At 64.1% G+C, this 57017-nt stretch carries 54 protein-coding genes (1 of these 54 cut by a window edge); 29 read left to right on the top strand and 25 right to left on the bottom strand.

Translation table 11 applies throughout. The annotated features are described in order from the left end of the window. Positions 1–173 carry the 5' end (the start) of a biotin synthase gene (locus C8C98_RS13395; protein WP_121454684.1) on the bottom strand. 736 nt of this gene lie to the left of the window's left edge, so the window shows 173 of its 909 coding nt (coding positions 1–173); it begins with the start codon at positions 171–173; its stop codon lies beyond the left edge, outside the window. A gap of 45 nt (positions 174–218) precedes the next feature. On the opposite strand from C8C98_RS13395, the gene C8C98_RS13390 reads away from it, so the two are divergent. Continuing rightward, positions 219–941, top strand: a complete 723-nt coding sequence (locus C8C98_RS13390; RefSeq protein WP_121454683.1) for a ComF family protein — start codon at positions 219–221, stop codon at positions 939–941. Positions 942–971: 30 nt separating this feature from the next. On the opposite strand, the gene C8C98_RS13385 is transcribed toward C8C98_RS13390, so the two are convergent. The 5 genes from C8C98_RS13385 to C8C98_RS13365 form a co-directional block, all read right to left on the bottom strand. After that, a complete protein-coding gene (locus C8C98_RS13385; RefSeq protein WP_121454682.1) occupies positions 972–1961 on the bottom strand; it encodes a branched-chain amino acid ABC transporter permease in 990 nt (329 codons plus the stop codon). A gap of 11 nt (positions 1962–1972) precedes the next feature. Continuing rightward, positions 1973–2857, bottom strand: coding sequence for a branched-chain amino acid ABC transporter permease (locus C8C98_RS13380; protein ID WP_099740286.1), 885 nt, complete (start codon positions 2855–2857; stop codon positions 1973–1975). A 69-nt stretch (positions 2858–2926) separates the two neighbouring features. Further along, positions 2927–4129 carry an ABC transporter substrate-binding protein gene (locus C8C98_RS13375; RefSeq protein WP_121454681.1) on the bottom strand — a complete coding sequence of 401 codons (1203 nt, stop codon included), beginning with the start codon at positions 4127–4129 and terminating at the stop codon, positions 2927–2929. A 79-nt stretch (positions 4130–4208) separates the two neighbouring features. Next, positions 4209–4919 (bottom strand): ABC transporter ATP-binding protein, encoded by a 711-nt coding sequence (locus tag C8C98_RS13370; protein WP_121454680.1) that lies wholly within the window; start codon positions 4917–4919, stop codon positions 4209–4211. Between the two features lies 1 nt (position 4920). Continuing rightward, a complete protein-coding gene (locus C8C98_RS13365) occupies positions 4921–5691 on the bottom strand; it encodes an ABC transporter ATP-binding protein (RefSeq protein ID WP_121454679.1) in 771 nt (256 codons plus the stop codon). Positions 5692–6033: 342 nt separating this feature from the next. Between C8C98_RS13365 and C8C98_RS13360 the strand changes: the two genes are divergently transcribed. Together C8C98_RS13360 and C8C98_RS13355 are read left to right on the top strand one after the other, a co-directional pair. After that, on the top strand, positions 6034–7854 hold the full coding sequence (locus C8C98_RS13360; protein WP_121454678.1) for an ABC transporter transmembrane domain-containing protein: 1821 nt from the start codon (positions 6034–6036) through the stop codon (positions 7852–7854). Between the two features lie 213 nt (positions 7855–8067). After that, a complete protein-coding gene (locus C8C98_RS13355; RefSeq protein ID WP_121454677.1) occupies positions 8068–8556 on the top strand; it encodes a tRNA (cytidine(34)-2'-O)-methyltransferase in 489 nt (162 codons plus the stop codon). A gap of 18 nt (positions 8557–8574) precedes the next feature. On the opposite strand, the gene C8C98_RS13350 is transcribed toward C8C98_RS13355, so the two are convergent. After that, positions 8575–9534: a LysR family transcriptional regulator gene (locus tag C8C98_RS13350; RefSeq protein ID WP_370450397.1), complete on the bottom strand. Its 960-nt coding sequence runs from the start codon at positions 9532–9534 to the stop codon at positions 8575–8577. A 229-nt stretch (positions 9535–9763) separates the two neighbouring features. Here C8C98_RS13350 and C8C98_RS13345 point away from each other — a divergent pair, with 229 nt between their 5' ends. Further along, complete coding sequence (locus tag C8C98_RS13345; protein ID WP_121454675.1) at positions 9764–10078, top strand: DUF4148 domain-containing protein; 315 nt, start codon at positions 9764–9766, stop codon at positions 10076–10078. 204 nt (positions 10079–10282) lie between these two features. Here the strand turns inward: C8C98_RS13345 and C8C98_RS13340 are convergent, their stop codons facing one another. The 3 genes from C8C98_RS13340 to C8C98_RS13330 all read right to left on the bottom strand — a co-directional run bounded on the left by C8C98_RS13340 (position 10283) and on the right by C8C98_RS13330 (position 12235). Beyond that, positions 10283–10747: a MaoC family dehydratase gene (locus tag C8C98_RS13340; RefSeq protein ID WP_121454674.1), complete on the bottom strand. Its 465-nt coding sequence runs from the start codon at positions 10745–10747 to the stop codon at positions 10283–10285. Positions 10748–10841: 94 nt separating this feature from the next. Next, the gene (locus tag C8C98_RS13335) at positions 10842–11462 is read right to left on the bottom strand and encodes a ParA family protein (protein WP_121454673.1); all 621 of its coding nucleotides are present in this window, start codon (positions 11460–11462) and stop codon (positions 10842–10844) included. 134 nt (positions 11463–11596) lie between these two features. Then, positions 11597–12235, bottom strand: coding sequence for a LysE family transporter (locus C8C98_RS13330; protein WP_099658217.1), 639 nt, complete (start codon positions 12233–12235; stop codon positions 11597–11599). Positions 12236–12444: 209 nt separating this feature from the next. Between C8C98_RS13330 and kefC the strand changes: the two genes are divergently transcribed. Beyond that, a complete protein-coding gene (kefC, locus tag C8C98_RS13325; RefSeq protein WP_121454672.1) occupies positions 12445–14349 on the top strand; it encodes a glutathione-regulated potassium-efflux system protein KefC in 1905 nt (634 codons plus the stop codon). A 211-nt stretch (positions 14350–14560) separates the two neighbouring features. Continuing rightward, the gene (locus C8C98_RS13320; protein ID WP_121454671.1) at positions 14561–16000 is read left to right on the top strand and encodes a Fic family protein; all 1440 of its coding nucleotides are present in this window, start codon (positions 14561–14563) and stop codon (positions 15998–16000) included. Between the two features lie 41 nt (positions 16001–16041). On the opposite strand, the gene C8C98_RS13315 is transcribed toward C8C98_RS13320, so the two are convergent. Beyond that, positions 16042–16764 (bottom strand): toll/interleukin-1 receptor domain-containing protein, encoded by a 723-nt coding sequence (locus tag C8C98_RS13315; protein ID WP_121454670.1) that lies wholly within the window; start codon positions 16762–16764, stop codon positions 16042–16044. Positions 16765–17025: 261 nt separating this feature from the next. On the opposite strand from C8C98_RS13315, the gene C8C98_RS13310 reads away from it, so the two are divergent. The 13 genes from C8C98_RS13310 to C8C98_RS13250 all read left to right on the top strand — a co-directional run bounded on the left by C8C98_RS13310 (position 17026) and on the right by C8C98_RS13250 (position 33428). Beyond that, positions 17026–19227 carry a TonB-dependent siderophore receptor gene (locus tag C8C98_RS13310; RefSeq protein WP_121454669.1) on the top strand — a complete coding sequence of 734 codons (2202 nt, stop codon included), beginning with the start codon at positions 17026–17028 and terminating at the stop codon, positions 19225–19227. Positions 19228–19404: 177 nt separating this feature from the next. After that, a complete protein-coding gene (locus C8C98_RS13305; RefSeq protein ID WP_121454668.1) occupies positions 19405–20586 on the top strand; it encodes a PepSY domain-containing protein in 1182 nt (393 codons plus the stop codon). A 28-nt stretch (positions 20587–20614) separates the two neighbouring features. Next, on the top strand, positions 20615–21463 hold the full coding sequence (locus tag C8C98_RS21800) for a hypothetical protein (RefSeq protein WP_158600167.1): 849 nt from the start codon (positions 20615–20617) through the stop codon (positions 21461–21463). Then, the gene (locus tag C8C98_RS13295) at positions 21460–21813 is read left to right on the top strand and encodes a hypothetical protein (RefSeq protein ID WP_121456251.1); all 354 of its coding nucleotides are present in this window, start codon (positions 21460–21462) and stop codon (positions 21811–21813) included. The genes C8C98_RS21800 and C8C98_RS13295 overlap by 4 nt, the downstream gene beginning before the upstream one ends. A gap of 155 nt (positions 21814–21968) precedes the next feature. Then, entirely contained in the window at positions 21969–22610 is a 642-nt protein-coding gene (locus tag C8C98_RS13290) for a trimeric intracellular cation channel family protein (RefSeq protein WP_121454667.1), read from the top strand. 111 nt (positions 22611–22721) lie between these two features. Continuing rightward, positions 22722–23210: a hypothetical protein gene (locus tag C8C98_RS13285; RefSeq protein WP_370450395.1), complete on the top strand. Its 489-nt coding sequence runs from the start codon at positions 22722–22724 to the stop codon at positions 23208–23210. Positions 23211–23329: 119 nt separating this feature from the next. After that, on the top strand, positions 23330–24676 hold the full coding sequence (gene miaB / locus C8C98_RS13280; RefSeq protein WP_121454666.1) for a tRNA (N6-isopentenyl adenosine(37)-C2)-methylthiotransferase MiaB: 1347 nt from the start codon (positions 23330–23332) through the stop codon (positions 24674–24676). A gap of 15 nt (positions 24677–24691) precedes the next feature. Further along, positions 24692–26149 (top strand): sensor histidine kinase KdpD, encoded by a 1458-nt coding sequence (locus C8C98_RS13275; protein ID WP_121454665.1) that lies wholly within the window; start codon positions 24692–24694, stop codon positions 26147–26149. Then, positions 26139–26852 (top strand): hypothetical protein, encoded by a 714-nt coding sequence (locus tag C8C98_RS13270; protein WP_233574541.1) that lies wholly within the window; start codon positions 26139–26141, stop codon positions 26850–26852. The genes C8C98_RS13275 and C8C98_RS13270 overlap by 11 nt, the downstream gene beginning before the upstream one ends. An 11-nt stretch (positions 26853–26863) precedes the next feature. Further along, on the top strand, positions 26864–28294 hold the full coding sequence (locus C8C98_RS13265; RefSeq protein ID WP_121454664.1) for a sigma 54-interacting transcriptional regulator: 1431 nt from the start codon (positions 26864–26866) through the stop codon (positions 28292–28294). Positions 28295–28486: 192 nt separating this feature from the next. Further along, a complete protein-coding gene (locus C8C98_RS13260) occupies positions 28487–30073 on the top strand; it encodes a glucan biosynthesis protein G (RefSeq protein WP_199726593.1) in 1587 nt (528 codons plus the stop codon). A 110-nt stretch (positions 30074–30183) separates the two neighbouring features. Then, positions 30184–32166 carry a glucans biosynthesis glucosyltransferase MdoH gene (mdoH, locus tag C8C98_RS13255; protein ID WP_121456247.1) on the top strand — a complete coding sequence of 661 codons (1983 nt, stop codon included), beginning with the start codon at positions 30184–30186 and terminating at the stop codon, positions 32164–32166. Positions 32167–32558: 392 nt separating this feature from the next. Beyond that, on the top strand, positions 32559–33428 hold the full coding sequence (locus tag C8C98_RS13250) for a C13 family peptidase (protein ID WP_233574540.1): 870 nt from the start codon (positions 32559–32561) through the stop codon (positions 33426–33428). A 69-nt stretch (positions 33429–33497) separates the two neighbouring features. Here C8C98_RS13250 and moaD read toward each other — a convergent pair whose 3' ends face one another. From moaD to C8C98_RS13205, 9 genes are all read right to left on the bottom strand, one after another. Further along, on the bottom strand, positions 33498–33752 hold the full coding sequence (gene moaD, locus C8C98_RS13245; RefSeq protein WP_121456245.1) for a molybdopterin converting factor subunit 1: 255 nt from the start codon (positions 33750–33752) through the stop codon (positions 33498–33500). A 40-nt stretch (positions 33753–33792) separates the two neighbouring features. Continuing rightward, positions 33793–35064, bottom strand: a complete 1272-nt coding sequence (gene glp / locus C8C98_RS13240) for a gephyrin-like molybdotransferase Glp (RefSeq protein ID WP_121454663.1) — start codon at positions 35062–35064, stop codon at positions 33793–33795. Beyond that, positions 35061–35618: a molybdopterin-guanine dinucleotide biosynthesis protein B gene (gene mobB / locus C8C98_RS13235; protein ID WP_121454662.1), complete on the bottom strand. Its 558-nt coding sequence runs from the start codon at positions 35616–35618 to the stop codon at positions 35061–35063. Before mobB ends, glp begins: the two co-directional genes overlap by 4 nt. Before the next feature lie 148 nt (positions 35619–35766). Beyond that, positions 35767–37212: a threonine synthase gene (gene thrC, locus C8C98_RS13230; protein ID WP_121454661.1), complete on the bottom strand. Its 1446-nt coding sequence runs from the start codon at positions 37210–37212 to the stop codon at positions 35767–35769. Positions 37213–37234: 22 nt separating this feature from the next. Then, entirely contained in the window at positions 37235–37519 is a 285-nt protein-coding gene (locus tag C8C98_RS13225) for a response regulator (protein ID WP_233574539.1), read from the bottom strand. A gap of 73 nt (positions 37520–37592) precedes the next feature. Continuing rightward, on the bottom strand, positions 37593–38927 hold the full coding sequence (locus C8C98_RS13220) for a homoserine dehydrogenase (protein WP_121454659.1): 1335 nt from the start codon (positions 38925–38927) through the stop codon (positions 37593–37595). A gap of 30 nt (positions 38928–38957) precedes the next feature. Continuing rightward, a complete protein-coding gene (locus C8C98_RS13215; protein WP_147436371.1) occupies positions 38958–39569 on the bottom strand; it encodes a hypothetical protein in 612 nt (203 codons plus the stop codon). Further along, positions 39566–40585: a DUF1176 domain-containing protein gene (locus C8C98_RS13210; RefSeq protein WP_121454657.1), complete on the bottom strand. Its 1020-nt coding sequence runs from the start codon at positions 40583–40585 to the stop codon at positions 39566–39568. The genes C8C98_RS13215 and C8C98_RS13210 overlap by 4 nt, the downstream gene beginning before the upstream one ends. Positions 40586–40627: 42 nt before the next feature. Then, on the bottom strand, positions 40628–41863 hold the full coding sequence (locus C8C98_RS13205; RefSeq protein ID WP_121454656.1) for a pyridoxal phosphate-dependent aminotransferase: 1236 nt from the start codon (positions 41861–41863) through the stop codon (positions 40628–40630). Positions 41864–42014: 151 nt separating this feature from the next. Between C8C98_RS13205 and C8C98_RS13200 the strand changes: the two genes are divergently transcribed. From C8C98_RS13200 to C8C98_RS13185, 4 genes are all read left to right on the top strand, one after another. Then, positions 42015–42389, top strand: coding sequence for an Mth938-like domain-containing protein (locus C8C98_RS13200; RefSeq protein WP_121454655.1), 375 nt, complete (start codon positions 42015–42017; stop codon positions 42387–42389). Between the two features lie 190 nt (positions 42390–42579). After that, complete coding sequence (locus C8C98_RS13195; RefSeq protein WP_099658192.1) at positions 42580–43065, top strand: peroxiredoxin; 486 nt, start codon at positions 42580–42582, stop codon at positions 43063–43065. A 183-nt stretch (positions 43066–43248) separates the two neighbouring features. Next, entirely contained in the window at positions 43249–44988 is a 1740-nt protein-coding gene (locus tag C8C98_RS13190) for a PhoH family protein (protein WP_121454654.1), read from the top strand. Positions 44989–44990: 2 nt separating this feature from the next. Then, the gene (locus C8C98_RS13185) at positions 44991–45377 is read left to right on the top strand and encodes a hypothetical protein (protein WP_121454653.1); all 387 of its coding nucleotides are present in this window, start codon (positions 44991–44993) and stop codon (positions 45375–45377) included. Positions 45378–45473: 96 nt separating this feature from the next. Here the strand turns inward: C8C98_RS13185 and dnaB are convergent, their stop codons facing one another. The 5 genes from dnaB to rpsF form a co-directional block, all read right to left on the bottom strand. Then, the gene (gene dnaB / locus C8C98_RS13180) at positions 45474–46895 is read right to left on the bottom strand and encodes a replicative DNA helicase (protein ID WP_121454652.1); all 1422 of its coding nucleotides are present in this window, start codon (positions 46893–46895) and stop codon (positions 45474–45476) included. Between the two features lie 176 nt (positions 46896–47071). Then, entirely contained in the window at positions 47072–47524 is a 453-nt protein-coding gene (gene rplI, locus C8C98_RS13175; RefSeq protein ID WP_010463838.1) for a 50S ribosomal protein L9, read from the bottom strand. 12 nt (positions 47525–47536) lie between these two features. Next, complete coding sequence (rpsR, locus tag C8C98_RS13170; RefSeq protein ID WP_005795932.1) at positions 47537–47818, bottom strand: 30S ribosomal protein S18; 282 nt, start codon at positions 47816–47818, stop codon at positions 47537–47539. A gap of 18 nt (positions 47819–47836) precedes the next feature. Continuing rightward, positions 47837–48127, bottom strand: a complete 291-nt coding sequence (gene priB, locus C8C98_RS13165; protein ID WP_121454651.1) for a primosomal replication protein N — start codon at positions 48125–48127, stop codon at positions 47837–47839. A 15-nt stretch (positions 48128–48142) separates the two neighbouring features. Then, complete coding sequence (gene rpsF, locus C8C98_RS13160; RefSeq protein ID WP_094285575.1) at positions 48143–48532, bottom strand: 30S ribosomal protein S6; 390 nt, start codon at positions 48530–48532, stop codon at positions 48143–48145. Between the two features lie 250 nt (positions 48533–48782). Here rpsF and grpE point away from each other — a divergent pair, with 250 nt between their 5' ends. From grpE to leuC, 6 genes are all read left to right on the top strand, one after another. Beyond that, entirely contained in the window at positions 48783–49334 is a 552-nt protein-coding gene (grpE, locus tag C8C98_RS13155) for a nucleotide exchange factor GrpE (RefSeq protein WP_099658188.1), read from the top strand. Positions 49335–49430: 96 nt separating this feature from the next. Beyond that, entirely contained in the window at positions 49431–51383 is a 1953-nt protein-coding gene (gene dnaK / locus C8C98_RS13150) for a molecular chaperone DnaK (RefSeq protein WP_121454650.1), read from the top strand. Positions 51384–51487: 104 nt separating this feature from the next. Next, positions 51488–52633, top strand: coding sequence for a molecular chaperone DnaJ (gene dnaJ / locus C8C98_RS13145; protein ID WP_121454649.1), 1146 nt, complete (start codon positions 51488–51490; stop codon positions 52631–52633). Between the two features lie 178 nt (positions 52634–52811). Continuing rightward, complete coding sequence (locus C8C98_RS13140; RefSeq protein ID WP_121456244.1) at positions 52812–54176, top strand: MBL fold metallo-hydrolase; 1365 nt, start codon at positions 52812–52814, stop codon at positions 54174–54176. A gap of 261 nt (positions 54177–54437) precedes the next feature. Continuing rightward, positions 54438–55448 carry a LysR family transcriptional regulator gene (locus C8C98_RS13135; protein WP_233574538.1) on the top strand — a complete coding sequence of 337 codons (1011 nt, stop codon included), beginning with the start codon at positions 54438–54440 and terminating at the stop codon, positions 55446–55448. A 121-nt stretch (positions 55449–55569) separates the two neighbouring features. Next, the gene (gene leuC / locus C8C98_RS13130; protein WP_121456243.1) at positions 55570–56991 is read left to right on the top strand and encodes a 3-isopropylmalate dehydratase large subunit; all 1422 of its coding nucleotides are present in this window, start codon (positions 55570–55572) and stop codon (positions 56989–56991) included. Positions 56992–57017: the final 26 nt, after the last annotated feature.

Genomic DNA, 57017 nt, shown 5'->3' with positions numbered 1-57017 from the left:
CCACGCACGGCGTCCCAGTGGCACCACGCCTGCGGCGCCTGCCGAATCCACTGCAGGCGGTCTTCCATGCGACGGGCCACCTCTTCATGCAGCCAGGGCGACTGGGCGGGCGCGCTGGCGTGCCAACGCGCTGCCGCAACGGGGTCTATGGTGGGAGGGCGCTCTGTGGGCATGGGGCTCAGTACCTGGGTCAAACGGCAGGCGAGTATATTGATTCCATGCTTTTCAGGCGCTTGTCAGGCCTCTTGCGGCCCATCACCCAACTGGCACAGCGTGTGCCCAGCCAATGCGCCGTGTGCCATGCCTGGCCCGCTCAGCGGGTGTGCAATGCGTGCGTAGCGCGGTTTGCGCAGCCCAGCCACCGCTGCACACGCTGTGCCTTGGTGGTGCCCGGTGGGGTGCCAATTTGCGGAGCCTGCCTGAAAGAGCCGCCCGCCATCGACACCTGCCTTGCGGCCGTGCACTACGCATACCCTTGGGCGCAAGCCATCAAAGCCTTCAAGTTCCACCATGATCCTGGCTGGGCCAAGCCACTGGCCACGCTGTTGCGCAGCACGCCGTGGATAGAACCTGCGCTGGAAGCCGCAGACTGGGTCATCCCCATCCCGTTGTCTGACCATCGGTTGAAAGAGCGTGGGTTCAATCAGGCTGCACTGATAGCCCAGAAACTGGCCCCCACCAAAACAAACACCCAGGCCATGCTGCGCCTGCACGACACCCCCGCACAAAGCGGCCTGACGCGGGCGCAGCGGCTGCGCAATCTGCGCGACGCCTTCATGGTGGAACCCCGCTGCGCTGCCACATTGCAGGGCCGCCATGTGATCTTGCTGGACGATGTGATGACCACCGGCGCCACATTGGATGCGGCCGCCAGCGCGCTGAGAGGCTGTGGCGTGGCGCACATCACCGGAGTAGTCGTGGCGCGCACAGAGCGCGAATAAGGGCAAGCAAGCCCACCCGGCCAGGCCGCTCTAGGCGCCTTTACGCCAACGCGCTTGCAGGGCAATGATCTCACCCATGATGCCCCGGCGGAACGCCAGCACGCACACCACAAAAATAAGCCCTGTGACCATGGTGACCGACTCACCCAGGGTCTTGAACCATTCCACGCTCGTGAGTGCCGCCAGCAGGTTGCCCAGCTCGCCAATCTTGTTTTCGAGCAACACCACCACCGCCGACCCGACCAAAGGGCCCGACAAAGTGCCCAGCCCACCCACCAAGTTCATCAAGATAACCTGGCCAGAGGCCGTCCAGTGCACATCTGACAAGGTAGCAAAGCCCAGCACCAGCGTTTTCAGCGAACCCGCCAAACCGGCCAGGGCCGCAGACAGCACAAACGCCAGCAGCTTGTAGCGGTGGGTGTCATAGCCGAGCGAAATGGCCCGAGGCTCGTTCTCTTTGATGCCCTTGAGCACCTGACCAAACGGAGAATGGATGGTGCGCACGATGAGGCAAAACGCGGCCACCACGATGGCCAGCGTGACGTAGTACATGGCCAGATCGCTTTGCAGGTCAATCAGCCCCAGCAACTTGCCACGGGGCACGCCCTGCAGGCCGTCCTCACCGCCAGTGAATGGCGCTTGAAGGCACGCAAAGAACAGCATCTGCGCCAGGGCCAGCGTGATCATCGAAAAATAGATGCCCTGGCGGCGAATGGCAAGCCAGCCAAACAGCAAACCCAGCAACCCACCACTGGCGGTACCAAACAGCAAGCCCACCTCGGGTGTCATGCCCCAGGCTTTGACGGCATACCCCGCCACGTAGGCAGCGCCGCCAAAAAAAGCCGCATGTCCAAACGACAGCAGCCCGGTGTAGCCCAGCAACAAATTGAAGGCGCAGGCAAACAGGGCGAAGCACATGAGCTTCATCACAAACACAGGGTAAGCGCCTGCAAACGGCGCCGCCAACAAAGCCAGCAACAGCAGCCCGTATCCCAACTTGGCCATTCTTTTGGAGTTCATGGATCGGCCCCTTATTTCTCTTTGCCGAACAAACCGGCGGGGCGGATCAGCAAAACAATCACCATGATGACAAACACCACCGTGGATGACGCCTCGGGATAGAACACTTTGGTGAACCCCTCAATCACCCCCAAGCCCAGCCCTGTCAGGATCGAGCCCATGATGGAGCCCATGCCGCCGATCACCACCACGGCAAACACCACGATGATGAGGTTTTGCCCCATGAGCGGGGTGACCTGGTACACCGGCGCGGCCAACACACCGGCAAACGCGGCCAGTGCGGCACCAAAGGCATAGGTCAGGGTGATCATGACCGGCACATTCACACCAAAGGCCTCCACCAGGCGCGGGTTCTCGGTGCCCGCCCGCAGGTAGGCACCGAGCTTGGTCTTTTCAATCACGTACCAAGTGGCCAGGCACACCACCACTGAGGCCACCACCACCCAGGCTCGGTAGTTGGGCATGATCATGAAGCCGAGGTTGGTCGCGCCTTCGAGCAGCTCGGGCGTGTCATAGCCCAGGCCCGACACGCCGTAGATGGAGCGGAACACCCCCTCAATCAACAGCGTGAGGCCCAGGGTCAGCAGCAGCCCATAAAGATGGTCTAGCTTATAGATCCAGCGCAGCAACAGCCGCTCAATCACCACGCCAAACACCCCCACCACCAACGGCGCCAACACCAGCATCCACCAATAGCCGATGCCCAGGTAGTTCATGGCCATCCAGGTCGCCAAGGCCCCCATCATGAACAGCGCACCATGCGCAAAGTTAATGACGTTGAGCAGCCCGAAGATGACCGCCAAGCCCAGACTCAAGATGGCATAAAACGACCCGTTGACCAACCCCAAAAGGAGTTGGCTGAGCAGGCCTGGCAAGGAGACACCGAAAATTTCCATGGGAGGCAGCGCCGGTGAAAGGGGGTGGGATTCAGTGCGTGAAACAGCGGAGCATCCAGACGGACGCCATCACTTCCACAGAGCGCACTTGCTCTCGGCCTTGGTGGTGAAGACGGTGTCCCCCGGCAGCTTCTTGATGAGCTTGTAGTAATCCCATGGTTTGGTCGATTCCGATGGCTTCTTCACCTCCATCAGGTACATGTCGTGCACATAGCGGCCATCGGCACGCAACTGGCCTGAGCCAAAGAAGTCGTTCATCTTCATGCCCCGCCAGGTGGTCATGACCTTATCGGCATCAGCACTCTTGGCAGCTTCCACGGCCTTGAGGTAATTCATGGTGGCCGAGTAATCGGCCGCCTGGATTTCAGTGGGCATACGCTTGGTCTTTTCAAAGAAGCGGGCCGAGAACTTGCGGGTTTCTTCATTCAAGTCCCAGTACCAACTGGTGGTGAACTGCAGGCCCTCGGTGTTGCGCAAGCCCAGGCTGTGCACGTCGCTGATGAAGATCAGCAAGCCCGCCAGCTTCATGGTCTTGCCAATGCCAAACTCCTTGGCCGCCTTGATGGAGTTGATGGTGTCGCCCCCGGCATTGGCCAGGCCCAGAATCTGCGCCTTAGAGTTTTGTGCCTGCAGCAGGAACGAAGAGAAATCAGACGCATTGAGCGGGTGGCGCACAGCCCCCACCACCGAGCCGCCCTTGGCCTTCACCACGGTGCTGGTGTCTGCCTCCAGTGCGTGACCAAACGCGTAGTCGGCTGTCAGGAAGTACCAGCTCTTGCCACCACTGTCCACGATGGCAGAGCCCGTGCCTTTGGCCAGGGCCACGGTGTCATAGGCGTAGTGCACCGTGTACGGTGTGCACTGGTCGTTGGTCAATGCCGAGCTGGCGGCGCCGTTGTTGATATACACGCGCTTCTTCTCTGCGGCCACTTTGGCAATCGCCAAAGCCGTGCCCGAGTTGGTGCCACCAAACACCATCGTGAGACCCTGGGTGTCAATCCACTCGCGGGCCTTGGATGCAGCAATGTCGGCCTTGTTCTGGTGGTCGGCGCTCATCAGCTCAATGGGCATGCCCAGCACCTTGCCGCCAAAATCATCGATAGCCATCTGTATGGCCAGCGCTCCGTTCTTGCCTTCTACGTCGGCATACAGGCTGGACATGTCCGTGATGAAGCCGATCTTCACCTTCTCCTGCGCCTGTGCAGCCGGGGCTGCCAGCCCTGCAGCGCCCAATACCAAAGCCAGTGCGGTAGCCAGTTTGCTCTTCTTCATGGATTGTCTCCTGTGGGTATAGAGGGGTACGGTGTCACGAGATCGTTGACTCTGCAAAAGGCGGCGGCAGGGGGGGGATTCAAACCCCAAGCAACTCGTTGAGCACGGGCATCTTGGCCTGCAGCTGCTCGGCCCCAAACTGCTCCACGATGCGACCATGCTCCATGACATAAAAGCGGTCTGCCAGCGGTGCAGCAAAGCGGAAGTTCTGTTCCACCATCACCACCGTGTAGCCCTTTTGGCGCAGTGTGGTGATCATGCGTGCCAGGGCCTGCACGATGACGGGGGCCAGGCCCTCCGAGATTTCATCGAGCAGCAGCAAATTGGCGCCTGTGCGCAGAATGCGGGCCACGGCCAGCATCTGCTGCTCGCCACCCGACAGGCGCGTGCCCTGGCTGTTGCGCCGCTCCGCCAGGTTGGGGAACATGGCGTAAATCTCGGGCACCGACATGCCTGGTGTGCCGGTCTTCAAAGCGGGCGGCAGCAGCAGGTTTTCCTCGCACGAGAGGCTGGAGAAAATGCCCCGCTCTTCCGGGCAATAGCCCACGCCAAGGTGGGCAATGCGGTGGGTGGGCATGCCCACAGTCTCCACCCCATTGATCTTGACCGAGCCTTTGCGGGCCCCCGTGAGACCCATGATGGCGCGCATGGTGGTGGTGCGCCCGGCGCCGTTGCGGCCCAGCAGCGTGACCACTTCGCCGGGCTGCACGACGATGTCCACGCCGTGGAGCACATGCGACTCGCCGTACCAGGCTTCGAGGTTCTTGATTTCAAGTGCAGGGGTACCCATGTCAATGCGCCCCTTGGAGTTGACCATCTGTCGTGCCCATATAGGCCTCCATCACCTGCGGGTTGCTGGAGACCTCGGCATACGGCCCCTCTGCCAGCACAGCGCCACGCTGCAGCACCGTGATGCAGTCGGCAATGGTGGAGACCACCTTCATGTTGTGCTCCACCATCAAGATGGTGCGCCCGGCCGAGACCTTTTTGATGAGCTGCGTCACCCGGTCCACATCCTCGTGCCCCATGCCTTGTGTGGGCTCGTCCAGCAGCATCAGCTCGGGCTCCATCGACAGCGTGGTGGCAATCTCCAATGCGCGCTTGCGGCCATAGGGCAAGTTCACCGTCACTTCGTCGGCCAGGTCGTCCAGGCCCACCTCGGTCAGCAGTTGCATGGCGCGCTCGTCCAGCTGCTGCAGGCTGCGCTCGCTGCGCCAAAAATGGAACGACGTGCCCAGCTTGCGCTGCAGGCCCAGGCGCACGTTTTCCAGCAGTGTGAGGTGAGGGAACACCGCCGAAATCTGAAAGGAGCGAATCACCCCCCGGCGCGCAATTTGCGCAGGTGCCTCTGCCGTGATGTCGTGCCCGTTGAAGCGAATCACCCCCGAAGTGGGCACCAGAAACTTGGTGAGCAAGTTAAAGCAGGTGGTCTTGCCCGCCCCGTTGGGACCGATGAGCGCATGGATGGAGCCTCGGCGCACCGCCAGGTTGACATTGCTGACGGCGGTAAAGCCTTTGAACTCTTTGGTCAGGCTCTGGGTTTCAAGGATCACATCGCTCATTGCGCCTGGGTCACTCCATGGTGCGGGATGAAAACTGACTTGCGCAAAGGCTGGCGTGAAGCCGCTTTGCTGTGGTGCATCGTATGCCCCGACCGTGGTTGGCAGATACTGGTACTAATGCCTATGTATTAATGCCTAGACACAGACCCTATGCCATCACCCTCACGCTCAGCGCACCCCGATCCGCAGCGATGGCAACGACACGCAGCGATACATAGCGACATGAATTGACATCTACCGATATCTCGCGACACCCGCGCAACACCTGATCGCCCTACCATGCGCCATCACGCGGGGCACGCAGCCCCGCCCTTCATAGCTCCTCTGCCCATCCCATACCCCATGGCCACACCCACTGCCCCCGCTGGCAACGCACGCGGTGCACCGCGCTCGCTCACCGGGCTTGTGCCCTTTCTCAAGCCCTACCGTGCGCGCATTGCGTGGTCGCTGCTGTGCTTGGTGCTGGCCGCGCTGGCCACACTGGCGTTTCCGCTGGCCTTGCGCGATTTGATTGACACAGGCTTGGTCGCGGGCGACCGCGCCAGCCAGGCCATGGAATTGCGCGGGCACTTTGGCGCGCTGTTTTTGGTGGCGGTAGGGCTGGGCGTGTTTTCTGCGGCCCGCTTTTATGCCGTGAGCTGGTTGGGCGAGCGGGTGACGGCCGACCTGCGCCAGGCGGTGTACAGCCACGTACTGCGGCAAAGCCCGCAGTTCTTTGAAAGCACCCAGACCGGCGAGGTGCTGTCGCGGCTCACAGCAGACACCACGCTGGTGCAAACCGTGGTGGGCTCGTCGCTGTCGATGGGCTTGCGCAATGCCGTGATGGGCATTGGGGCACTGGGCATGCTGGTGTGGACCAACCCCTATGTGATGTCGGTGGTGCTGCTGGCCGTGCTGCTAGTGGTGCTGCCCGCCATGTGGATTGGGCGGCGCGTGCGCAAGCTCTCGCGCGACAGCCAGGACCGCGTGGCCGACTCCAGCGCCATCGCCGCCGAGGTGCTCAACGCCATCCCAGTAGTGCAAAGCTACACCGCAGAGCAGCGCGAGTCCGCCCGCTTTGCGGGGGCGGCCGAAAGCGCTTTTTCCACCGCCGTGCAGCGCACCCGCGCACGCGCCGTGCTGGTGGCGTTCATAATCATTGCCAACGCAGCCCTGCTGCTGTGGGGCTTGTACCGTGGCACACAGGCCGTGCTGGCTGGCGAGATGACTGCAGGGCACCTGGGGCAAACCGTGGTGTACGTGATGCTGCTGGCAGGGGCCGTGGCCGTGCTGGGCGAGGTGTATGGTGACTTGCTGCGCGCCGCTGGGGCCACCGAGCGGCTGATGGAGCTGCTGGCTACCCAATCGCCTGTGGCAGAGCCCGCATCGCCCCTGCCACTACCGCACACCGGCCGGGGCCTGGCGGTGGACTTTGCCTCGGTGCAGTTTCGCTACCCGTCGCGCCCCGACCAGCCTGCGCTCGCCGATTTTTCACTCACCCTGGCACCCGGTGAAACGGTGGCCCTGGTGGGCGCCAGCGGCGCGGGCAAGACCACGGTGTTTCAGTTGCTGCAGCGCTTTTACGACGCCGACGCACCACGCAGCGGCGCTGCGCCATCGGGCATCTTCCTGAACGGGGTGAACATCCGCGACCTGGCACTCACCACACTGCGCAGCCACATTGCCACCGTGCCGCAAGACGCCGTGATCTTCGGCGCATCGGCGCTGGAGAACATCCGCTACGGCAAGCCGGATGCCACCCCAGAAGAAGTGAAGGCCGCCGCCCAGGCCGCCTTTGCCGACGACTTCATCATGGCCCTGCCCCAGGGCTACGACACCTTTTTGGGCGAGCGCGGCGTGCGCCTGTCGGGCGGGCAAAAGCAGCGCATTGCCATTGCCCGTGCCATTTTGAAGAACCCGCCCCTGCTGCTGCTGGACGAAGCCACCAGCGCACTCGATGCCGAGAGCGAGCGTATGGTGCAAGCCGCGCTGGACACTGCCATGCAGCGCCACACCGGGCAGCGCACCACCCTGGTCATTGCACACCGGCTGGCCACCGTGCAAAACGCTGACCGCATCGTGGTGCTGGAGCACGGCCGCATCGTTGAGCAAGGCACCCACGCCAGCCTGTTGGCCGCCCAAGGGGTGTATGCCCAGCTGGCCAAGCTGCAGTTCACGGCCTGAGTGAGCCGCGTGGGATGAGGCAGCCCGCTAGGAGTCTGCGCGGCAGAAGGAGCATCGGCTGCAACGTGCGATAAACCGGTCTCGCGCGGTACTACCTCCTGCGCCCAGGGGTCAACCCTGGGCTTGTCGGTAGCACCACGCGATCCTCGGTTTTCGCGCGTTACGCTTCGATGCCTTCTGCCGCGCAGACTCCTAGGCAACGACAATAGCGGCATGTTTCACATTGTTCTTGTCGAGCCCGAAATCCCACCCAACACCGGCAACGTGATCCGGTTGGCGGCCAACACCGGGTGCACGCTGCACCTGGTGGAGCCGCTGGGCTTTTCCATGGAAGACCGCCTCATGCGCCGCGCAGGGCTGGACTATCACGAGTACGCCCAGGTGCTCAAGCACCGCGACTGGGCCACGTTTTTGAGCGACGCCAAGCCCGACCCGGCCCGCATGTTCGCGCTCACCACGCGGGGCACGCAGGGCGTGCACGACACGGCCTTTCAGCCCGGAGACTGGCTGGTGTTTGGCTCGGAAACCCGTGGTCTCGCGCCCGAGCTGCGCGAGACCTTTGCCCCCAGCCAGCGCCTGCGCCTGACCATGGTGGCCGGGCAGCGCAGCCTCAACCTTTCCAACGCAGTGGCGGTGACGGTGTTTGAGGCCTGGCGGCAAAACCAGTTTGCGATGCCGCAAGCGTCCGGCACGGCAACCTGAGGCAGGTCTGAAGCAGCGCTATGCCTGGCCGGCAGGCGATCCCAAGCAACTCTCGATCTGCTTGCGCATGGCCATGGACTTGCGCACCTGCTCACTCAGAAAGTCCAGAAACACCTTGGTGCGCGCAGGCAGCATGCGGCCCGAGGGTAGCGCGGCGTAAACGGTGTAGCGCGCGTAAATCCAGCCTGGCAGCAACTGCACCAGCTCGCCCTGGGCCAGGTGCTCATGCACCAGCAGGCGCGGCGCCACGGCCACGCCCATGCCGTCTACTGCGGCACGCATCAGCACCTCAGTGCTGATCGACTGCAACACCACCGACGGCACCTCCAGCTCTTGGGGCGGTTGCCGCCCATCCACGGGCAAGAGCCGCAGCTTGCGGCCTAGCCCCAAGTGGGCCCGCCCTGCCATGCCCGAATCGCGCAGGTAGTCGTGCTGCAACAGGTCCTGGGGTTGCTCTGGCAACGGCAAGCCTTTGCGCGCCAGATAGGAAGGGGCCGCCACCACAATCGACTCGCCCTGCATCAAGGGGCGCGCGACGATGTTGGCGTCGAAGTTTTCTGCCGCCACCATGAAGGTCACATCAAACTCGTCCACCCGGCTGGAGGCATAGGCGTCGATGTCAATGTCCAGCATCAGTCGGGGATGCAGCGCATGCCACTCGGCCAGCAGCGGAGCCAGGAAGTTGGTGGCCAGCACCGGCGACGCCACGATGCGGATGGTGCCGCGCAGGTCGCGCGTGCTGGCGGCCGCTGCCGCTTCGGCGTCTTCAATCTCATGCAGGATACTGCGCACCCGTGCCAGATAGGCGTCGCCCGCCTCGGTCAGGGCCAGCTTGCGCGTGGTGCGCTGCAGCAGCCGCGTGCCAAGGTGCTGCTCCAGGTCAGCCACCAGCCGCGTCACCACCGGGGGCGACAGTTCAAGCCACCGTGCGGCAGCGGCAAAGCCGCCTTCGTCCACAACGGCCTGGAAAACACGCATGGTCAGAAGCCTATCCATTTGGGAAATTATGTTTTAGCCAAAGGTTGGATTATTTCTGTTTTGCGAATTATTCATTGCCAAGGATGCTATTTTTCAAAGGGATAACCCTAGATAAAGTTCACCCCATCGATGAGCGACACCGCTACGGACACTCACCGAGGCAGGCCCCACCGGCGCACTGTGCATCGGAGTGGGTCTGGAGAAAAGCCCAACTTTTGAAGGAATCCTCATGAACACGTACCGCACCCTCGCCGCCGTCACCCTCGCCCTGAGCGCCTTTGCAGCACAAGCCGACTCGGCTTTGCCCCGCGATGGCGACTGGAACAACTACCCCCTGAGCGCCCAGTCCGGCAGCACCCTGACCCGCGAAGCCGTGGTGGCTGAGCTGGTGGCTGCCCGCGCTGCAGGCACCCTGCCCCAAGACTCCGAGTGGTACAACGTGCCTGCGCCGCTGAACGTCAACGGCTCTGCATTGGCCCGCACCGATGCACGCAACGACGCCATGGCCGCAGCCAAGGCGGGCCGTACCTCCAGCGCCGAATAAGCGCCCGCACAACGCCAACGCAGTCGAGGACCGGCGCAGCATCTGCCCACAAACGGTCCACGCCACTGCACCAGCGTCAAAAAGGCCTGCCCGGGTTGCCCGGCAGGCCTTTTTTGCTGTGTAAGCGAGCGCTGCGGCCTTGGCCTGCAGGCCAACGCTCAACGGATTAACGGATGAACTGCTCAGCGGCCCAGCCGCCAAGACTCAAGGCGCTGCGCCGTAGTTGCGCGCCAGCGATTCGGCCACGCACACAGGCTTGTCGCTGCCCTCACGCTCCACCGTCACCAACCAAGTCATCTGCATGCCATCGGGCTCAATGCGCTCGGCTGCCTGCAGCACCAAGCGGGCCCGCAGGCGGCTGCCTACCGGCACGGGTGCCGTAAAGCGCACGCGGTTGAGCCCGTAGTTCACGCCCATGCGGGCGCCTTCGATGGTGAGGCCCTGCTCAAAAAATGTCGGAATCAACGACAGCGTGAGAAAGCCATGGGCAATCGGTGCGCCAAACGGCCCCGCCTTGGCGCGCTCAGGGTCCACATGGATCCACTGGTGGTCGCCCGTGGCCTGGGCGAACAGGTTGACCTGCTCTTGCGTGATGGTGATCCAGTCGGTCACGGCCACTTCCTGGCCCACGCAAGCGCTGACTTCGGTGTAAGAGCGAAAGATTTTCATCGCCCCAATGTAGCGCTGGCCTTCTACAGCCCTTGTCTGCCGCGCGACAGGAATGCAGGGCTGGCCTGCCCCCTGTTCAGCGCTCCAACCTCCATCAGGCGTCCAGCCAGCTGCAAATGCCCTGCCACTGCTCCAGGTCGCGCGCCACACGGGTGGTGCTGCCCACGTCAAAAACCGTCAGCCCCTGGGCGGCCAGATGCACATAGTTTTGGGTGTCGCGCACATAGCCCAGCACCGGCAGGCCCAGGCCCTCCACAAAGTGGTGCAGTTGCTCGGCCGAGCGGGTGCGCTCGTCAATCCGCATGCCCACAATGCCCACCTGCACACCCGCTGCATGGCGGTGCTCGCGCAGCTTGTCCAGAAACGCCTGGGTGGCGTAGATGTCAAAAATGCTGGGCTGCAGCGGCACGATGACCTTGTCAGCGATCTTCAGCACGTCTTTGAGGGCGCTGCCGTGCAGGCCAGCTGGCGTGTCCAGCACCGCATGGGTAGCTCCCTTGGGCGGCTTGGCCAGGGCGTCGGCATCGGTATCCCAGCGGCCAATGGCGGCCACGTTGGCGGGGCGCAGGCTCAGCCACAGGTGGCCAGATTTTTGCGGGTCAATGTCCCCCAGCACGACCGGGTGCCCCCGGCTGGCGTAGTAACCCGCCACGTTGGTCGAGAGGGTGGACTTGCCCACACCGCCCTTGGGATTGGCAACAACAACCACTGGCATATCGATCTCCTTGTGACGGGACGCGCAAAACAACAGATAAATTCGATACCAGCGCTTGATTGATAAGCGCTAGCAGCTACCAAATCAATAGCAAAAGTACACCCAAGCCACTGATGACAGGGGCCTCCCAGGCCTCAGGCGTGCTGCCCGCCGCGCTTGACGAAGAACAGCCCTGCGCCCACAGCCATCAGCAGGCCGCCAAACACCCGATTTTGCACACGCACGGCGCGGGCGCTGCGCATGAGGCGGCGCAGCGCGCTGGCCCCGGCAGCGTAGCCGTGCATCACCACCACGTCCACGGCCATGGTGGTCACGGCCATCACCAGCAGCTGCGTCCACAACGGGCGCGTGTCGGTCATGAACTGGGGCAGCACGGCCACCATGAAGATGATGCCCTTGGGGTTGGTGGCGTTGGTCAAAAAGCCGGTCAGGCAGCGCTTGGTCCAGGGGCCTGCGGGTGCGGCCTCGTCGCCGTGGATGGGCGAGCGGTCGCCCGCGCGCCACTGGCTCAGGCCCACCCAGATCAGGTAGCAGGCGCCGCCCACCTTCACCACGCTGAAGGCCACCTCAGACGCCAGCAGCAGCGAGCCCACGCCCGCCCCGGCGATCAGCAAAATCAGCAGCAAGCCCAACTGCAGGCCCAAAATGGTGGCGCTGGTCTTGCGCACGCCGAACGACAGGCCATGGCTCATCGACAACACCGCACCAGAGCCCGGCGACACCGCAATCAGACAAGACGCCGCAAAAAAAGCCAGCCAAGTTTGCAAATCCATGGGGTGCACCGCAATGAGGGGGAGGAAGGGGCGCCATCATAGCGCCAGTTTGCGCCCTTGGTCAGGCTCAAAATCTGCCCTACAGCAAGCCGGCAAAGCGCGAAACGCTACTGAATCAATAGCAGAAAATCACCACCCACCGCAGGTGCCAAAATTCTGCAAACACCCGCCTCTTCCTCTCACCACACCAAAGCCCCACCGCCCGCCCCATGGAACACGCACCCACCTGGCTCACCTACGGCTTTCTGTACCTGAGCGCCGCCGTGCTCGCCGTGCCCCTGGCCAAGGCGCTGGGCCTGGGCTCCATCATTGGCTACCTGGCCGCGGGCATTGCCATCGGCCCCTGGGGGCTGGGGCTGGTGAGCAATGTGCAAGACATCCTGCACTTTGCCGAGTTTGGCGTGGTGCTCATGCTCTTTTTGGTGGGGCTGGAGCTGCAACCGAGCCGCCTGTGGGCGCTGCGCCGCCCCATTTTTGGCACCGGCACCGCCCAGGTGCTGGGCTGCGCGGCGGCGCTGTTTGCACTGGGCTGGCTGGCGGGGCTGCCCTGGCGCATCAGCCTGGTGGGCGCGCTGGGGCTGGCCCTGTCGTCCACCGCCATTGCGCTGCAGGTGCTGGCCGAGCGCAACCTCATGCGCACCAGCAGCGGGCAAGCGGGGTTTTCCATTCTGCTGTTCCAAGACGTGGCGGCCATCCCCATCCTGGCGATGCTGCCCATCCTGGGCGCAGCGGCAGGCGAAGGCGCAGGCCACACGCCCACTGATGTGGCGCTCGAAGCCCTCAAGATCGTCGGCGTGATCGGCGCCATCATCCTGGGCGGGCGTCTGCTTCTGCGCCCCCTCTTGCGCTGGATCGCGAAGAGCAAAACCCCCGAAATCTTCACCGCCGCCGCACTGCTGCTGGTGGTGGGCATCGCCTACCTGATGGTGCTGGTGGGCCTGTCGATGGCGCTGGGGGCCTTTCTGGCCGGTGTGCTGCTGGCCGACAGCGAATACCGCCGCGAACTGGAGGCCGACATCGAGCCGTTCAAGGGCCTGCTGCTCGGGCTGTTCTTCATCGCCGTGGGCATGAGCATCGACTTTGGCGTCATCCTGCGCTCACCCGGCCTCATGGCGGCCATCCTGGTCGGCTTCCTCGCGGCCAAAGCCATCGTCATCTACACGCTGGCCAAGCTGGTCAACATCCCCTACCAAGAGCGCCCCGTGTTCACCCTGCTGCTGGCCCAAGGCGGCGAGTTTGCGTTTGTGGTCTTCCAGGCCGCCGCAGGTGCCAAGGTGTTTCCGGCAGAAACCGCCTCGCTGCTCATCGGCGCCGTGGCGTTGTCGATGCTGATCAGCCCGCTGCTGCTGGTGCTGCTGGACCGCGTGCTGCTGCGCCGCTACGCCCGCCTCAAGATCAAACCCCAGGCCGAAGAAATCTCCGAGCCGCAAGAGGCGCCCATCATCATTGCGGGCTTCGGCCGCTACGGGCAGATCGTCTCGCGCGTGCTGTTGGCCGAGGGCATCCACACCACCGTGCTCGACCACAGCGTGGACATGCTGGAGGTGGCCCGCACCTTTGGCTACCGCGTGTTCTATGGCGACGCCACACGGCTCGATCTGCTGCGCATTGCGGGGGCTGAGCGCGCCCGCATCCTGGTCGTGGCGGTGGACGACCCCGAGCAGTCCCTCAAAATCGCCAAGCTGGCGCGCGAACACTTCCCGCACCTGCAGATCGTGGCCCGCGCGCGCGACATCAGCCACTGGAACAAGCTGCGCGACCTGGGCGTGACGCTGGTGCAGCGTGAGCTGTTCGAGGCCAGCCTCAAAAGCGCCCACACCGTGCTGGAGCTGATGGGCCTCTCGTCCGCCGAGGCCACCACCTTCACCGACCGCTTCCGCAAACACAACATCGCCCTGGCCGACCGCATGTACCCGCACCACAAAGACCAGGCCAAATACATCGCCGTGGCCCGCGAAGGCCGCGCCCAGTTGGCCGAGCAAATGGCCAAAGAGCGGCAGGAGAGCGCGGGGCTGGAGGCTGCGGGGAAGTATCCGGGGTATGGCGGGGGGGAAGGTGCCGAAGACGGGAATGGGGCTGCACAGACCAGGGATCTGGATAAAAACAGGCCGTAGCGGTTGTCCATCCTGCGCAAATAGCTATATTTTTCATAGCATCTATAAAAACCCCACCCCAAACGGATGGAACGAAAAACAAGGAGCTTGGCATTGAGCACCGCCACGCCATGACGCGCAAACCGCTTTCGCGACAGATTTTTGTCGCGTAAACTGCTTTCGCGACAAAACTCTGTCGCAATTTGCGCTTGCGACACGAGGAGCCCCTGCCATGCCCCGCCCTACCCTTGCCCAAGAACTGGACCAGCTCGCAGTGTTGATTCACAACACAGGCTCCGCCGGGATCAGCAGCGACGCCCTTCTGCAGCAGCTAGGCGGCACCCACGAGCGCCGCACCCTGCAGCGCCGCCTGGCGCGGCTGGTAGAGCAAGGACGCATCACGGTGCGCGGCGAGGGTCGGGCCACGCGCTACCACCCCAGCAATCCAAGCCATCCACAGCAACCGGCTGCCGAAGCTACGCTGCCCGCAGCATGGGCCACTGCCGCCCCCATCACCGCCGACTACGTCCCCACCTCTACAGAAGGCGCAGAAATCCGCGCCGCCATCTCCCAGCCCCGCCACCTGCGCAAACCGGTGGGCTACCAGCTGGATTTTTTGTCGCAGTACCACCCCAACGACACGGCCTACCTGCCGCCAGACCTGCGCGAGCAACTGCATGGGCTGGGCCGATCCCCCGCCGATCAAACGCCCGCAGGCACCTTCGCCAAAGACATCCTCAACCGCCTGCTCATTGACCTGTCCTGGGCCTCGTCCCACCTCGAAGGCAACACCTACAGCCGCCTCGACACTGAACGCCTGATCGAATTCGGCCAGGCCGCCGAAGGCAAAAACGCGCTGGAAACCCAGATGATCCTGAACCACAAGCAGGCCATCGAATACCTGGTGCTCAACCCCGAAAACGCCCGGGTAAACACCGAAACGCTGATCGCACTGCACGCCTTCTTGTCCGATGGCCTGATGGCCGACCCCGCCGCCGTGGGCCGCATCCGCCGCCGCGCCGTGGAGATTGGCGGCAGCGTCTACCTGCCCATCGCCCTACCCCAGCGGCTTGAAGAACTGTTCAGCATCGTCACCCAGATGGCCGCAGAAATAACCGACCCGTTCGAGCAAGCCTTCTTTTTGATGGTGCACCTGCCCTATCTGCAGCCGTTTGAGGACGTGAACAAACGGGTGTCGCGCCTGGCCGCCAACATCCCGTTCATTCGCCACAACCTGTGCCCGCTGTCGTTCATCGACGTGCCGCAGCAAGCGTATGTGGACGGCATGCTGGGCGTGTACGAACTCAACCGCGTGGACCTGCTGCGCGATGTGTTCGTGTGGGCGTACGAGCGGTCATGCCAACAGTACGTGGCAGTGAAGCAGAACCTGGTGCCGCCGGACATTTTTCGGCTGCAGCACCGGCAGGCGCTGGTCGAGGTGATTGGGGCCATCGTGCGGCAGGGGGAGGCGCCTACCGAGGAGGCGGTGAAGCGCAGGATGCCTGCGTCCGTAGCGATGGCCGACCACACGCATTTTGTGCAGCTAACGCTGACCGAGTTTGGCGCGCTGCATGCAGGGAACGCCGTGCGGTTTGGGATTCGGCCGTTGGAGTTTGGGGAGTGGGAGGGGCGGAATCGACGGGAGGTGCAAATCCAGCCGCTTGCCGATTGAAACCACCCTTTCGATGGAAAGCTTTCATATCGATGCTTGAGCTATCTACTGGAAAGTGTTTGTTCTGCGAGTACGCGAATACCGTCAGCGATGTTGGACATCGCCGCATCAAGATCGGGCCAAGTCCGGGCTGGCTGCGCATCGCGCGGTAAGGCCTGGAGCTTTGCAAAAGGTGTGTGCTGCCAAAGACAGCCTCGAAGAATAATGGGTATGACTTTGCACTTGCCCTCTGAATGACGTTCAAGCGCACGATCCAGCTCAATGTCGTAGCAGTATTTTGAATTGATGAAATCGATGCTTACCAAAAGCAAAACGAGATCAGCTTCTTCCAAATTTCGGCTTATCTCATCACCCCAAAGGTCGCCCGGGACAAGTTTCCGATCATTCCAACTTGTGATGAGCTTCATCCGCTCCAGCGGCTTGAGGTGCTTAAGAAGCTCGTCCTTAAGTGATGTGTCTACATGGGAATAGGAGAGAAACACTTTCAACGCTTGCCCGTTAGTAGCAACCGGGCTGACGGAACCACCAGGGCCCCCTCGGCTTGAAATGATTAGACCTTCTGATAAAAGCTGATCTTTGATTCTGCTGTAGCGATCTGGGTCCCAATTGAGTTCTTCCCGCAAGGCACGGTTGTTCACAAGAGTTGGTGGGTCACCCGACAACGCCTTCAACTTGTCAAGAAAGATGTCTGAATACGTGCGGCGACTTCGCCTCGCAGGTGTGCGTTTTTTGGCAGCTTTCACTGCTACTTTTTTGGTTGTCATTTGATCTCCCTTGTTGCCGTAATGTATCCCGCAGAATTTGGGAAATCTTTCGAGGTCGCTAGGCCCCGCAGGAACCAAACTGAACTCATCCTGGAAACATGAAGACTCGCCCTACTCAGATTCGGATTGCATCATTCCACAGAAAAAACTAACAAGAACTATTCGCATTAAAATACTTCTACACAGCCAGCCAGCGTCCCGAAAAGTCACGCGAGCCAGCGCCCTCAGCGTTCGTCCGCCTCTCTTTCCACCGGGACTCCCATGTCTTCTCAGCCCTCACGTGCGGTGTCGCCGCGTTCTTCGCTCGCCCGTCTTCGTTCGTCCTCACGTCCGTCGGCCCGCCGGGCCACCCTCTTCGCCCTGACACCACTGGCACTGTGCCTCGCCCAAGCCGCCATGGCGCAGCAGGCCGATGCACCGGCCGCCGACTCCGCTGCGGCAACCCCTACCGCCACGGCCCCACAACTCCAAGAAGTCCGCATCAACGCCAGCACCGAAAAAGACATGGGCTTTGCGCCCGTAGAGGCGCAAACGGCCAGCAAAGCGCCGATGCGGCGGCTGGAAACGCCGCAGTCGGTCAGCGTGGTCACGCGCGAGCAGATGGAGTCGCGCCAGGTCACCAATGTGCAGCAGGCGCTGCAAACCGTGGCGGGGGTGAGCCCCGTCAACTTTGGGCGCCGGGGGTTTGATGACCTGAACATCCGGGGCTTTCGCTCCACCGAATCCATCCTGGTCGATGGCCTGGTGCAAAGCCCGGGCATGTGGGCCAAGTTGCAGCCGTATGGGTACGAGCGCTTTGAAGTTCTCAAAGGTTCGGCCTCCGTGCTGTATGGGCAGGTGCAGCCCGGCGGCATCGTCAATGCGGTGAGCAAGCGGCCCAAGAAGGAGGCACTGAGCGAAGTGGGCATGGAGGTGGGCAGCTTTGGCCAGCGCACGCTGCAGGCCGACATCAACCGGCCGCTGTCTGAATCGGGCAAGACGGCGCTGCGCATCAATGCGCAAGTCTCGAATGCCGACGACCCCACGCAGTTCGTCTACCGCAAGGACCGGTGGTTTGCGCCGTCGCTCTCCGTCGACCTGGGCGCGCAGACCGACCTCGTGCTGTTTGCCACCTACAGCCAAAGCCAGTGGATGCGCCAGCAGGGCATCTCGCCCTACGGCACGGTGCTGCCCAACCGCAATGGCACCCTGTCACGCACCCTGTTCACGGGCGACCCGAGCTTTGGCGGGTACGACGTGGAGAGCAAAACCGTGGGCTATGCGCTGGAGCACAGGCTGTCGGACGCCATGACCTTTCGCCAAAACGTGCGCTACGAAAGCGAGAAAGGCACGGGCAACTTTGTCTCGAACCTGGCGCTGCAGGCCAACCAGCGGCTGCAAAACCGCCAGGCAACGCGCCAGTACCTGGACTACGACCTGCTGGCTACCGACACCTCGCTGCTGTCGCGCTTTGACGCGCTGGGCGTAAAGCACCAGCTGGTGACGGGGCTGGACGTGCGATCCGGCCACTCCTACCAAGCGCAGCGCCGCTGCACCATTGGTGCGCTCGACCTGTTCAACCCAGTCTACGACGTGGCCGCTACCTGCCCCACCAACTTCACCAGCGATGCCCCCGAAAAGCTCAACGTGATGGGCCTGTACGCGCAAGACCAGATCAAGTTCGGCCAGGGCTGGACGGCCCTGGTGGGCCTGCGCCGCGATTGGTCTACCAACGATATCGACGACAGGCTTGCGAAAAAGCAAACGCGCCAGAAGGACAGCGCCACCACGCTGTCGGCTGGGCTGGTGTACGAGTTCAAGCCTGGCTGGTCTGCCTATGGCAGCTATGGCGAATCGTTCCTGCCGGTATCGGGCCTGACGTTTGGCGGCACGCCCTTTGTGCCAGAGACAGGCAAGCAATGGGAAGCGGGCGTGAAGTACGAGGCACCCGGTGGCCAGCTCACCGGCGCGCTCGCCGTGTTTGACCTGGTGCGCAACAACGTGACCACGGCCGACCCAATGAACACCGGCTTCAGCGTGGCCACGGGCCAGCAGCGCTCGCGCGGCCTGGAGGCCGAACTGGGCGCCGACCTGAAGAACGGCTGGAAGCTGACCAGCGCCTACACCTACACGCAGACCAAGGTCACACGCGACACCAACGCCGCCCTTGTGGGCAGCCCGCTGAACCTCACGCCGCGCCACACGCTCACCGGCTGGGCCACCTACAAACTACCGCAGTACCCACGCGTGACGCTGGGCATGGGCGGGCGGTATGTGAGCGAGCAGATCGGCTCGTACCCGTTCACGCTGCCGTCGTACTTTGTGGCCGATGTGTCCGTCAGCTACGTGGGCGAGAACTACCGCATCACGGCGGGCGTGAAGAACCTGTTCGACAAGGCGTACTACGACGGCGCGATCAATGCCAACGTGGTCTCGCCGTCGCTGCCGCGCAACTTCAGCGTGGGCCTAACGTACTTCTTCTGACCGCCGTTTTGCCAGGCACTGAGCCCTTGCCCCGTTCGCCCTGAGCCTGTCGAAGGGCCTCGTGCAAGGCGCTCAGGCTTGGACAGCCCAGACCGAACGGTAGGGGCGCACCACTGCCCCGCCAACAACCGCACATAGCGGCCTGAAGCCGCCCATAGCAGCCATAGCAAGCCACCCATGACCAGCCAGCGCACCCTGAACCGCCTTTTTGTCCTGCACTCGTGGGCAGGCATCGTCACGGGGCTGCTGATGTTCATCGTGTGCTTCTCGGGCTCGGTGGTGGTGTTCAAGAACGAGATTGATCTGTGGGCGAACCCGTCGCTGGCCCAGCTGCCGCGTGCTGAAACGCCCGCCCCGTTGGACACCGTGCTGGCGCAGCTGCAGGCCCGCTACCCCGGCGCCATGGTGGAGACCATTGCGCTGCCCGATGCCATCAACCCCCACTACTTCGCCTTTGTGCGCGAGCCTGGGGCACCGGCCGCCACCCGCACCAAGGTCGCGCTGCGCGCTGACACCGGCGCGGTGGTGGGCCCGGTGGACAGCCAGCTCGGCCAGTACCTGCGCATGCTGCATGTGTTCCTGTTCTTCGGGCCGCGGTGGATCGTGGGCTTTCTGGGGGCGGCCATGCTGGTGCTGATTGGCACGGGCATCGTCATCCACCGCAAGATTTTGGCCGAGCTGTTCACGCAACGCTGGGGCCGCAGCCTGCGCGTGGTGATGTCGGACCTGCACAAATGCGTGGGCATCTGGGGTCTGGGCTTTCACATCCTGATTGCGGGCACGGGCGCCTGGATGGGGCTGGCGCCGCTGTTTGAGCAGAGCTTCAAGTACCTGACCACCCCCGCCCCAGCATCCACCCCGCAGGCAGCGGCCGACAGCGCAGCGGCACCCTCTCGCAAAGCGGCTGCGGCCGCCCCGGCACCCATGGTGTCGCTGGATGCGCTGTACGCCGCCGCGCAGCAAGCAGCCCCGGGCTTGCAAGCGCGCTACGCATCGCTGCAGCGCTGGGGCACGGCCAGCGCCAGCGTGGCCTTCACGGGCAGCCTGCAAGGGCATTTGCTAAGCACTGCCAGGGTCGAGGCCAACGCGGCCACCGGCGCACTGACCCGCGTGCACGACCCGCGCACCCAGGGGTTCTGGTCGCAATTCAATGGCTTGATGGAGCCGCTGCACTTTGGCGACTTTGGCGGGCTTACGCTGAAGTGGCTGTACTTTGTGCTGGGCATGACGCCCGCGTTTTTGTCCCTCTCTGGCACCCTGATCTGGCTGGACTCGCGCCAGCAGCGCCGCCGCACGGCGGCGCCCGCGCACGTGGCGCGGCCCGCTGTGCGTGCCACGGCTGACGCCACGGCGCCCTGACACATCGACATCGCCCCCACTCGGCCCCATGAACCGCCCCACCCGCTTTTACCTGGCACTGCACGCCACCCTGGCCGTCGCACTGGCCGGGGCCATGGCGCTGCATCTGGCCCCCATCCCACCGCACTGGCCTGCCCTGGCGCAGCGCCCCACCTGGACGGTGTGGGTTTTGATAGGCCTGTGGCTGGCACTGTCTGCCGCCGGGGTGGCGCTGCGGCCGCTGCCGCTGTGGCGCGTGGCCCTGGGGGCAGCAGGGGCCGCGTTGCTGGCGCTGGGGCTGAGCGGGCTGGCGCTGGGCACCGCGCTGGCGGGCAGCCTGCTGGCGGGCCTGGGCGCCTGTGCGCTGGCATGCGCTGCGCTGGCGGCGGTGATGGCCCCAGCGCGCATTCATGCACCTCGGGCCGCAACCCGAGCGGCGGGCGCTGCGGGCGCTTTCGTCAACGCAGCGCAAGCCGACTCCACCCCCATTCGCGCCCCGTGGTGGCAGCGCATGGCTGCCTGGCCCCACTGGCCCTTTGTGGTGGTGGCGGCCTTGGCGCTGGAGTCGTTCCGGCTGGGGCACATCGTGGCTGCGGGGGCGGCCCGCCCCTCTGGCATGGCGGGCTTGCTCGTTGCCTTTTTTCTGGCACTGCCAGCAGCCACGCTGCGGCACTGGTGGCCTCGCTGGGCCGCCGCGCTGTGGCTGCTGGCCGGGGCGGCCTATGTGGGCCTTGCGCACAAATCTGGGCTGCCGCAGGTTGCGGTAGCCGCCGCGCTGTGCCTGTGGCAGCCCATGTGGGCAATGGGAAAGACCGTCGCTGCGCGGACCAGCCTGGGCACGGCACGGCACCGGGGGCAGACGCCCAACCCACGGCCAGGCACAGAAAGCACCGCATGACCCTGGCCGACTTTGCGCACCTGAGCACCGTGCTGGCATCGCTGCTAGGCCTGTCGGCATGGGCGCGCGGCACATCGACCCGGGCATGGGGTGAGCCCGCCGCCTGGGGCCGCCCCCGCGCCGTGGTGCTGGCCACGCTGGCGCTGCAAGGAGGCACCGCTGTGACCATGGGCCAATGGGTAGACGCGCTGGCCCTGGTAGCCGCCGCCTGGATGGTGCTGGGCGGCGCCCTGGTGCTGGCCATGAACCAATGGCCCGCGCCCGCCCGCCTGTGGGCCCCACGGCTGGGCTGGCTGGGTGCAGGCGGTTGCGCCCTGGCCCTGGGCGCTGTGCTGCTGCCCTTGGGCTGACCGCCCAATCCGGAACGAAACACGGCACAAATAAGGCAAAAATAGGCCTGCAGCGCATACATATCAAGCTCTGGCAGCTATCAATTAAATAGCAAAAACCACGCAAAACCCGCACTTTGGGCACAAGCACAGGGCGGGGCACGACAATCGCGCCCATGAAATGGACCGATGCCCCCTGGATTGAACTGCTGCGCTTGGCGCTGGAAGTGGCCGCCACCGTGGCCTTTGCCCTGTCGGGCGTGATGATGGCGGCGCGCAAGCGCTTTGACGCCGTGGGCGTGTGCGTGGTGGCGTTTGTGTCGGCCTTTGGCGGGGGCACCCTGCGTGATTTGCTGCTGGACCAGCGCCCCTTCTTTTGGGTGCGCCACACCGAGTTTGTCTGGGGCATTCTGGCGCTGAGCGTGGCGGCCATGCTGTTCATGCGCCAGCGCCACTTTGAGCCCACCGAGCGCGCCATGCTGCTGCCCGACGCCATCGGCCTGGGCCTGTTTGCCGCTGTGGGGGTGGACATGGCCGCCGCCGTGGGCATGCCAGCGCTGATAGCCGTGCTGATGGGCGTGACCACCGGCGTGTTTGGCGGCGTGCTGCGCGATGTGCTGTGCAACGAGGTGCCCCAAGCCTTCAGCGACCACCGCCCCTACGCCCTGTGCGCCTTTGCGGGCGGCTGGGCCGACATCGCGCTGCGCCAGGCCGATGGCGCCGTGGTGAGCCCGCTGCTGGCCTGTGTGCTGGTGACGGCCGGGCTGCGGGGCCTGGCCTTGTGGCGCAATTGGCAGTTGCCCGCGTGGCGGGTGTAGAGCAGCGCACAAAGCCCCTGCGTGCCGCGAAACAACGCCCCCGCCAGGGCCAACGCCGTAAAATCGCCACCCCAGCCCCTGGATGAACACCACGAATTGCTGACACGCCCCATGACCACATCCCCCTGCACCCTGCCCCACCCTGCCACCACCAACCTTCCCAAGGCAGGCACCCCGCGCCTGTGGCGTCCCTTGCTTGCCGCAGCCGCCCTCATCGGCCTGCTGGGCGCCTTGGCGCTTGAGCCCGTGCAGGCCCAGGTGGTCAACCCGCTGGGCAACGTGCGCAACTTCCCTGAAGCCGCCCTGCGCGGCACACTCACCATCGTGAGCGTGCAAGAGGCCAAGCTCAACAGCAAAGACATCCGCATGGCCCCTGGCATGCGCCTGTTCAGCCCCCAAAACTCGCTGGTGCAGCGCCACACCGTGATCGGCAAGACCTACAAGGTGAACTACGTGATCGAAGCCAGCAGCGGCATGCTGCACTCGGCCTGGATCCTGAGTGAGGCCGAAGCCTCCAAGCCCCTCAAGGGCAGCGACACGACCACCACCAACATCAATACGACCGGTGGCAACGTGACCACGGGCAACGTCCTGAAATAACGCCCCCTGGCGCTGCCACGGCGGCAGCGCCTTTGGCTCTTGGTGCCGCCTTCCAGAGCCCCACCCCATCCCACCGCGCCCCAGGGCGGCGGTGTTTGCTTGCTATTTGCGAAATTGCCATGGCCAAAAAAGTCTTTATCAAAACCTTCGGCTGCCAGATGAACGAGTACGACTCGGACAAGATGGCCGACGTGCTCAACGCTGCACAGGGCTACGAGCCCACGCAGAACGTGGACGAAGCCGACCTCATCCTCTTCAACACCTGCTCGGTGCGCGAAAAGGCGCAAGAGAAGGTCTTCAGCGACCTGGGCCGCATCAAGCACCTGAAGGCACGCGGCGTGAAGATTGGCGTGGGCGGCTGCGTGGCCAGCCAAGAAGGCGCCGAGATCATCAAGCGCGCCCCCTATGTGGACGTGGTGTTTGGCCCGCAAACCCTGCACCGCCTGCCCGAGATGCTGAACCAGCGCGAACAGCTGAACAAGCCGCAGGTGGACATCAGCTTCCCCGAGATTGAAAAGTTCGACCACCTGCCGCCCGCGCGCGTCGAAGGTGCCTCGGCCTTTGTGTCGATCATGGAAGGCTGCAGCAAATACTGCAGCTACTGCGTGGTGCCCTACACCCGGGGCGAAGAAGTCAGCCGCCCGTTTGACGACGTGCTGGTGGAAGTGGCGGGCCTGGCCGACCAGGGCGTCAAAGAAATCACCCTACTGGGCCAGAACGTGAACGCCTACCTGGGCAAGATGGGGGGCACGGCCGAGATTGCCGATTTTGCGCTGCTGCTCGAATACGTGTCGGACATTCCGGGCATTGAGCGCATTCGCTACACCACCAGCCACCCCAACGAGTTCACGCCCCGGCTGATCGAGGCCTACACCAAGCTGCCCAAGCTGGCCAGCCACTTGCACCTGCCCGTGCAGCACGGCAGCGACCGCATTTTGATGGCCATGAAGCGCGGCTACACCGCCATGGAATACAAGAGCACCATCCGCAAGCTGCGCGCTATTCGCCCCGACCTGGCCATGAGCAGCGACTTCATCGTGGGCTTTCCGGGCGAGACGGAAGACGACTTCAACAAAATGATGAAGTTGATTGACGACATCCACTTCGACAACAGCTTCAGCTTCATCTTCAGCCCCCGCCCTGGCACGCCTGCTGCGGGCCTGCACGACGACACGCCGCACGACGTGAAGCTGCGCCGCTTGCAACACCTGCAGGGCGTTATCAACGCCAACATCAAGTCCATCAGCGAAAGCCGTGTGGGCACGGTGCAGCGCATTTTGGTGGAAGGCGCCTCCAAGCGCGACGCTACCGAGCTGATGGGCCGCACCGAGTGCAACCGCGTGGTCAACTTTGTGGGCCAGCCCCGCCTGGTGGGCCAGATGGTAGATGTGACCATCACCGAAGCCAAGGCCTACACCCTGCGCGGCGAGGTGCTGGTGCGCGAGGGCGCCGCCCTCACCGCCTGACCCCCACCCCAGCGCATGGCCCCACACCCCACGAGCCCCCCGCAGGCTCGCCCGCACGGCCCATCGTTTCAGCAACTGCTGCTGCTCGCCTTCTTGCTGATTGCGGGGCTGCTGGGCGCCAGCGCCCTGCGGGCGGTGTTCACGCTCGAAACGCTGATGGGCCAAAGCCAGGCCAGCGCCGCCCAGGCGGCCGCACTGAACGTGGCGGCCCAGGCGCTGAACCAGCGCGGCCAGGCCATGGAACGCTCGGCCCGGCAATCGCTGGTGCTGAACGACCCCCTGCTGCGCCAAAGCTTTGACGACCTGGCCGCCGATGCCCAGGGCATCGTGCGCCAACTGAGCGACGCGGGCCTGCCACCCGCCCAAGCCCAGCAGTGGCAGGCCCGCATGCAAGCCGTGCACGATTTGCTGCGCGCACCGCCCTGGCAGTCGCTGGAGAGCGAACGCAGCGTGGCCGAAGAGTTTGTAGCGCTCGACACCCTGCACGCGGCCATCACGCAATCGGTGCAAGAACTCAATGCCCGCCAGGCCAGCGAACTGCAAGCGCGGGTAGACGCCAGCCGCCGCACCGTGATGCACCAACTGGTGGGCGCGATTGTGCTGGCGCTGGTGCTGGCACTGTGGCTGGGCATTGGGCTGGCACGCCCCTTCAAGCGGCTCGAGCGCGCCATTCGCCGCCTGGGCGAGAACCAGCTGGAACAACCCGTGGCCATCACCGGCCCCGCCGACGTGCGCCGCGTGGGCCAACAGCTGGAGTGGCTGCGCCTGCGGCTGCTGGAGCTGGACGCCGACAAGGCGCGCTTTTTGCGCCATGTCTCGCACGAGCTCAAAACCCCGCTGGCTGCGCTGCGCGAAGGCGTGGCCCTGCTGCAGGACGGCGTGACCGGCGAATTGAGCGAGGGCCAGAAAGAAGTGACGCAAATCCTGCACCAGAACACCCTGGTGCTGCAAAGCGAGATCGAGGCACTGCTGCGCTTTAACGCCGCCGCCTTTGAGGCCGGCCAGTTGCGGCGGCGCGAGACCGATCTGATCGCACTGCTGGAAGACCTGGTGGAGGCACAGCGCCTGCAATGGCAGGCCCGCAGCCTGCGGGTGGAGGTGAGCGGCGAGCGCACCGTGCTGCTGCTGGATGCAGAAAAAATCACCTCGGCCATGGGCAACCTGTTGTCTAACGCCATCCGCTTCTCGCCCGAGCAAGGCACGGTGCGCCTGGCCGTGTCGCGTGTGCCCGGGCAGGTGCAGGTGGATGTGACCGACGACGGCCCCGGCGTGGCCCCAGCCGACCGGCCCCATGTGTTTGAACCCTTTTACCGGGGTGAGCGCCAGCCTGATAACGCGGTGCGCGGCACCGGCATCGGGCTGTCCATCGTGCAGGAATACATCCACGCCCACGGCGGGCGGGTGCAGGTGCTGCCGATGCCCGGCGATACCTCCCGCTCTTTTTTCCGAATCGAATTGCCCGATGTTTCCTGAACCGCACGCCCTGCCGACTCACCGCCCAGCACATTGGGCTGCCCGCTGGGGCCTTGCAGCCTCATGCCTGTGCGTGGTCTGGCTGGCAGGCTGCGCCACGGCGCCCACCCCGCCCGATGTGGCACCGGCGATCGCAGCCCCAGCGGCACAAGAGACACCAGAGCCCGCCCCAGCTGCGCCCGAGCCACTGGCCGCTGAAAGCGACGAGCCCACCACGCCAACCAAAGACCTGCTGCGCGACACCCTGGCCTATGCAGACCGCACCCTGGGCGCCAGCACCACCGATCTGGCGCGCGAGATGGCACGCCTGTCGGACCTGGACGAGAGCAAGCCCTCGCGCGCGCTGCGCCTGGCACTGGTGCTGGCCCAAACCCGCCAGCCCGTGGACACCGCCCGCGCACTGGGCCTGGTGCAGCGCACCCTGACCAACCCCGCCGCACAAGACCTGCACCCGCTGGCCCGCCTGCTGGAGGCGCGCCTGACGCAGCAGCGCCGCATGGAGGACCAGTTGGAGCGCCAAGCCCAGCAACTGCGCGAAGCCCAGCGCCGCAACGACCAGCTGAGCGAGCGCCTGGAAGCAGTGCGCGCCATTGAACGCAGCCTGACCACACGCCCAGCGCCTGCCGCCCCCACCACGCCATCCCCCGGCGCTGCAGCCAGCAGTGCGGGCAGCAACAACGGCAATGGCAACGCCAAACCCTGAAGCACCACGCCATGCCCACCTCCACCCGGCCACCGGCGCCACACAGTGCCACGCATCGCACACCGCACCGCATCCTGGTGGTGGACGACGATGCCGACATGCTGCGCCTGCTGTCGCTGCGCCTCAAAGCCGCCGGACACGAAGTGGTGGCCGTGGGCTCGGCCGAGGCCGCGCTGGCGCAGCTGGACGTGGCCCGGCCCCAACTGGTGCTCAGCGATGTGCGCCTGCCTGGCAAGGATGGCTTGGCGCTGTTTGACGAGGTGCACGCGCGCCACCCTTCGCTGCCGGTGATTCTGCTCACGGCCCACGGCACCATCCCCGATGCGGTCGAGGCCACATCGCGTGGCGTCTTCACCTACCTGACCAAGCCCTACGACGGCAAAGAGCTGCTGGAAAAAGTCGCCCAGGCCCTGGCCCTGAGCGCCCCCGCCGTGCACCAGGCCCACGCCAACGAGGCCTGGCGCGCCGACATCGTGAGCCGCTCGGCCCGCATGACCGACCTGCTGGCCGAGGCCTACCTGGTGGCCCAATCGGACGCCAGCGTGCTGCTGCTGGGCGACAGCGGCGCGGGCAAAGAACTGCTGGCCCAAGCCATTCACCGCGCCAGCCCCCGCGCGGCCAAGCCCTTTGTGGCGGTGAACTGCGGGGCCATCCCCGAGGCGCTGCTCGAATCCGAGCTGTTCGGCCACGTCAAAGGCGCCTTTACCGACGCGGTGAGCAACCACAAGGGCCTGTTCCAGGCGGCCGAGGGCGGCACGCTGCTGCTCGACGAAATCGGCGACATGCCGCCCGCCCTGCAGGTCAAGCTGCTGCGCGTGCTGCAAGAGCGTGCGGTGCGGCCCGTGGGTTCGAGCCAGTCCATCCAGATCAATGTGCGCATCGTCTCGGCCACGCACCGCAACCTGGAGGCCGCCATGGCGGCAGGCCAGTTCCGCGAAGACCTGTACTACCGGCTGAATGTGGTCACGCTGCTGCTGCCCACGCTGGGCGAGCGGCGCGAAGACATTGCGCTGCTGGCCAACCACTTTCTGGACAAGCTGGCCCGCAAGTACGACAAGCGCCTGTCGGGCTTTGCGCCCGAAGCGCTGAAGGCCCTCACCACCGCCGCCTGGCCCGGTAACGTGCGCCAGCTCTACAACGTGGTCGAGCAGGTGTGCGCCCTGTCCACCACACCGCTGGTGCCGCTGTCGATGGTGCAGCGGGCCCTGCGCATTCCATCGGCCCAGGTGCTGAGCTTTGCCGAGGCCCGCCAGCGCTTTGAGCGCGAGTACCTGGTGGGGCTGTTGAAGATGACCGATGGCAACGTGGCCGATGCCGCGCGCCTGGCGCAGCGCAACCGCACCGAGTTTTACCGGCTGCTGCAAAAGCACGCGCTGACGCCAGGTCAATTCAAGGCCGACGGGGTGGTGGGCGACGATGTCGCTGAAGAGCGACACGAGTAATGCGTTGATTCGCTTGGATTTTTCTCCAACACGCATCACCCCTGTCGCCAGATGGCGACAAAAAGACAGCCATTTCTTCCGCTGGGCCCCCATTGGCCCGCCCTGCACAATTGCTTACGTGCAGACCCGTTCCTAAGCCTCTGATTTAAAAGCACTTTTTCAAGCTGGCACAGGGTTTGCCCTAGTGTTGGCATGCAAGCCGCTTTTTATCCATCCTTGCGCCACTCGCCCCGGGCGGCACAGCCCGTGCTGGCGCTGTGCGCAGTACTGCTGGCCACGGCCGCGTCGGCCCAGGCCATTGACCTGGACGCCATCACCCAGCTGGCCAAGCAGCGCGCCACCCAACCCTACAGCGCCATGAACGTACGCCTGCCTCCCGAGCTGGAGGCCATGGACTACGACCAGGTGCGCGACATCCGCTGGCGGCCTGAGCGCGCCCTGTGGCGCACCCGTACCGAGCCGTCACAGTTGCCGTTTGAGGCCATGTTCTTCCACCTGGGCCTGTACCAGCGCGAGCCGGTGCTCATCAACGAGGTGTCGCCACAAGGCACACGCCACATCCCTTACCGGGCCGCAGACTTTGACTACGGCAAGAACGCCGTCAAGCCCCAGACCTGGGGCGACCTGGGGTTTGCGGGCTTTCGCCTGCACTACCACTTGAACTCGCCCGACTACAAGGACGAGCTGGCCGTCTTCCAGGGCGCCAGCTACTTCCGTGCGCTGGGTGCGGGCCAGCAATATGGGCTGTCGGCCCGGGGCCTAGCCATCGACACCGTGGGCGGCCAGGGCGAGGAATTTCCGCGCTTTACCGAGTTCTGGCTGGTGCGGCCACAGCCCGGTGACACCCAGGCCACGGTGTATGCACTGCTGGATTCGCCCCGCGCCACCGGGGCTTATCGCTTTGACATCCGCCCCGGCGCGCAAACCACCACCACGGTGACGGCCCGCATCTTTGTGCGCGGCGGCGCAGGCCCCATCAAAACCCTGGGCATTGCCCCGCTGACCAGCATGTTCCTGTTTGGCGAGAACCAGCCGCGCAAGGACGACTTCCGCCCCGAAGTGCACGACTCCGACGGCCTGATGGTGGCCACCGGCGAGGGCGAATGGCTCTGGCGCCCGCTGCAAAACCCCCAGCAGCCCCTGGTCACCTCGTTTGCCACCACCAACCCCCAAGGCTTTGGCCTGATGCAGCGCGACCGGCAGTGGAGCAGCTACGAAGACGTGGAAGCCCGCTACGAGCGCCGCCCCAGCGCCTGGGTGCGGCCCCTGCACAACTGGGGCCCCGGCCGCGTGGAGTTGGTGCAATTGCCCACGCCCGACGAGACCCACGACAACGTCGTTGCCTACTGGGTGCCCCAGCAACTGCCGCCCCCCGGCACCCCGCTGGAGGTGTGCTACGAGCTGGCTTGGCAAGGCGACCAGGGCGCCGGACAGCAACGCCCCCCCAGCGCCTGGGCTACCCAGTCACGCAAGGGCGTGGGCTACACCCAGCAAAGCCCTGAGGCCCTGCGCAAGCAGGTGCAGTACGTGATCGACTTTGCAGGCCCCGCACTGCAAGACCTGGCGGCCGACGCACCCGTGAAAGCGGTGGTGACCAGCGATGCCAATGCCCGCGTGCTCGAAAGCGGCGTGTACCGCAACCCGGCCACCGGCCAATGGCGCATGACGCTGCGCATCGAGCGCCTGCAGGGCACCCAGCCCATTGAGCTACGCGCCTTTCTTCAACACCTCCAACACGCTGTGAGCGAAACATGGACCCACATCATTCTTCCCGAGTAGGCCAGAGCGCAACACGTTGGCAGGCACGCCACGCCACGGCCGCCCTGCCCAGCGCTGCCACCGAAGGCCTGGCGCGCAAAGGCGCGTCTTACCCCCGCAACGCACAGCCCATGGCCATCAAACCCGTACCCACCCAACGCAGCCCGCTGCGCGCCGCGCGCCACCCCAACAGCATGACGGCCCCGCCCGTGCACCGGGGCTCCATGCCCGCCGTGCCCTGGCAAGGCTTCTGGAAAAGCATCGGCCGTGCGCTGACAGGCCGCACCGCCGCAGCCCACACAGCGCAACCCAAGCAGGCGCCCCAACCCTGGCAAGCCGCGGCACAGCGCCGCCGCTGGACCTTTGCACTGCTGGTGCTGGCCAGCACCACCCTGGCCAGCCTGCTGTTTGCCCAGGTGCAGCCGCACTACGACAACGCCTGGCTGGGCTATGGGCAGATTGCGTTGTTTGCACTGCTGTCGGCCTGGGTGGTGTCGGGCTTTGTCACCGGCATGATGGGCTTTTGGGTCATGCTGCGGGGCGATCGGCATGCGCTGTCGGCGCAGAGCGTGGCGGACCACGTGCTAGCGCCCGAGGCCCGCACCGCCATCATCATGCCCATCTGCAATGAAGACGTGGCCACGGTGTTTGCCGGGCTGCGCGCCACCTGCGAATCGGTGGCGGCCACAGGCCATGGCGCCACGTTCGACGTGTTCGTGCTGTCTGACAGCTACGACAGCGACATCGCCCGTGCCGAGCGCGCGGCCTGGGAAGACCTGCGCAGCGCGCTGGCCGCCCACGGCCAGCCACCCCAGGTGCAGGTGTACTACCGCCTGCGCAAGCGTCGCACCCACCGCAAGGCGGGCAACGTGGCCGACTTCTGCCGCCGCTGGGGCAAGGACTACCGCTACATGGTGGTGCTGGACGCCGACAGCGTGATGAGCGGCGAGTGCATCGTCTCCATGGCCAAGCTGATGGAAGCCCACCCGCAGGCCGGCATCATCCAGACGGCCACGCAGGCCATTGGCCATGTCACGCTGCATGCGCGTGCACAGCAGTTTGCCTCGCGCGTCACAGGGCGGCTGTTCACGCTGGGCATGCAGTTCTGGCAGCTGGGCGAATCGCATTACTGGGGGCACAACGCCATCATCCGCGTCGCGCCCTTCATGCAGCACTGCGCGCTGGCGCCCATTGCGGGCAAGGGCGGGTTGTCGGGCGGCATCATGAGCCACGACTTTGTGGAAGCCGCCCTGATGCGCCGCGCGGGCTACCACGTGTGGCTGGTGGCCGACCTGGTGGGCAGCTACGAGCAGCAACCGCCCGACCTGCTGGCCGAGCTGCAGCGCGACCGCCGCTGGTGCCAGGGCAACCTGCAAAACGCGCGCCTGATGGCCGAGCCAGGGCTGCACATGGTGCACCGCTCGATGTTTGTGACCGGCGCGATGGCCTACCTATCGGCCCCGCTGTGGCTGGCCTTCATGACGCTGGGCACGGCCCTGTGGGTGTCTGGCGCGCCCGTGCTGGCCGACTGGCACATCCTGCCCGCCGAGTTGCTGGCGCTGTGGGCCTGGACGTTGAGCATGCTGTTCCTGCCCCGCGTGCTAGGCGTGCTGGCGGTGTTCATGCGCAACGAGCAGGCGCAGTACGGCGGTGCGCTGAGCCTGCTCAAAAGCGCTGTGCTCGAGAGCACGCTGGCCATCCTGCAAGCGCCGGTGCGCATGCTGGCGCACTCGCTGTTCGTGCTGGTGGCCCTCACCGGCATCGCGCTGGAATGGAAGTCGCCCCCGCGTGAGGCCCAAGCCGTGCCCTGGCGCCACGCCATGGCCCAGCTCGCGCCCATGACCGCCGTGATCGCCCTGTTGGCTGCGGGCATTGGTGCCATCGACAGCGGCGCACTGCTGTGGCTGGCCCCCGTGGGTGTGCCGCTGGCCCTGGCCATCCCCATGGCCGTGGTCACCAGCCAGATCGCCCTGGGCAGGACGATGCGCGCCCAACGCTTTTTATTGATCCCCGAAGAAGCCTGGTCGCCCCCGGTGCTGCGCCGGGCCTGGCGGCACGCGCAACGCTTGGCACAGCCGAGGCTGCCCCTGGCGCCCGCAGCATCCATGGCCTGACCAGGGCCGTGAAGCGGGGGCAAGAGCCCCCACCTCCTTCCCGTTGTGGTTTTTGTGACAAATGCCACACATCCTTGAAGCCGGCGCATGCGCCGGCTTTTTTGTTACAACGCTATCGTTTCCATAGCTGGCAGCGCTGGGCATGCCTGCCCTGGGCCTCCAAAAACCTGTAACAAACGCACTGTAACGGGACAAAAGGCCCTTTTTACCGTCACTTACGATACGGCGCTGGCCGCACCCAGGGCACTGCCTCGGGCCCAGCCGCTGCAAGCCGCACAGGGCTCAGCGCCATTCGGGACTCACCACAATGCCCGGCCAAACAACCCCATGGCCGCAGTACCCGCAGCCTGCGGGCCATGCATCCATTCATCACACTTCGCCAAAAAACGACCATGCTCTCCACCGCATTCGCCTCCTCCCGCCGGGGTCTTCTGTCTGCCACGGCCCTCTATGCCACCTTGTGTGCCGCCCTGCTCGCCACAGGCTGCGCCACAGCCCCCGAGCCTGTGCCGGAGCCCGTGGCACCACCCCCGCCCCCAGCAGCCGAAGCACCCGCACCCGTGCCCCCACCCCGGCTGATCTTTGCGGGCTTTGCCATGCATTCGCAGGCCAAGGCCTTCCGCAACGACGTGCTGGCCGCTGAAAAGCTGGCCAAGCAAATCGACCCCAACGCCCTCATCCTGAAGCTGGCCAACCCCGCGCGCGACCAGGCCAGCACCCAAACCAGCGATTGGCCCCAAGCCACGCTGGAGAACTTTGAACTGGTGATGACCAAGATGGCCGAAGTGGCCCGGCCGCAAGACCGGGTGATGCTGCTGATCTCCACCCACGCCAACCCCGGCACGCTGAACATCAACATCGCAGGCAAAAACGCCGCCCCGTTGACCGCCCGCGCCCTGAGCGATGCGCTGGCCCCCTTGGCCAAGACGCCCACGCTGGTGGTGCTGTCGGCCTGCTACAGCGGCGCCTTTCTGGAGCCCCTGCGCGCGCCCAACCGCGTGGTGCTGACGGCCACCGACGTGCACAAGACGTCCTTCAAATGCCAGTACCCCGGCGAACACACCTTCTTTGCCGACGCGCTGTTCAACCAGGCAGGCGCCGAGCAGCTGTCGATCACGGACTGGATGGGCGCGGCACAAAAGTCCATCCAGGCCCAGGAAAAGCGCAAGCGCCTGGCGGCATCGGCGCCCAAGATGTTTGTGGGGGAAGAGGCCAAGGCCTGGGCCAGCCAGCCGCTCAAGAACTGGCTGGAAGCCCGCTGAGCAAGGGCTAGACCAGGGCAAAGTCGGGGGATTTTGAGTCCCCTGACGTGGGTGGCCTGGCTGGGCCCATCAACCGCCCGTCACGGGCGGGAAAAAAGCCACCTCGGCGCCATCGGCCAGCACGGCGGCCTCGTCGCTGAGGTTCTGGTTCAGCGCCATGCGCACCGCCCGGCCACGGGCCAGGCTGGTGGAGTGGGCGCCGCCCCGGGCGATGAGTTCATCGCGCAAAGTGCCCAGGGTGGCGGCCGCGGTTTGAACCGACTCGCTGCCTTGCCCAATGGCCTCGCGGATGGAGGCGAAGTAGCGGACGGTGATGGTTTTCATCATCGGAACATTTCCAGGTGGATGGCGTGCGGGCGCGCTGTCATGACAGCAGCTCTGAGAACGCGATGTACTGCACCGTGTCGCCCGCTGCAATGGTCTGGCCCGCAGGGTTGTCCACCACGCCATCGCCCCAGGCGGCCGAGGTGAGCACGCCAGAGCTTTGGTTGTTGAACAGCTCCAGCCCACCTTCTGCATGGTGGCGCACGCGCAAGAATTCACGGCGTTTATCGGCCCTAGGCCAATCGAAACGAGCGGTGGCAGCTATTCTTTTAGGAGCAACATCACTCACCCCCTGCAGGCGCAGCACAAAGGGCCGCACCAACAGCCCGAAGGTGACGAAGCTGGACACCGGGTTGCCCGGCAGCCCCATGAAGTGGGCCTGGCCCACGGTGCCGTACGCAAAGGGCTTGCCCGGCTTCATGGCGATCTGCCACAGGTCCAGGCGGCCCAGGGATTCAACGGCGGGCTTGATGTGGTCTTCCTCGCCCACGCTCACGCCGCCGCTGGTCAGGATCAGGTCGTGCGCGGCGCTGGCCTCGCGCAGGGCGTCGATGGTGGCGTCGCGCCGGTCGGGCACGATGCCGAAGTCGGTCACCTCGCAGCCCAGGCGCAGCAGCATGGCGCGTAAGAAAAAGCGGTTGCTGTTGTAGATGGCGCCCGGGGGCATTTGCTCGGGCGGCACATCGCCGGGCATGACCAGCTCATCGCCCGTAGAGAACAAAGCCACACGCGGGCGGCGCGCCACCTGCAACTGGTGCAGGCCCATGCTGGCCGCCAGGCCCAGCTCGGCCGGCGACAGGCGCGTGCCTGCGGCCAGCACCACGGTGCCACGGGCAATGTCTTCCCCCGCTCGGCGAATCCACTGGCCCGGCTGGGGCACGGCGTTGACGCGCACGGCCACGCCACCTTCGGCCGTGGCGATCGCTTCGCAGTCCTCCTGCATCAAGACCGCATCGGCCCCTGCGGGCACGGGCGCGCCGGTGAAGATGCGGGCTGCCGTGCCAGGCGCCAGCGGCTCGCCCGCGCTGCCTGCGGCAATGCGTTGCGAGACGGGAAGGGTGATGGGCAGGGCAACACCTGCACTGCCCGCACCACCCACATCGGCGCAGCGCACGGCGTAGCCGTCCATGGAGCTGTTGTCCTGCGGCGGCACATGCAGGGCCGAGGTGCAGTCCTGCGCCAGCACGCGGCCGTCCGCATCGAAGGTGGCCACCGTCTCTGTCTCAACCAAAGGGTGCGCCTGGGCCAGCAGGTCGGCCAGGGCGTCGTCCAGCGGTTTCAGGGGCGGGCGAGGTTTTTGGGGGGCAGTCATCGCAGCGAGCCTCCGTGCAGTTCCCAGTTGTAATCAAACCGGTCGGCGTATTGCAGCAGCCATTCAGCCACCTGAGCTGGGGCGTTCAGGTCCAGCAAGGGCAGCTGGGTGGGCTCGGGCAACTGGGTGGGCGCGTCGGTGGCCACAGCCACCACGAAGTCGTCCTCAGGGTAGCGCACGGGCTTGGCCGTTTGGCCGGGCTCGGGGGCGCGCCAGACTTCGATCTTGAGCAGGTCGCTTTCCTTGAAGCCTTCCACCAGCACCCAGTCCACGCCCTGGTACAGCTCGGCCAGCAGGTGGTGCACGCTCAGCTCGGCGGGCTGTTCAAACTCGCGCACCAGCATCAGGCGCTTGTCAGAGGCGGCCACCACTTCAAAGGCCCCAGCCTCGCGGTGGCGGTAGGTGTCTTTGCCGGGATGGTCAATGTCGAAGCTGTGGTGGGCGTGCTTGACCACCGACACCCGCAGGCCGCGCATGCGCAGCTCGGGAATGAGTTGCTCGACCAGGGTGGTTTTGCCGCTGCCGGAGAACCCGGCAAAGCCTACAACCTTCATCCAATGCTCCTTGATTAGCTATGCTATTTATAGCTGCTAGCGCTTAACTAGTAAGCGCTAGGGGCATTTTTTATTCAAAACTTGAGCCCCCCGCTACCGCCCCCGCCCGCCCACACAGGCGCAGCGGGACGGCACGGGCACGCCGCCATCAGCCCAGCACAGCGGGCGCGCAGTGGCGCTCGATGTAGGCTTTGACCAGGTCCACATCGGCGGGCATGACCTGCACGCGCTTGGGCAGGTTTTCAATGCCGTCGAACTTGGCGGGCCGCTCGGGCGCGTGGCCCAGGGCTTCAATGATGGTTTCGGCAAACTTGATGGGCAAGGCCGTCTCCAGCACGATCATGGGCACCTTGGGGTCCTTGTGGTGCTCGCGGGCCACCTTCACGCCGTCGGCGGTGTGGGTGTCGATGGTGACGCCGTGGCGCTCAAAGTTGTCACGGATGGTGGCCAGGCGGTCTGCGTGGGTGCTCTTGCCACTTTCAAAGCCGTATTTCTTGGCGGCATCAGCAAACAGCGGTTCGGCGCTGAGGTCAAAACGGCCGTAGGCGGGCAGCGCTTTGGCAAACAACGCGTTCGTGCGCTGGCCGTTACGGCCCAGCAGGTCAAAAATGAAGCGCTCGAAGTTGCTGGCCTTGCTGATGTCCATCGAGGGGCTCGACGTTTCGTGCGTGTCGGCGCTGCTGCGCACGCGGTACACGCCGGTGCGGAAGAACTCGTCGAGCACGTCGTTCTCATTCGTCGCCACCACCAGCTTGGCAATCGGCAGGCCCATCATGCGCGCCACATGGCCTGCGCACACGTTGCCAAAGTTGCCCGAGGGCACGGTGAAGCTGACCTTCTGGCTGTTGGTCTCGGTGGCCTGGATGTAGCCCGCAAAGTAGTACACCACCTGCGCCAACAGGCGCGCCCAGTTGATGGAGTTGACGGTGCCGATCTTGTACTTGGCCTTGAAGGCGTGGTCGTTGGAGACGGCCTTGACGATGTCCTGGCAGTCATCAAACACGCCTTCGATGGCGATGTTGTGGATGTTCGCGTCTTGCAGGCTGAACATCTGCGCCTGCTGGAAGGCGCTCATGCGGCCGTGCGGGCTGGTCATGAACACACGCACGCCCTCTTTGCCGCGCATCGCGTATTCGGCGGCGCTGCCGGTGTCGCCGCTGGTGGCGCCCAGGATGTTGAGCTGCTCGCCACGGCGGCCCAGTTCATATTCGAACAGGTTGCCCAGCAACTGCATGGCCATGTCCTTGAAGGCCAGCGTAGGGCCGTTGGACAGGGCTTCGAGCCACAGGCCGTCTTCAAGGTGGCGCAGGGGCACGATCTCGCCCGTGCCAAACACTTCGGCGGTGTAGGTCTTGGCGCAGATGGCCTTGAGGTCCGCAGCGGGGATGTCGTCGATGTACAGCGACAGAATCTGAAACGCCAGCTCGGCGTAGCCCTGCTCGTGGTAGGCCTTGCGCAGCTTGTTCAATGCACCACCGGTGATCTTGGGGTATGTCTCAGGCAGGTACAACCCACCATCGGGTGCCAGGCCTTCGAGCAGGATGTCGCAAAACTGTTTGCGGTCTGCGTGGCCGCGGGTGCTGAGGTATTTCATGAAAGTGTCCCGTCTGAGTGCGTCATAGACTGATGCCGTACACGCGGATATCAAGGTAAAAACGTGAAGCGATCAGCAGCACGAAGCCGCCGATCAGGATGAGCCAGTGCAGTGGCTTGTCCTCGAAATTGTCGGTGCGCTCGAGCAGCGCAAAGTAAAGCCACGCTGCCAAAAAGCTGCCGACGCCATTGGCCAGCGCCTGCAAGCGCGGCATGGCCCCCATCAGCGCCAACCCCACCAGCAGCCCAAACCAGAATGCCAGATGCCAGCGCGGCAGGTCGACCAGGGACAGCTTGAGCAAAGCCACCAAAGTGAGGACTGCGACAAGGGTGGGCATGGCGACGAGCTTGCATGGCAGGGATTGGCACTGGGCGCTAGGCTCAGTTCAACTCTTCCTTGCGAATGCGGGTGATGGGGGCCAGCACCGTGGGCAGGGCCTGCATCTGGGCGATCACGGCGTCCATCGTGCCTTCGCGGGTGTCGTGGGTCAGGATGATCAGGTCGGTCTGCGTCGATCCCTCGCCGCCCACTTCGTCGGCTTCGCGTTGCAGCACGGCGTCAATGCTCACGCCAGCGCCTGCCAGCAGGCCCGTGACGGTGGCCAGCACGCCGGCCTGGTCGGCCACGCGCAGGCGCAGGTAGTAGCTGGTGACCACCTCGCTCATGGGCAGCACAGGCAGTTGGCCCATGGCATCGGCCAGGGTATTGGCCTGGAAGGCCAGGTGCGGCACGCGGTGCTCTGGGTCGGCGGTGTGCAAGCGGGTAATGTCCACCAGGTCGGCAATCACCGCGCTGGCGGTGGGCTCGCTGCCCGCGCCCTTGCCGTAGTACAGCGTGGTGCCCACGGCATCGCCCTGCACCACCACGGCGTTCATGGCGCCTTCCACATTGGCAATCAGGCGCTTGGTGGGCACCAGGCTGGGGTGCACGCGCAGCTCAATGCCCTTTTCGGCGCGCTTGGTGATGCCCAGCAGCTTGATGCGGTAGCCCAGTTGCTCGGCGTAACGGATATCGGCCGCGCCCAGCTTGGTAATGCCTTCCACGTAGGCCTTGTCGAACTGCACGGGGATGCCGAACGCAATCGCGCTCATCAGCGTGACCTTGTGCGCGGCGTCCACGCCTTCGATGTCGAAGGTCGGGTCGGCCTCGGCATAGCCCAGGCGTTGCGCTTCCTTGAGCACCACGTCAAAGTCAAGGCCCTTGTCGCGCATCTCGCTCAGGATGAAGTTGGTGGTGCCGTTGATGATGCCGGCGATCCACTGGATGCGGTTGGCCGTGAGGCCTTCGCGCAGCGCCTTGATGATGGGGATACCCCCGGCCACGGCGGCCTCGAAGGCCACCATCACGCCCTTGGCGGACGCTGCGGCAAAAATCTCGGTGCCGTGCACGGCCAGCAGCGCCTTGTTGGCGGTGACGACATGCTTGCCTGCGGCAATCGCTTCGAGCACCAGGGCCTTGGCCACGCCGTAGCCACCGATCAGCTCGATGACGATGTCAATGTCAGGGTTGGCAATGATGGCGCGGGCGTCATTGACGACCTGCACGCTGGGGCCGACCACGCTCTTGGCGCGCTCTACGTCCAGATCGGCCACCATGGCGATCTCAATGCCACGGCCAGCGCGGCGGCTGATTTCGTCTTGGTTGCGTTGCAACACGTTGAACACGCCGCTGCCGACGGTGCCGATGCCTAGCAGGCCTACTTGGATGGGTTTCATGCGGTTTTACCTGCGGATGAAGGGTTGAAATCAGTGTGTATTGCGAAAAACGGGGCTGTGTGCCAAAGGCTGGCCAGGCTTTGTAGGCCGGGGCTTCTGGGCCGCAGCCAAGGTGACTTTGCGCCCAAGGGTGCGGCAGTGGCCCATCAGCCGGTCGACCCAGGCTTGCTCCACCAGGTAGCTGCTGCCTGCGATGTCGGCCAAGGTCGGGGCCACGTCGGTTGCCAAACGGAGCGATTTTGCCAGTGCCAGCATGCGGCCCTCTTGCCCGGGGGTGAGTTCGTTGCCCAGCCTGGGGCGGGACGCAGCGTCGCCCAGGGATTGGATGCGACCATCCTCGTCCCAGACCATCCAGACCATCGGCGCCTCGCCGGGGCGGTCGCTGGCCGATTGCTGCACAAAGCAGAAATGGCTGGCGTGTGCTGCGTAGTGCGACGCATGGACCTCATCCACCGTTTGCACATAGGCGCGCAACACGGCGCGGGGCAGCACATCAGACCGCAAGGGTGTGGAGTAGACATATTCAGGCTGGGCCGGCATTTCACCAGCAGCAGCACCGGCCAGGGCAGGCAGGCCACAGACCAGCCACAGGCCCAGGCCCCGCCCACACCAGGGCAGCATCCGGTGGAGCAGACGCGTCATTGGGTCACGTACGCCGGAAGCTGCCAGGCACCGCCCGGGAAGCCTCGGCACATGCCGTCGCCGTGCTCGCCGCTGAGCACAAAGCCCTTGCCGTCAAAGCGCCATTCGCGCACCCGCCAGCAGTCGCCAATGCCGCGCCCTTTCATGGACGAATGCACCGTACCGGTCTCTGCGTCAAATTCGCCATCTACGTCGTCCAGCGGCTTGGGCTGGTAAGGCGGGCGGTCATTGGCCATGAAAAGCAGGCTGCTGAAGTTGTAAGCGCCCATGCCGCAAGGCACCTCCAGCAGCACCCTGCGGTCGGTCAGGCGATACACCTTCATCACATCGGCCTCGGGCGTGCCGCCGGTGCACTGGTCCTGCAAGGCAGCGGGCCCCAATGCTGCGAGCAGGGGCTTGAGCAAAGCGGCGTCGCCCTTGCGTGCAGGCACCGGCTTGACGGTCTTGAGCACCGGCGCGGGCACGGGGGGCAAGACGGACGACTCAGGCTTGCTGCCTTTGCGCACCAGCGCCCCCGGGGTGCCTATGCGGCCCTGCACTTCGTCCATCTTGAGCAGCACCGCCGCCGCCCCAGCCAGTGAGAGCACCCACTTGTCTTTGCCTCCGGTCACGGTGGCTTCTTCGGCACGCACCAGCTCTTGCAGCAAGCGGGGCACCTGGGCCGCGGGTACAGAGGGGCTGTTGCCATCCAGGGCGGGCAACGACAGCTTGCCCACCTTCAGGTTCAGCGTGGCTGGGTTGGCTTTTTCGGTGTAGACCTGCAGTTGCACCTCTACCGCCGCATCAGGGCCCGCCTCACGGGTCAAGAGCAGGGACACAGGGTCAGAATCCCCCGAGTCAGACTGGTAGCCTGCAGCCCGGCAGGTGCGGGTGTTGTCGCATTGCAAGCCCCAGTCCTTGTGCGAAAACCCCATCGCGCCCGGGCTCGCCGTCTGGGCCCCGGCAGTCAGCGAGGCCAAAGCCAGGGCGCCCAGCACGCAATGCAGGCGAGGGCGAGTCACAACACGCGAGACCATGCGATGCGGCTCCTGAGACAGTCCAGGCGACGGTGCGCCCAATCAGGCCGCCACCACCTGCTGGCGCTTGCGGTAATGCTCCAGGAACTTCGCCACCCGGCCAATGGCTTCGCGCAGGTCGTCTTCGTGGGGCAGGAACACGATGCGGAAGTGGTCTGGCGCCCCCCAGTTAAAGCCCGTGCCCTGCACCAGCATGACCTTGGTTTCTTGCAGCAACTCCAGAAAGAACTGCTGATCGTCCTGGATGGGGTACACGGCAGGGTCCAGGCGCGGGAACATATACAGGGCAGCGCGCGGCTTCACGCAGGTGACCCCCGGGATGGCGGTGATCAGCTCATAGGCCAGGTCACGCTGCTTGCGCAAACGCCCGCCTTCGCACACCAGATCGTTGATGCTCTGATAGCCGCCCAGCGCGGTCTGGATGGCCCACTGCCCGGGCACATTGGCGCACAGGCGCATATTCGAGAGCATGTTCAGCCCGTCGATGTAATCCTTGGCGGGCTTCTTGTCGCCCGACACCACCAGCCAGCCCGCGCGGTAACCACACGAGCGGTAGCTTTTGGACAAGGAGTTGAAAGTGAGGGTGAGCACATCCTCACTGAGCGAACCTAAAGCTGTGTGCTTGGCGCCGTCGTACAGCACCTTGTCGTACACCTCATCGGCAAACACGACCAGCCCATGCTCGCGGGCAATGGCCAGGATGCCCAGGAGCAAATCATCAGAGTACAAGGCCCCCGTCGGGTTGTTGGGGTTGATGACCACAATGCCTTTGGTGCGCGGCGTGACCTTCGCGCGGATATCCTGAAGGTCAGGCATCCAGCCATTGGCCTCGTCGCACAGGTAGTGCACCGGCGTGCCGCCCGACAGACTGGCCGCAGCCGTCCACAACGGGTAGTCTGGCGAGGGCAGCAGCAGCTCATCACCGTCGTCCAACAGGGCGTTGGTGGCCATCACGATCAGCTCGCTGGCGCCGTTGCCCAGATAGATATCGTCGAGCGTGACCCCCTTGATGCCCTGCTTTTGCGTCTCGTGCATCACCGCCTTCCGGGCGGCAAAAATGCCTTTGCTGTCCGAGTAACCTGCCGAATTGGGCAGGTTGCGAATCATGTCTTGCTGGATTTCTTCCGGGGCATCAAAACCAAAAACGGCGAGGTTGCCAATGTTGAGCTTGATGATCTTGTGACCATCCTCCTCCATCTGCTTGGCCGCATCCATGATGGGCCCCCGGATGTCGTAGCACACGTTGGCGAGCTTGGCTGATTTCTTGACGGTTTTCATGGCGGGCGGAGATGGCGTGGGGACAAAGGCCGACCCAGGCACGGCGTGCCTTGGCGAAACCTATAATTTGACCACAGTTCAGCCCGCTCACCCTGGCCTGAAGCGACGGCCCACAAAGGCCCGGCCCCTTACAAAGCGCCCTCAGCACACCATGAAATTCCAACCCGACAAATCCAGTGCCCAGACGATTCACGGCTATGGCCCCGGATGGATTGGCGTGGACGGCACCAAACACACCCAAAGCCTGATCGTGGGCTCCAGCGGCCTGCTGCAAGCGTGGGACTGCGCGCATTTTGAATCACTGACCCCGGCACACTTTGAGTACCTGGCGTCGCTGGAAACCGAGCTGGTCATCTTTGGCAGCGGCGTGCGCAATCGTTTTCCCAACCCCGCGTGGCTGCAACCCCTGATGGCCAAGAGACTGGGCCTGGAAACCATGGACACGGCCGCCGCCTGCCGCACCTACAACATTCTGGCGGGCGAAGGGCGCAACGTGGTGGCAGCCCTCATCCTGGAGACCGCATAACGGCCTGCAAACTGAGCGTGCAATTTTCATACATGCTTATGCAGCCATGTACATACATACAGGCCAAGCATTTGGCCTAGTATCATTTTCGGGGTAAAATCGCGGGTTGCGGTCGGGGGCACCACCAAAAGCAATAACACACCCGCTCCCCCGGCTTATCAACGACTACATCCTGAGAGATTGAAGTGATATGGCGATCGTTGTCAACAAACCCCTCCCTGAATTTGAAGCCAACGCCACCGGCGGGATCAAGGTGTCCAACACCTCCCACACGGGCCAGATTCTGATTCTGTACTTCTATCCCAAGGACAACACCCCGGGCTGCACCACCGAGGCCATGCAGTTCCGCGATAAGTACAAAGACTTTGCCAAGGCCGGCGCAGCCGTGTTTGGCGTGTCGCGTGACAACATGAAGTCACACGACGACTTCAAGGAAAAGCTGGAACTCCCCTTCGAGTTGATCGCTGACACCGAAGAAAAAATGTGCCACATGTTCGGCGTGGTCAAAAACAAGATCATGTACGGCAAGAAGGTCAAGGGCATTGAGCGCAGCACCTTCCTGATCGGCCCCGATGGCTTGCTGGTGCAAGAATGGCGTGGCCTGAAGGTGCCGGGCCATGTGGACGAAGTCCTGAAGGCCGTGAAGTCCATCAAAGCACTCAAGAAGGCCGCCTGATCACGGCACCTGTTTGCAACAGCCCACACCGAACCGGCGCCTTGATCGCGCCGTCACACGGAATGGGCATAATGGGTCAATGCCCTTGCACCTTGCAACGACTTCCACCCCATTCAAAAGCCGCCTTGGCCTCCAGGCGGCTTTTTGCTTTTTGAACCCCCTTGTCTGAGGCCTTTGCACACCATGCCCTTGCCACCCGCCCCCAGCCGACGCGCCGCCCTGCTCTCATCAGAGGCCTATGACAACAAAGCCACACCATCTCGCACCAATACCCGCGCTGCGTCAAGTGAACCAGACGCCGATGAAGCAAGCACCGCAGCCGTAGCCCACGTTGTGAGCACTGCGCGCACAAGCACGGCCCGCAGCAAAGCCAGCGCAAGCGCGCCGGTCGCAACAACAGCCGCAGCAACACCCGCCAAGCCAGCGCCCACCACCCGCCGCAGTACTCCCAGCAAGGCGGCCACGCCCAGTGCGGCGCCGGTCCCCGTGCCAACCGAGGCAGCCCCTCGCAGCAAAAAAGCCCGCGCCCAAGGCCCCGCCAAGCTGTTCGTGCTGGACACCAACGTGCTGCTGCACGACCCAACCAGCCTGTTCCGCTTTGAGGAGCACGACATCTTCCTGCCGATGATCGTGCTGGAAGAGCTGGATGGCCACAAGAAGGGCATGACTGAAGTGGCCCGCAACGGCCGCCAAGCCAGCCGCACGCTCGATGCACTGGCGGCAGCCCAGGGCGCCGACATGGCCAAGGGCCTCAAGCTCGACTCCACAGGCCAACGGGCTGCAGGTGGCCACCTGTTCTTCCAGACCGTGCCACTGGACTACAGCCTGCCCACCAGCCTGCCCCAGGGCAAGGCAGACAACCAGATCCTGGGTGTGGTGGAAGCCCTGCGCAAGCTGCATGCACCGCGCGAGGTGGTGCTGGTGTCCAAAGACATCAACATGCGCGTCAAAGCCCGCGCACTGGGCCTGACCGCCGAGGACTACCAGAACGACAAGACGCTGGAAGACGGCGACCTGCTGTACGCCGGCGTGCTGGCCCTGCCGCCCGACTTCTGGACCAAGAGCGGCAAGAATGTCGAAAGCTGGCAAAGCGGTGCCCACACTTACTACCGCATTGGTGGGCCCATCGTGCCGCAGCTGATGATCAATCAGTTCGTGTACTTTGAAGCCCCCGGCGAGCCCAGCCTGTTTGCGCGTGTGAGTGAAATCCGCGAGAAAACAGCGGTATTGCAGACCCTGAAGGACTACGGTTCTGCCAAGAATGCCGTATGGGGCGTGAGCACACGCAACCGCGAGCAGAACTACGCCATGAATCTGCTCATGGACCCCGAGATCGACTTCGTGACACTGACCGGCACCGCTGGCACCGGCAAGACCCTGCTGGCCCTGGCCGCAGGCCTGACCCAGGTGCTGGACGACCGCCGCTACACCGAGATCATCATGACCCGCGCCACCGTGAGCGTGGGCGAGGACATCGGCTTCCTGCCCGGCACCGAAGAAGAAAAGATGGGCCCCTGGATGGGCGCCCTGGACGACAATCTGGAGTTTTTGGCCAAGGGCGATGGCGGCAATGCAGGCGAATGGGGCCGTGCGGCTACCAACGAGCTGATCCGCAGCCGCATCAAGATCAAGAGCATGAACTTCATGCGCGGGCGCACCTTCCTGAACAAGTACGTGATCATCGACGAGGCGCAGAACCTGACGCCCAAGCAGATGAAGACGCTGATCACCCGCGCAGGCCCCGGCACCAAGATCATCTGCATGGGCAATCTGGCACAGATCGACACGCCGTACCTCACCGAAGGCTCCTCGGGACTGACCTATGCCGTGGACCGCTTCAAGGGCTGGCCGCACAGCGGTCACATCACGCTGGCGCGTGGTGAACGCTCACGCCTGGCAGACTTTGCCAGCGAGGTGCTCTGACCATGGTGGGCTGGGTCACCGCGCTCAAGCTGGTGCCCTGGGGCGATGTCATTGAGGCAACGCCCCAGATCCTGCAAGCTGCCAAAAAGCTGCTGGGCGCCACCCGCAAGGGCAAAGCAGACGCCACGGCCACAGGCTCCATTGCAGACGCGGGCACCGAGACCACCCTGCCCACCGATGTGCAATTGCGGCATTTGCGGGAACGCGTGCTCCAGTTGGAACAGGAGCAATTGGACGGGGCCGCGCTGATCCAGTCCCTGGCTCAGCAAAACGCCCAGGTGATACAGGCGGTAGAGGACTTGCGCCAACGCAACCGCCGCTTGACCTTGGTTGTCACCGTGCTGGCATGCACCTGCATCGGACTGCTCGTGTGGGCGTTCAAACAGTAGCGACTACCGGACAGCATACCCCGAGCCTCACCGCTCATTTGCTATAAATTCAATAGCCCCTAGCGCTTATTCCATAAGCGCTAGGGGCTATTTTTATTAGTAGTCGTCGCCCGAACCCATGGCCAGATTCTCGAAGCGGGTCTGGTTCTTCTGGAAGAACAGCTTCACCGTCCCCGTGGGGCCGTTACGCTGCTTGCCAATGATGACCTCGGCCACGTTGGGCTCCTTGCTGTCCTTGTTGTAGTAGTCGTCGCGGTAGATGAACATGATGATGTCCGCATCCTGCTCAATAGCGCCCGATTCACGCAAGTCGGACATCATGGGGCGCTTGTCGGTGCGCTGCTCCACCGAACGGTTGAGCTGCGATAGCGCAATCACCGGGCACTGCAACTCCTTGGCCAGCATCTTCAGACCCCGAGAGATTTCACCCAGCTCTGTGGCCCGGTTGTCGGCACTGCCCGCACCCGAGCCGCTCATGAGCTGCAGGTAGTCGACCACGATCAAGCCCAGCTTGCCGCACTGGCGCGCCAAGCGACGGGCGTTGGCGCGCAACTCACCCGGCGTGAGGCCGGGAGTTTCGTCAATGTGCAGTGACACCGTGCGCAGTTTTTCAATCGCCTCGGTCAGGCGCGGCCATTCGTCGTCCGTGAGTTTGCCGGTGCGCAAATTGCCCTGGTTCACCCGGCCAATCGAGCCCACGATACGCACCGCCAATTGGGCTGCGCCCATTTCCATCGAGAAGATGGCAACCGGCAAACCCTCGTTGAGCGCCACATGCTCGGCAATGTTCACCGCAAACGAGGTCTTCCCCATGGACGGACGCGCCGCCAGCACCACCATGTCACCCGCCTGCAAGCCAGATGTCATGCGATCCAGGTCAGCAAAACCGGTGGGCACGCCTGTCACGTCCACCGGGTTGTCGGCCATTTCCTGCACCCGATCGAGCAGATCGATCACCAGGGTGTCGAGCGACTGGAAGCCCTGCTTGGTACGTGAACCTTCTTCACCGATGGCGAAGATTTTGGCCTCAGCCTCGTCCAAAATCCGCTCCACCGTCTTGCCCTGCGGATTGAAGGCATTGGTAGAGATTTCATCGCTGGCCGTGACCAGCTTGCGCAGGATGGCGCGCTCGCGCACGATCTCCGCATAGCGGCGGATATTACTGGCGCTGGGCACATACTGCGCCAGGTTGTTGAGGTAAGCCAGCCCGCCCACCTCATCGGCCTTGCCCAAGCTTTGCAAGTGCTCAAACACCGTGATCACATCAGCAGGCTTGCTGCCATTGATCAGACCGCTGATGGCCGTGAAGATCAGCTGGTGCTCATGGCGGTAAAAATTGCTCTCCGCCAGCAAGTCCCCAACACGGTCCCACGCGTTGTTGTCCAGCAGCAAGCCTCCCAGCACACTGGATTCAGCCTCCACCGAATGCGGCGGAATGCGCAGGCGGGCCACCTCGCCGTCCTGGGCACTGGGGGCGGCGAAGCCTTGGTCATCTAGCGGGGGAAAGACAGCGGACATGGGAAAGTTCTCCGAACGAGGCCTGAATGCTACCCCCCGCGCCTGTGAACCAGGCCAGCAGGGAATAAGCCTGTGGGTAATCCGTGGATGACCTGTGGGCCACCCTGTACAACTATGGCAGACCCAATGACAAAAGCCGCCCGAGGGCGGCTTTTTGACGGGTCACCTGAGGTGAATCAGGCAGTTTCGCCGTAGACCGAAACAGTCACTTCCACCACCACGTCGGTGTGCAGAGCAACGTTCACGGTGCTTTCGCTCACGACCTTGATAGGGCCGTTGGGCAGGCGGATCTGGGCCTTAGCGACCTTGTAGCCTTGCTTGTTCAGCTCTTCGGCGATGTCGTGGTTGGTCACAGAACCAAACAGACGGCCATCCACGCCAGCCTTTTGCGTCAGCTTGACGGTGGTGCCTGCCAGCTTTTCGCCTTGGGCTTGGGCTTCTGCCAGCTTGGCAGCAGCGGCCTTTTCGAGTTCAGCGCGCTTGGCTTCGAACTCAGCCTTGGCGGCTTCCGTGGCGCGGCGGGCGCGGCCAGCGGGGATCAGGAAGTTGCGGGCGTAGCCGTCTTTCACCTTGACGATTTCGCCGAGGTTGCCGAGGTTCACAACCTTGTCGAGCAGAATGATTTGCATGGGTTGTGCTCCTTAGATCTTGTGCTGGTCGCTGTAAGGCACCAGGGCCAGGAAGCGAGCGCGCTTGATGGCGGTGTTCAGCTGACGCTGGAAAATGGCGCGCGTGCCGGTCAGGCGTGCGGGGATGATCTTGCCGTTTTCGGCGATGAAATCGCGCAGCGTGTCGACATCCTTGTAGTCGATTTCTTCAACGCCCGTCACCGTGAAGCGGCAAAAGCGCTTGCGCTTGAACAGCAGGGACTGGGTGTTGCGCTTTGGGCGCTTGTCTTTGTTGAACTTCTTGAACGTGGCCATTGCGGACCCCTTGGAAAATTAATTTTGTTGAATATCCTGGATGTGCAGCACTGCGTTTTTGCCATTGCGTGGGGTTGCCAGAAATCCAGAGAAAGTCCAGAGACTTCCAATGTTCTGCCGCGCCAGACGCTCGGCCATTGCACCAAAGGCAACAGCTTTCATGGCTGCCTTGACTTCGCGTGGGTGGCCTGCCTCGGTTTGCTGGGACTCATGTTCGAGCCGCAGGGTAAGGGCAGGCAATCCGGCGGGCGTGTAGCGCAGGGACTCAGCCTCTGCGATGCAAGCGGTCAAGACAACGCGATTCTCCACTCCAACGAGGATGGATCAGCGCTCGCCGCGCTCGCCGCCGGCAGCTGCGTATTCAGCTTGGCTGGCCTTGCGGGCTTCTTCGCGCTCAACGGTCTTCATCATGGAAGATGGGCCTGTGTCGGCCTTCTTCTTTTGAACCGTCAAGTGGCGCAGCACGGCGTCGTTGAACTTGAACGCGTGTTCCAGTTCAGCCATCACAGCCTGGTCGGCTTCGATGTTTACGCACAGGTAGTGGGCCTTGGCCAACTTGTTGATCAGGTACGCCAGTTGACGGCGGCCCCAGTCTTCCACGCGGTGCACCTTGCCACCGCCAGCGGTGATCATGCCCTTGTAGCGCTCCAGCATGGCTGGAACTTGTTCGCTTTGATCCGGATGGATCAACAAAATGATTTCGTAATGACGCATGCATACTCCTTTTGGATGACACCACCCGCTGCGTCTAGAAGCGGTGTGGCAAGGCAAAGCCGTAAATTATAGCGCGCACTTTGGCGCTTGTACACTTGGCGTGCCTTTCAAGGGCTTTGGTGCCCTGCAATGCGCGCCCAAAACCACGCATTTGCAGCCAAAACGTGGTTTCATCCATGTACCCGACTTGAAATGTGCGAAAGCCGCCCAACCTTCCGCGCGTACTGTTTTTATTCACAAAGACTTCGACATGTCAGACAACAGCCAGCACCACACCACACAAGCCGCCCCATCCCCCGAAGAAGTGGAAGCAGCCATGGCGGCCAACACCTCTGACGAAATGGCGCGCCTGCAAGGCGAGCTGGCCGAGCTCAAGGCCAAGAGTGCCGAGCTGGCCGACCAATTTCTGCGCGCCAAGGCCGAGGCAGAAAATGCCCGCCGTCGTGCCGATGACGAAGTGGCCAAGGCTCGCAAGTTCGGCATTGAAAGCTTTGCCGAAAGCCTGCTGCCGGTCGCCGACAGCCTGGACGCCGCCCTGGCCATCAAGGAAGCCACCCCTCAGCAGCTGCGCGAAGGCGCCGACGCCACCCTGCGCCAGCTGACTTCGGCCCTGGAGCGCAACAAGGTGCTGGCCATCAACCCCGCTGCGGGCACCAAGTTTGACCCCCATCAACACCAGGCCATCAGCGTGGTGCCGGCCGACCAAGAAGCCAACACGGTGGTGGCAGTGCTGCAAAAGGGCTATGTGATTGCCGAGCGCGTGCTGCGCCCCGCCCTGGTCACCGTCACGGCGCCCAAGTAAATTTTTCTAGATAAATCGAGAGGGACGACTTGAAGCAACGCAAGTTATCCACAAGTTACTAGCCATCCAAATCATTCCAACATTTCGGAGAAGAACATGGGAAAAATCATCGGTATTGACCTGGGCACGACGAACAGCTGCGTTTCCATCATGGAAGGCAACACCACGCGTGTGATCGAAAACAGCGAAGGCGCACGCACCACGCCGTCCATCGTGGCCTACCAAGAAGACGGCGAGATCCTCGTCGGCGCTTCGGCCAAGCGCCAGGCCGTGACCAACCCGCGCAACACGCTGTACGCCGTCAAACGCCTGATTGGCCGCAAGTTCACTGAGAAAGAAGTGCAAAAGGACATCGACCTGATGCCCTACAAGATCGTGGCCGCCGACAACGGCGACGCCTGGATCGAAGTGCGCGGCAACAAGCTGTCGGCCCAACAAGTGTCTGCCGACATCCTGCGCAAGATGAAGAAGACCGCCGAGGACTACCTGGGCGAAGCCGTGACGGAAGCCGTCATCACCGTGCCTGCGTACTTCAACGACGCACAGCGCCAAGCCACCAAGGACGCCGGCCGCATCGCGGGCCTGGACGTCAAGCGCATCATCAACGAGCCCACCGCCGCCGCACTGGCCTTTGGCCTGGACAAGAGCGAAAAGGGTGACCGCAAGATCGCCGTGTATGACCTGGGTGGCGGCACGTTTGACGTGTCCATCATCGAAATCGCGGACGTGGACGGCGAAAAGCAGTTTGAAGTGCTGTCGACCAACGGCGACACCTTCCTGGGCGGTGAAGACTTTGACCAACGCATCATCGACTTCATCATCGGCGAGTTCAAAAAGGAACAAGGCGTGGACCTGTCCAAGGACGTCCTGGCCCTGCAACGCCTGAAGGAAGCCGCTGAAAAGGCCAAGATCGAGTTGTCGAACTCGGCCTCCACCGACGTCAACCTGCCCTACATCACGGCAGATGCCTCGGGCCCCAAGCACTTGAACATCAAGCTGACCCGCGCCAAGCTGGAGCAGCTGGTGGAAGAGCTAATTGAGCGCACCATCGCCCCTTGCCGCGTGGCCATCAAGGACGCTGGCGTGTCCGTGTCCGACATCCATGACGTGATCCTGGTGGGCGGCATGACCCGCATGCCCAAGGTGCAAGAGAAGGTCAAGGAATTCTTCGGCAAAGATCCACGCAAGGACGTGAACCCTGACGAAGCCGTGGCCGTGGGCGCCGCGATCCAGGGCCAAGTGCTGTCGGGCGACCGCAAGGACGTGCTGCTGCTGGACGTGACCCCCCTGTCCCTGGGCATTGAGACCCTGGGCGGCGTAATGACCAAGATGATCACCAAGAACACGACCATTCCGACGAAGTTCGCACAGACCTTCTCGACGGCCGATGACAACCAGCCTGCCGTGACCATCAAGGTGTTCCAGGGCGAGCGCGAAATGGCCTCGGGCAACAAGGCACTGGGCGAATTCAACCTCGAGGGCATCCCACCTGCAGCCCGTGGCACGCCACAGATCGAAGTGTCGTTCGACATCGACGCCAACGGCATCTTGCACGTGGGCGCCAAGGACAAGGGCACCGGCAAGGAAAACAAGATCACCATCAAGGCCAACTCCGGCCTGTCGGAAGAAGAAATCCAGCAGATGGTGAAGGATGCTGAGCTAAACGCTGCTGACGATAAAAAGAAGCTCGAACTGGTGCAAGCCAAGAACCAAGGCGAAGCCGCCGTGCACAGCGTGAACAAGAGCTTGGCCGAGCATGGCGACAAGCTCGATGCCGCCGAAAAAGAGGCCATCACCACCGCGGTGAAGGCGCTGGAAGAGGCCTTGAAGGGCGAAGACAAAGCCTCGATCGACGAGAAGACCACGGCGCTGATGGCCGCCAGCCAGAAGCTGGGCGAGAAGATGTACGCCGAGTCGCAGGCAGCCCAGGCGGCCCAGGCCGCAGGCGGTGCTGACGGTGCGGGTGCATCCGCCTCCGCGTCTTCGGCCAAGCCTGCAGACGACGACAACGTGGTCGACGCCGAGGTCAAGGAAGTCAAGAAGGGCTAAACACCTTCGCGTTGACCCCAGCCGCCGCGCGGGGCCCGAAGAGTCTGAATTTCCAGGCTCCACGGCTTGCGCGGCGTTCCTGTTCCAACCGGGCCAAGAGCACCATGTCGAAAAGAGACTTTTACGAAATCCTGGGCGTTGCCAAAAACGCCTCGGACGAAGAAATCAAGAAGGCTTATCGCAAGCTGGCGATGAAGCACCACCCCGACCGCAACCAGGGTGATGCCGCCAAGCCTGCCGAAGAGAAGTTCAAGGAGGCCAAAGAGGCCTACGAGATGCTTTCTGACCCGCAAAAGCGCGCGGCCTACGACCAGTACGGCCACGCAGGCGTGGACCCCAATATGCGCGGCCCCGGCGGCGCGGGCGCAGAGGGGTTTGGCGGCTTTGCCGAGGCCTTTGGCGACATCTTTGGCGATATGTTTGGCCAGCAAGGCGGGCGTGGGCGCGGCGCCGGTGGCCGTCAGGTGTACCGTGGCGGCGACCTCAGCTACGCCATGGAGATCACGCTGGAAGAAGCCGCACGCGGCAAGGATGCGCAAATCCGCATTCCCTCATGGGATTCTTGCGACACCTGCCACGGCAGTGGCGCCAAGCCCGGCACCAGCGCCAAGACCTGCGGCACCTGCCAAGGCTCCGGCACCGTGCAGATGCGCCAGGGCTTCTTCAGCGTGCAGCAAACCTGCCCGCACTGCCGTGGCACGGGCAAGATCATTCCCGAGCCTTGCACCGCCTGCCACGGCCAGGGCAAGATCAAGAAGCAAAAGACGCTGGAAGTGAAGATTCCTGCGGGCATCGACGACGGCATGCGCATCCGCAGCACCGGCAATGGCGAGCCAGGCACCAACGGCGGCCCACCGGGTGACCTGTACATCGAAATCCGCATCAAGAAGCACGACATCTTCGAGCGTGACGGCGATGACTTGCACTGCCAAGTGCCAGTGAGCTTCATCACCGCCGCACTGGGCGGCGAGATCGAAGTGCCCACGCTGCAAGGCAAGGCGGCCATCGACATCCCCGAAGGCACGCAAGCGGGCAAGCAGTTCCGCCTGCGCGGCAAGGGCATCAAGGGTGTGCGCTCTAGCTACCCCGGCGACCTGTACTGCCACATTGCCGTCGAGACACCGGTGAAGCTGACCGAGCACCAGCGCAAGCTGCTGCGCGAGCTGGAAGATTCGCTGAAAAAGGGCGGTGGCCGCCACTCCCCCAGCGGTGAGAGCTGGACGGACCGATTGAAGAACTTCTTCAGCTGATCCCCGCACCGGCATGCCTTTGGGCGTGCCCCGTCCTGAAGCGACCGCGCCCTGCGCCCGGTCGCTTTTTTCATTCCCGGCGCCGACTTCTTGACGCGCATCAAGCAAGCCCATGCACGGCAGGCTGGCAGCCCACGACAGGCCTACCATGAAGGCTCTGCAGCAATGGGAGACACACATGGGCGTGAACATCACCTTCCTGGGCGGCTCGGGCACCGTCACCGGCTCCAAATACCTGGTGCGCCACAACGGCAAAAGCCTGCTGATCGATTGCGGGCTGTTCCAGGGCTACAAGCAGCTGCGGCTGCGCAACTGGCAGCCCTTGCCGCTGGAGCCGGGGCAGATCGACGCCGTGGTGCTCACCCACGCCCACCTGGACCACAGCGGCTACCTGCCGCTGCTGACACGCGATGGCTTTCGCGGCAATGTGCACGCTACCCCGGGCACCCGAGACCTGTGCGCCATCCTGCTGCCCGACAGCGGGCACCTGCAGGAGGAAGACGCCGCCTTTTTGAACCGCCACAACCTCAGCAGCCACGCACCCGCCTTGCCGCTGTACACGCGGCTCGATGCGCTGCACAGCCTCAAGCAGTTCAAGCCGCACCCGCTGCACCACCGCTTTGAGCCCCTGCCAGGCTGGCACGCCACCTTCTCCAACGCCGGGCACATCCTGGGCGCGGCCAGTGTGCTGCTGGAGGTGGGCGGGCGGCGCATTCTGTTCTCGGGCGACCTGGGCCGGCCCGACGACATGCTGATGAACCCGCCCGATGCCCCACCCGCGGCCGATACGGTGCTGATCGAATCCACCTACGGCGACCGCGAGCACCCCGCCGAAGACCTGCTCAGCGAGCTGGGCCCTGCGTTGGCGCGCCTGGCCGCACGCGGGGGCGTGGCGGTGGTGCCCGTGTTTGCCGTGGGCCGGGCGCAGGTGGTGCTGCATGCCATTGGCTTGCTCAAGGCACAGGGCGTCATCCCGCCCTCGCTCAAGGTGTTTTTGGACAGCCCCATGGCCGTGAGCACCACGGGCCTGTACCAACACCACCTGGGCGAGCACCGCCTCAATGCCCGCGAGGTGAATGCGCTGGAACACGGCGCCACCATGGTGCAAACGCCTGAGCAGTCCAAAGGCCTGGCGCGCCTGCACGGCCCCAGGGTCATCCTGGCGGCCAGCGGCATGGCCACGGGCGGGCGCGTGCTGCACCACCTGGCCCTGCACGCAGGTGACCACCGCAACATGGTCATCCTGACCGGGCATCAGGCCCCCGGCACGCGCGGTGCGCGGCTGGCAGATGGAGAAAAGTCAGTCCGCATCCACGGCCAGGACGTGGCGGTGCGCGCCGAGGTGGTCCAGCTCAGCTCGGCATCGGCCCACGCCGACGGCAACCAGCTCATCGCCTGGCTGCGCAGCATGGAGCACGCCCCCGAGCAGGTGTTTGTGGTGCACGGCGAAATGGGCGCGGCCGACCACCTGCGCCAGCGCATTGCGCACGAACTGCGCTGGTCCGCCCAGGTGCCGGAACATGGCAGCAGCGTGAGCCTGTGAACACGCGGTGCACGCTACGCACAGCGGTACATCAAAAAGATGAGCGGCTAGCGCTTTACTCATAAGGGTTTAGAAGGCATTTCATATTGAAACCTAATGAATACAAGCGCTAGCCGCTATTGTTTTTGAAAGCCATGTCTCCGAAAGACGCTTCAAGCGATGCAATTCATCGCATTTAACGATGGCATGGTTTGAAAATTGAGTAGAAAATGCAAAGTCTTCGCAAAACAAGAAGACTTAAAGTCTTCTACGCCCCACCCAATGAAAAGCTCCGAGCGCAGCTTTGCGCGCCGCATTGACCTCACATCGCTGCAATTGTTTGTGGCGGTGTGTGAGTTGGGCAGCATTGGCCGTGCGGCTGAGCGCGAATTCATCGCCGCATCGGCCGTGAGCAAGCGCCTGTCCGACCTGGAGGCCGCCGTGGACACCGCACTGCTGTACCGCCACAGCCGTGGCGTGACCCTGACCCCGGCGGGCGAGAGCCTGCTGCACCACGCCCGCACCGTGCTGTTTGGCCTGGAGCGCATGCAAGGTGAGCTGAGCGAATACGCCGAAGGCGTGCGCGGCCATGTGCGCATGCACGCCAACATCTCAGCCATCTTCCAGTTTCTGCCCGAAGACCTGGGCGCGTTTGCCCGCGAGCACAGCCAGATCAAGATCGACCTGCAAGAACACCTCTCCAGCGACGTGCTGAACGCCGTGCAAGAGGGCGCTGCCGACCTGGGCATTTGCAACGTGGGCCAGGGCAGCGGCGGCGCGCAAGAGCTGCCCAGCCGCCCCTACCGCTCCGACCGGTTGGTGCTGGTCGTGCCCACAGGGCACGAATTGGCTGCGCTAGGCGCTATTGATTTTGAAGCAGTTTTGGACTGGGACATTGTGGGCCTGCATGCCAACAGCAGCATCAGCCTGGCCATGCGCGCCGCCGCCGCTGCCGCCGGGCGCCCGCTGCGCCAGCGCATCCAGGTCACAGGGCTGGATGCCATGTGCCGCATGATTGACAACGGCCTGGGCGTGGGCCTGCTGCCCGACCGGGCCTTTGCCCTGATGCGCGGGGTGGGTCGACTGCAAGCCATTCCGCTGACCGACGACTGGGCCCACCGCGAACTGCGCGTGGTGGCCCGCGACTTTGACGCGCTGCCCGTCACGGCCCGCCTGCTGGTCGAGCACCTCACGGCCCCGCACCAAGCCCAACACGAACCCCCCAGACACACCACGACACCAGCTCCGGCGCAGCCCGCCGAGGCCTCGCCCGAATCGGCACCGCAGCACTAGACATGACTGACGCAAAACAGGACCCCGGCAGGAGGCGCGCCCACAGCAAAGGCCGTTGCCACATCCCAAGTTGCGCAAGTCCTCACTAAAATCATTGACCCACCTGAAAGAAGACCAAGCCATGGGACGCACCCTCTACGACAAGATCTGGGACGAACACGTTGTCCACACCGAGGAAGACGGCACGTCCATCCTCTACATCGACCGCCATCTGGTGCACGAAGTCACCAGCCCCCAGGCCTTTGAAGGCCTGCGCGAGGCAGGCCGCAAGGTGTGGCGCATGAGCTCCATCGTAGCCACGGCCGACCACAACACGCCCACCACCGGCTGGGAGCAAGGCTACGACGGCATCACCGATCCGATCAGCAAGGAACAGATCACCACGCTGAACGACAACATGGCGCAGATCACGCCCGCTGCGTTCTTCCCCTTCATGCACAAGCGCCAAGGCATCGTGCACGTGATTGGCCCTGAAAACGGCGCCACCCTGCCCGGCATGACGGTGGTGTGCGGCGACAGCCACACCAGCACGCACGGCGCCTTCGGCGCACTGGCCCACGGCATCGGCACCTCTGAGGTAGAGCACGTGATGGCCACGCAAACCCTGCTGGCCAAGAAGGCCAAGAACATGCTGGTGCAGGTGGATGGCACGCTCGCCAAAGGCGTGACGCCCAAGGACGTGGTGCTGGCCATCATCGGCAAGATCGGCACCGCAGGTGGCACGGGCTACACCATCGAGTTTGCAGGCTCAGTCTTCCGCGCGATGAGCATGGAAGGCCGCATGACCGTGTGCAACATGGCCATCGAAGGCGGTGCGCGCGCCGGCCTGGTGGCGGTGGACGACAAGACCATTGAATACGTCAAGGGCCGCCCCCTATCGCCCACCGGCGTGGAATGGGACCAGGCCGTGGCGTACTGGAAGACGCTGCACTCTGACGCCGACGCGAAGTTCGACACCGTGGTCAAGCTCGATGCGGCCGACATCCAGCCGCAAGTGACCTGGGGCACCTCGCCCGAAATGGTGCTGGGCATTGACGCCCGCGTGCCCGACCCGGACAAGGAAAAGGACGCCAACAAGCGCGGCGCCATCGAGCGCGCCTTGACCTACATGGGCCTGCAGCCTGGCAAGGCGATCAACGACATCACCATCGACAAGGTGTTCATCGGCTCTTGCACCAACAGCCGCATCGAAGACATGCGCGAAGCCGCCGCCGTGGTGAAGAACCTGGGCCGCAAGGTGGCCAGCAATGTGAAGCTGGCGATGGTGGTGCCCGGCTCGGGCCTGGTCAAAGAGCAGGCCGAGCGCGAAGGCCTGGACCAAATCTTCAAGGCCGCAGGCTTTGAATGGCGCGAGCCCGGCTGCAGCATGTGCCTGGCCATGAACGCCGACCGCCTGGAGCCCGGCGAGCGCTGCGCCTCCACCAGCAACCGCAACTTCGAAGGCCGCCAGGGCGCCGGTGGCCGCACCCACTTGGTGAGCCCCGCCATGGCCGCAGCCGCTGCCGTGCACGGCCACTTTGTGGACATTCGCCAGTTCGCCTGAACCACACCATCACTTGCACCAAGACC

The sequence above is a fragment of the Acidovorax sp. 106 genome, assembly GCF_003663825.1.
GTDB lineage: Bacteria > Pseudomonadota > Gammaproteobacteria > Burkholderiales > Burkholderiaceae_C > Acidovorax.
Note: the sequence above shows the minus strand (reverse complement) of the source record. Positions and strands in the feature narration are given on the sequence as shown.

Coding starts and splice junctions, on each gene's coding strand:
- mdoH (WP_121456247.1), top strand. CDS start 30,184: ATGGCCATCAAACCCGTACCCACCCAACGCAGCCCGCTGCGCGCCGCG.
- C8C98_RS13285 (WP_370450395.1), top strand. CDS start 22,722: ATGACCACATCCCCCTGCACCCTGCCCCACCCTGCCACCACCAACCTT.
- grpE (WP_099658188.1), top strand. CDS start 48,783: ATGTCAGACAACAGCCAGCACCACACCACACAAGCCGCCCCATCCCCC.
- C8C98_RS13375 (WP_121454681.1), bottom strand. CDS start 4,129: ATGAAGAAGAGCAAACTGGCTACCGCACTGGCTTTGGTATTGGGCGCT.
- rplI (WP_010463838.1), bottom strand. CDS start 47,524: ATGCAAATCATTCTGCTCGACAAGGTTGTGAACCTCGGCAACCTCGGC.
- glp (WP_121454663.1), bottom strand. CDS start 35,064: ATGACTGCCCCCCAAAAACCTCGCCCGCCCCTGAAACCGCTGGACGAC.
- C8C98_RS13135 (WP_233574538.1), top strand. CDS start 54,438: ATGAAAAGCTCCGAGCGCAGCTTTGCGCGCCGCATTGACCTCACATCG.
- C8C98_RS13290 (WP_121454667.1), top strand. CDS start 21,969: ATGAAATGGACCGATGCCCCCTGGATTGAACTGCTGCGCTTGGCGCTG.
- dnaK (WP_121454650.1), top strand. CDS start 49,431: ATGGGAAAAATCATCGGTATTGACCTGGGCACGACGAACAGCTGCGTT.
- C8C98_RS13360 (WP_121454678.1), top strand. CDS start 6,034: ATGGCCACACCCACTGCCCCCGCTGGCAACGCACGCGGTGCACCGCGC.
- C8C98_RS13390 (WP_121454683.1), top strand. CDS start 219: ATGCTTTTCAGGCGCTTGTCAGGCCTCTTGCGGCCCATCACCCAACTG.
- dnaB (WP_121454652.1), bottom strand. CDS start 46,895: ATGTCCGCTGTCTTTCCCCCGCTAGATGACCAAGGCTTCGCCGCCCCC.
- miaB (WP_121454666.1), top strand. CDS start 23,330: ATGGCCAAAAAAGTCTTTATCAAAACCTTCGGCTGCCAGATGAACGAG.
- C8C98_RS13320 (WP_121454671.1), top strand. CDS start 14,561: ATGCCCCGCCCTACCCTTGCCCAAGAACTGGACCAGCTCGCAGTGTTG.
- C8C98_RS13355 (WP_121454677.1), top strand. CDS start 8,068: ATGTTTCACATTGTTCTTGTCGAGCCCGAAATCCCACCCAACACCGGC.
- C8C98_RS13350 (WP_370450397.1), bottom strand. CDS start 9,534: ATGCGTGTTTTCCAGGCCGTTGTGGACGAAGGCGGCTTTGCCGCTGCC.
- C8C98_RS13215 (WP_147436371.1), bottom strand. CDS start 39,569: ATGACGCGTCTGCTCCACCGGATGCTGCCCTGGTGTGGGCGGGGCCTG.
- C8C98_RS13345 (WP_121454675.1), top strand. CDS start 9,764: ATGAACACGTACCGCACCCTCGCCGCCGTCACCCTCGCCCTGAGCGCC.
- C8C98_RS13365 (WP_121454679.1), bottom strand. CDS start 5,691: ATGAGCGATGTGATCCTTGAAACCCAGAGCCTGACCAAAGAGTTCAAA.
- C8C98_RS13200 (WP_121454655.1), top strand. CDS start 42,015: ATGAAATTCCAACCCGACAAATCCAGTGCCCAGACGATTCACGGCTAT.
- C8C98_RS13335 (WP_121454673.1), bottom strand. CDS start 11,462: ATGCCAGTGGTTGTTGTTGCCAATCCCAAGGGCGGTGTGGGCAAGTCC.
- C8C98_RS13190 (WP_121454654.1), top strand. CDS start 43,249: ATGCCCTTGCCACCCGCCCCCAGCCGACGCGCCGCCCTGCTCTCATCA.
- C8C98_RS13205 (WP_121454656.1), bottom strand. CDS start 41,863: ATGAAAACCGTCAAGAAATCAGCCAAGCTCGCCAACGTGTGCTACGAC.
- C8C98_RS13185 (WP_121454653.1), top strand. CDS start 44,991: ATGGTGGGCTGGGTCACCGCGCTCAAGCTGGTGCCCTGGGGCGATGTC.
- C8C98_RS13210 (WP_121454657.1), bottom strand. CDS start 40,585: ATGGTCTCGCGTGTTGTGACTCGCCCTCGCCTGCATTGCGTGCTGGGC.
- rpsR (WP_005795932.1), bottom strand. CDS start 47,818: ATGGCCACGTTCAAGAAGTTCAACAAAGACAAGCGCCCAAAGCGCAAC.
- mobB (WP_121454662.1), bottom strand. CDS start 35,618: ATGAAGGTTGTAGGCTTTGCCGGGTTCTCCGGCAGCGGCAAAACCACC.
- C8C98_RS13250 (WP_233574540.1), top strand. CDS start 32,559: ATGCTCTCCACCGCATTCGCCTCCTCCCGCCGGGGTCTTCTGTCTGCC.
- C8C98_RS13315 (WP_121454670.1), bottom strand. CDS start 16,764: ATGACAACCAAAAAAGTAGCAGTGAAAGCTGCCAAAAAACGCACACCT.
- C8C98_RS13265 (WP_121454664.1), top strand. CDS start 26,864: ATGCCCACCTCCACCCGGCCACCGGCGCCACACAGTGCCACGCATCGC.
- C8C98_RS13270 (WP_233574541.1), top strand. CDS start 26,139: ATGTTTCCTGAACCGCACGCCCTGCCGACTCACCGCCCAGCACATTGG.
- C8C98_RS13260 (WP_199726593.1), top strand. CDS start 28,487: ATGCAAGCCGCTTTTTATCCATCCTTGCGCCACTCGCCCCGGGCGGCA.
- C8C98_RS13340 (WP_121454674.1), bottom strand. CDS start 10,747: ATGAAAATCTTTCGCTCTTACACCGAAGTCAGCGCTTGCGTGGGCCAG.
- moaD (WP_121456245.1), bottom strand. CDS start 33,752: ATGAAAACCATCACCGTCCGCTACTTCGCCTCCATCCGCGAGGCCATT.
- C8C98_RS13330 (WP_099658217.1), bottom strand. CDS start 12,235: ATGGATTTGCAAACTTGGCTGGCTTTTTTTGCGGCGTCTTGTCTGATT.
- C8C98_RS13195 (WP_099658192.1), top strand. CDS start 42,580: ATGGCGATCGTTGTCAACAAACCCCTCCCTGAATTTGAAGCCAACGCC.
- C8C98_RS13305 (WP_121454668.1), top strand. CDS start 19,405: ATGACCAGCCAGCGCACCCTGAACCGCCTTTTTGTCCTGCACTCGTGG.
- C8C98_RS13370 (WP_121454680.1), bottom strand. CDS start 4,919: ATGGGTACCCCTGCACTTGAAATCAAGAACCTCGAAGCCTGGTACGGC.
- C8C98_RS13310 (WP_121454669.1), top strand. CDS start 17,026: ATGTCTTCTCAGCCCTCACGTGCGGTGTCGCCGCGTTCTTCGCTCGCC.
- kefC (WP_121454672.1), top strand. CDS start 12,445: ATGGAACACGCACCCACCTGGCTCACCTACGGCTTTCTGTACCTGAGC.
- C8C98_RS21800 (WP_158600167.1), top strand. CDS start 20,615: ATGAACCGCCCCACCCGCTTTTACCTGGCACTGCACGCCACCCTGGCC.
- C8C98_RS13385 (WP_121454682.1), bottom strand. CDS start 1,961: ATGAACTCCAAAAGAATGGCCAAGTTGGGATACGGGCTGCTGTTGCTG.
- rpsF (WP_094285575.1), bottom strand. CDS start 48,532: ATGCGTCATTACGAAATCATTTTGTTGATCCATCCGGATCAAAGCGAA.
- C8C98_RS13220 (WP_121454659.1), bottom strand. CDS start 38,927: ATGAAACCCATCCAAGTAGGCCTGCTAGGCATCGGCACCGTCGGCAGC.
- leuC (WP_121456243.1), top strand. CDS start 55,570: ATGGGACGCACCCTCTACGACAAGATCTGGGACGAACACGTTGTCCAC.
- C8C98_RS13275 (WP_121454665.1), top strand. CDS start 24,692: ATGGCCCCACACCCCACGAGCCCCCCGCAGGCTCGCCCGCACGGCCCA.
- thrC (WP_121454661.1), bottom strand. CDS start 37,212: ATGAAATACCTCAGCACCCGCGGCCACGCAGACCGCAAACAGTTTTGC.
- dnaJ (WP_121454649.1), top strand. CDS start 51,488: ATGTCGAAAAGAGACTTTTACGAAATCCTGGGCGTTGCCAAAAACGCC.
- C8C98_RS13295 (WP_121456251.1), top strand. CDS start 21,460: ATGACCCTGGCCGACTTTGCGCACCTGAGCACCGTGCTGGCATCGCTG.
- C8C98_RS13140 (WP_121456244.1), top strand. CDS start 52,812: ATGGGCGTGAACATCACCTTCCTGGGCGGCTCGGGCACCGTCACCGGC.
- C8C98_RS13380 (WP_099740286.1), bottom strand. CDS start 2,857: ATGGAAATTTTCGGTGTCTCCTTGCCAGGCCTGCTCAGCCAACTCCTT.